At 72.5% G+C, this 54,861-nt stretch carries 57 protein-coding genes (1 of these 57 only partly in view); 15 read left to right on the forward strand and 42 right to left on the reverse strand.

What is annotated here, in order from left to right:
- Window positions 1-553 (forward strand): HNH endonuclease signature motif containing protein (locus BMW78_RS18700; RefSeq protein WP_143056342.1); only part of this gene is annotated, 553 nt, incomplete at its 5' end.
- A 66-nt stretch (window positions 554-619) separates the two neighbouring features.
- Here BMW78_RS18700 and BMW78_RS20940 read toward each other — a convergent pair.
- The 10 genes from BMW78_RS20940 to BMW78_RS18750 all read right to left on the reverse strand — a co-directional run bounded on the left by BMW78_RS20940 (window position 620) and on the right by BMW78_RS18750 (window position 10,433).
- Window positions 620-1,219: a PIG-L family deacetylase gene (locus BMW78_RS20940; protein ID WP_091762848.1), complete on the reverse strand. Its 600-nt coding sequence runs from the start codon at window positions 1,217-1,219 to the stop codon at window positions 620-622.
- Between the two features lie 49 nt (window positions 1,220-1,268).
- Window positions 1,269-2,018, reverse strand: coding sequence for a VOC family protein (locus BMW78_RS20945; protein WP_091762850.1), 750 nt, complete (start codon window positions 2,016-2,018; stop codon window positions 1,269-1,271).
- Window positions 2,015-3,409 carry a dipeptidase gene (locus BMW78_RS18715; RefSeq protein ID WP_245735986.1) on the reverse strand — a complete coding sequence of 465 codons (1,395 nt, stop codon included), beginning with the start codon at window positions 3,407-3,409 and terminating at the stop codon, window positions 2,015-2,017. The genes BMW78_RS20945 and BMW78_RS18715 overlap by 4 nt, the downstream gene beginning before the upstream one ends.
- On the reverse strand, window positions 3,406-4,131 hold the full coding sequence (locus BMW78_RS18720) for an esterase family protein (protein WP_091762851.1): 726 nt from the start codon (window positions 4,129-4,131) through the stop codon (window positions 3,406-3,408). Before BMW78_RS18720 ends, BMW78_RS18715 begins: the two co-directional genes overlap by 4 nt.
- A gap of 9 nt (window positions 4,132-4,140) precedes the next feature.
- Window positions 4,141-5,289 (reverse strand): alpha/beta hydrolase-fold protein, encoded by a 1,149-nt coding sequence (locus tag BMW78_RS18725; protein ID WP_245735988.1) that lies wholly within the window; start codon window positions 5,287-5,289, stop codon window positions 4,141-4,143.
- A complete protein-coding gene (locus BMW78_RS18730) occupies window positions 5,286-6,266 on the reverse strand; it encodes a type 1 glutamine amidotransferase family protein (protein WP_245735990.1) in 981 nt (326 codons plus the stop codon). The genes BMW78_RS18725 and BMW78_RS18730 overlap by 4 nt, the downstream gene beginning before the upstream one ends.
- Before the next feature lie 3 nt (window positions 6,267-6,269).
- Window positions 6,270-7,493 (reverse strand): ATP-grasp domain-containing protein, encoded by a 1,224-nt coding sequence (locus BMW78_RS18735; RefSeq protein WP_091762853.1) that lies wholly within the window; start codon window positions 7,491-7,493, stop codon window positions 6,270-6,272.
- An 87-nt stretch (window positions 7,494-7,580) separates the two neighbouring features.
- A complete protein-coding gene (locus BMW78_RS18740) occupies window positions 7,581-8,597 on the reverse strand; it encodes an o-succinylbenzoate synthase (protein ID WP_091762855.1) in 1,017 nt (338 codons plus the stop codon).
- A gap of 18 nt (window positions 8,598-8,615) precedes the next feature.
- Complete coding sequence (locus BMW78_RS18745) at window positions 8,616-9,881, reverse strand: Nramp family divalent metal transporter (RefSeq protein ID WP_091762856.1); 1,266 nt, start codon at window positions 9,879-9,881, stop codon at window positions 8,616-8,618.
- Window positions 9,882-10,028: 147 nt separating this feature from the next.
- Window positions 10,029-10,433 carry a VOC family protein gene (locus BMW78_RS18750; RefSeq protein WP_091762858.1) on the reverse strand — a complete coding sequence of 135 codons (405 nt, stop codon included), beginning with the start codon at window positions 10,431-10,433 and terminating at the stop codon, window positions 10,029-10,031.
- A gap of 68 nt (window positions 10,434-10,501) precedes the next feature.
- Between BMW78_RS18750 and BMW78_RS18755 the strand changes: the two genes are divergently transcribed.
- A complete protein-coding gene (locus BMW78_RS18755) occupies window positions 10,502-11,440 on the forward strand; it encodes a 1,4-dihydroxy-2-naphthoyl-CoA synthase (RefSeq protein WP_091762860.1) in 939 nt (312 codons plus the stop codon).
- Between the two features lie 65 nt (window positions 11,441-11,505).
- Window positions 11,506-12,288: a YwiC-like family protein gene (locus BMW78_RS18760; RefSeq protein ID WP_143056344.1), complete on the forward strand. Its 783-nt coding sequence runs from the start codon at window positions 11,506-11,508 to the stop codon at window positions 12,286-12,288.
- Between the two features lie 17 nt (window positions 12,289-12,305).
- Here the strand turns inward: BMW78_RS18760 and BMW78_RS18765 are convergent, their stop codons facing one another.
- Window positions 12,306-12,767 (reverse strand): hemerythrin domain-containing protein, encoded by a 462-nt coding sequence (locus BMW78_RS18765; RefSeq protein ID WP_245735992.1) that lies wholly within the window; start codon window positions 12,765-12,767, stop codon window positions 12,306-12,308.
- 59 nt (window positions 12,768-12,826) lie between these two features.
- On the opposite strand from BMW78_RS18765, the gene menE reads away from it, so the two are divergent.
- The 3 genes from menE (at window position 12,827) to BMW78_RS18780 (ending at window position 15,262) form a co-directional block, all read left to right on the forward strand.
- Window positions 12,827-14,014 carry an o-succinylbenzoate--CoA ligase gene (gene menE / locus BMW78_RS18770; RefSeq protein WP_091762865.1) on the forward strand — a complete coding sequence of 396 codons (1,188 nt, stop codon included), beginning with the start codon at window positions 12,827-12,829 and terminating at the stop codon, window positions 14,012-14,014.
- 12 nt (window positions 14,015-14,026) lie between these two features.
- Window positions 14,027-14,290 carry a PLD nuclease N-terminal domain-containing protein gene (locus BMW78_RS18775; RefSeq protein ID WP_091762867.1) on the forward strand — a complete coding sequence of 88 codons (264 nt, stop codon included), beginning with the start codon at window positions 14,027-14,029 and terminating at the stop codon, window positions 14,288-14,290.
- Window positions 14,291-14,389: 99 nt separating this feature from the next.
- Window positions 14,390-15,262 (forward strand): 1,4-dihydroxy-2-naphthoate polyprenyltransferase, encoded by an 873-nt coding sequence (locus tag BMW78_RS18780; protein WP_091762869.1) that lies wholly within the window; start codon window positions 14,390-14,392, stop codon window positions 15,260-15,262.
- Between the two features lie 103 nt (window positions 15,263-15,365).
- On the opposite strand, the gene BMW78_RS18785 is transcribed toward BMW78_RS18780, so the two are convergent.
- The 8 genes from BMW78_RS18785 to BMW78_RS18820 are packed head-to-tail and all read right to left on the reverse strand — an operon-like array spanning window position 15,366 to window position 22,245.
- Entirely contained in the window at window positions 15,366-15,659 is a 294-nt protein-coding gene (locus BMW78_RS18785) for a DUF4229 domain-containing protein (protein ID WP_091762871.1), read from the reverse strand.
- 6 nt (window positions 15,660-15,665) lie between these two features.
- Window positions 15,666-16,700: a c-type cytochrome biogenesis protein CcsB gene (ccsB, locus tag BMW78_RS18790; RefSeq protein ID WP_091762873.1), complete on the reverse strand. Its 1,035-nt coding sequence runs from the start codon at window positions 16,698-16,700 to the stop codon at window positions 15,666-15,668.
- Entirely contained in the window at window positions 16,697-18,298 is a 1,602-nt protein-coding gene (gene resB, locus BMW78_RS18795; protein WP_245735993.1) for a cytochrome c biogenesis protein ResB, read from the reverse strand. The genes ccsB and resB overlap by 4 nt, the downstream gene beginning before the upstream one ends.
- 2 nt (window positions 18,299-18,300) lie before the next feature.
- On the reverse strand, window positions 18,301-19,053 hold the full coding sequence (locus tag BMW78_RS18800; RefSeq protein ID WP_091762875.1) for a cytochrome c biogenesis CcdA family protein: 753 nt from the start codon (window positions 19,051-19,053) through the stop codon (window positions 18,301-18,303).
- Window positions 19,054-19,067: 14 nt separating this feature from the next.
- Window positions 19,068-19,652, reverse strand: a complete 585-nt coding sequence (locus tag BMW78_RS18805) for a TlpA family protein disulfide reductase (RefSeq protein WP_091762877.1) — start codon at window positions 19,650-19,652, stop codon at window positions 19,068-19,070.
- On the reverse strand, window positions 19,649-20,296 hold the full coding sequence (locus BMW78_RS18810) for a histidine phosphatase family protein (protein WP_091762879.1): 648 nt from the start codon (window positions 20,294-20,296) through the stop codon (window positions 19,649-19,651). Before BMW78_RS18810 ends, BMW78_RS18805 begins: the two co-directional genes overlap by 4 nt.
- Window positions 20,293-21,657, reverse strand: coding sequence for a glutamate-1-semialdehyde 2,1-aminomutase (gene hemL, locus BMW78_RS18815; protein ID WP_245735995.1), 1,365 nt, complete (start codon window positions 21,655-21,657; stop codon window positions 20,293-20,295). The genes BMW78_RS18810 and hemL overlap by 4 nt, the downstream gene beginning before the upstream one ends.
- A 54-nt stretch (window positions 21,658-21,711) precedes the next feature.
- On the reverse strand, window positions 21,712-22,245 hold the full coding sequence (locus tag BMW78_RS18820; protein ID WP_091762881.1) for a MarR family winged helix-turn-helix transcriptional regulator: 534 nt from the start codon (window positions 22,243-22,245) through the stop codon (window positions 21,712-21,714).
- A 120-nt stretch (window positions 22,246-22,365) separates the two neighbouring features.
- Here BMW78_RS18820 and BMW78_RS18825 point away from each other — a divergent pair, with 120 nt between their 5' ends.
- On the forward strand, window positions 22,366-22,908 hold the full coding sequence (locus tag BMW78_RS18825; protein ID WP_091762883.1) for a YceI family protein: 543 nt from the start codon (window positions 22,366-22,368) through the stop codon (window positions 22,906-22,908).
- 121 nt (window positions 22,909-23,029) lie between these two features.
- Here the strand turns inward: BMW78_RS18825 and BMW78_RS18830 are convergent, their stop codons facing one another.
- The 4 genes from BMW78_RS18830 to BMW78_RS18845 form a co-directional block, all read right to left on the reverse strand.
- Entirely contained in the window at window positions 23,030-23,857 is an 828-nt protein-coding gene (locus BMW78_RS18830) for a carbohydrate ABC transporter permease (protein ID WP_091762885.1), read from the reverse strand.
- A complete protein-coding gene (locus tag BMW78_RS18835; RefSeq protein ID WP_091762983.1) occupies window positions 23,854-24,702 on the reverse strand; it encodes a carbohydrate ABC transporter permease in 849 nt (282 codons plus the stop codon). The genes BMW78_RS18830 and BMW78_RS18835 overlap by 4 nt, the downstream gene beginning before the upstream one ends.
- Before the next feature lie 92 nt (window positions 24,703-24,794).
- A complete protein-coding gene (locus BMW78_RS18840) occupies window positions 24,795-26,153 on the reverse strand; it encodes an ABC transporter substrate-binding protein (RefSeq protein ID WP_091762887.1) in 1,359 nt (452 codons plus the stop codon).
- 96 nt (window positions 26,154-26,249) lie between these two features.
- Window positions 26,250-27,368, reverse strand: a complete 1,119-nt coding sequence (locus tag BMW78_RS18845; RefSeq protein ID WP_091762985.1) for a carbohydrate kinase family protein — start codon at window positions 27,366-27,368, stop codon at window positions 26,250-26,252.
- 105 nt (window positions 27,369-27,473) lie between these two features.
- Here BMW78_RS18845 and BMW78_RS18850 point away from each other — a divergent pair, with 105 nt between their 5' ends.
- Window positions 27,474-28,235, forward strand: a complete 762-nt coding sequence (locus BMW78_RS18850; RefSeq protein WP_091762889.1) for a DeoR/GlpR family DNA-binding transcription regulator — start codon at window positions 27,474-27,476, stop codon at window positions 28,233-28,235.
- Window positions 28,232-29,587: a 6-phospho-beta-glucosidase gene (locus tag BMW78_RS18855; RefSeq protein WP_091762891.1), complete on the forward strand. Its 1,356-nt coding sequence runs from the start codon at window positions 28,232-28,234 to the stop codon at window positions 29,585-29,587. Before BMW78_RS18850 ends, BMW78_RS18855 begins: the two co-directional genes overlap by 4 nt.
- Window positions 29,588-29,641: 54 nt before the next feature.
- Here the strand turns inward: BMW78_RS18855 and hemB are convergent, their stop codons facing one another.
- From hemB to BMW78_RS18885, 6 genes are all read right to left on the reverse strand, one after another.
- Window positions 29,642-30,619: a porphobilinogen synthase gene (gene hemB, locus BMW78_RS18860; protein WP_091762987.1), complete on the reverse strand. Its 978-nt coding sequence runs from the start codon at window positions 30,617-30,619 to the stop codon at window positions 29,642-29,644.
- Between the two features lie 17 nt (window positions 30,620-30,636).
- Complete coding sequence (locus BMW78_RS18865; protein WP_281247104.1) at window positions 30,637-32,310, reverse strand: bifunctional uroporphyrinogen-III C-methyltransferase/uroporphyrinogen-III synthase; 1,674 nt, start codon at window positions 32,308-32,310, stop codon at window positions 30,637-30,639.
- Window positions 32,307-33,368, reverse strand: coding sequence for a hydroxymethylbilane synthase (hemC, locus tag BMW78_RS18870; protein WP_091762990.1), 1,062 nt, complete (start codon window positions 33,366-33,368; stop codon window positions 32,307-32,309). The genes BMW78_RS18865 and hemC overlap by 4 nt, the downstream gene beginning before the upstream one ends.
- Before the next feature lie 11 nt (window positions 33,369-33,379).
- The gene (locus BMW78_RS18875; protein WP_091762893.1) at window positions 33,380-34,690 is read right to left on the reverse strand and encodes a glutamyl-tRNA reductase; all 1,311 of its coding nucleotides are present in this window, start codon (window positions 34,688-34,690) and stop codon (window positions 33,380-33,382) included.
- Complete coding sequence (locus BMW78_RS18880) at window positions 34,687-35,370, reverse strand: redox-sensing transcriptional repressor Rex (RefSeq protein ID WP_091762895.1); 684 nt, start codon at window positions 35,368-35,370, stop codon at window positions 34,687-34,689. The genes BMW78_RS18875 and BMW78_RS18880 overlap by 4 nt, the downstream gene beginning before the upstream one ends.
- Window positions 35,371-35,523: 153 nt before the next feature.
- A complete protein-coding gene (locus BMW78_RS18885) occupies window positions 35,524-35,790 on the reverse strand; it encodes a glutaredoxin family protein (protein ID WP_091762897.1) in 267 nt (88 codons plus the stop codon).
- A gap of 53 nt (window positions 35,791-35,843) precedes the next feature.
- Between BMW78_RS18885 and BMW78_RS18890 the strand changes: the two genes are divergently transcribed.
- From BMW78_RS18890 to BMW78_RS18900, 3 genes are all read left to right on the forward strand, one after another.
- Window positions 35,844-36,689: an HAD family hydrolase gene (locus BMW78_RS18890; RefSeq protein ID WP_091762899.1), complete on the forward strand. Its 846-nt coding sequence runs from the start codon at window positions 35,844-35,846 to the stop codon at window positions 36,687-36,689.
- Window positions 36,690-36,910: 221 nt separating this feature from the next.
- Entirely contained in the window at window positions 36,911-37,654 is a 744-nt protein-coding gene (locus tag BMW78_RS18895) for a sigma-70 family RNA polymerase sigma factor (protein ID WP_245735997.1), read from the forward strand.
- A 108-nt stretch (window positions 37,655-37,762) separates the two neighbouring features.
- Window positions 37,763-38,974 carry a DUF5667 domain-containing protein gene (locus tag BMW78_RS18900; protein ID WP_091762903.1) on the forward strand — a complete coding sequence of 404 codons (1,212 nt, stop codon included), beginning with the start codon at window positions 37,763-37,765 and terminating at the stop codon, window positions 38,972-38,974.
- Between the two features lie 57 nt (window positions 38,975-39,031).
- Here BMW78_RS18900 and BMW78_RS18905 read toward each other — a convergent pair whose 3' ends face one another.
- The 3 genes from BMW78_RS18905 to BMW78_RS18915 form a co-directional block, all read right to left on the reverse strand.
- Window positions 39,032-40,570 carry a 1-acyl-sn-glycerol-3-phosphate acyltransferase gene (locus BMW78_RS18905; RefSeq protein ID WP_091762905.1) on the reverse strand — a complete coding sequence of 513 codons (1,539 nt, stop codon included), beginning with the start codon at window positions 40,568-40,570 and terminating at the stop codon, window positions 39,032-39,034.
- A complete protein-coding gene (locus tag BMW78_RS18910; protein ID WP_091762907.1) occupies window positions 40,570-41,631 on the reverse strand; it encodes an SDR family oxidoreductase in 1,062 nt (353 codons plus the stop codon). Before BMW78_RS18910 ends, BMW78_RS18905 begins: the two co-directional genes overlap by 1 nt.
- A 185-nt stretch (window positions 41,632-41,816) precedes the next feature.
- On the reverse strand, window positions 41,817-41,915 hold the full coding sequence (locus tag BMW78_RS18915) for a 30S ribosomal protein bS22 (protein WP_003792170.1): 99 nt from the start codon (window positions 41,913-41,915) through the stop codon (window positions 41,817-41,819).
- Between the two features lie 241 nt (window positions 41,916-42,156).
- Here BMW78_RS18915 and BMW78_RS18920 point away from each other — a divergent pair, with 241 nt between their 5' ends.
- On the forward strand, window positions 42,157-45,387 hold the full coding sequence (locus BMW78_RS18920) for a M36 family metallopeptidase (protein WP_091762992.1): 3,231 nt from the start codon (window positions 42,157-42,159) through the stop codon (window positions 45,385-45,387).
- A 114-nt stretch (window positions 45,388-45,501) separates the two neighbouring features.
- On the opposite strand, the gene BMW78_RS18925 is transcribed toward BMW78_RS18920, so the two are convergent.
- Complete coding sequence (locus BMW78_RS18925; protein WP_056915613.1) at window positions 45,502-45,702, reverse strand: helix-turn-helix domain-containing protein; 201 nt, start codon at window positions 45,700-45,702, stop codon at window positions 45,502-45,504.
- A 183-nt stretch (window positions 45,703-45,885) separates the two neighbouring features.
- On the reverse strand, window positions 45,886-47,082 hold the full coding sequence (locus BMW78_RS18930) for an acetoin utilization protein AcuC (protein WP_091762909.1): 1,197 nt from the start codon (window positions 47,080-47,082) through the stop codon (window positions 45,886-45,888).
- A gap of 184 nt (window positions 47,083-47,266) precedes the next feature.
- Here BMW78_RS18930 and BMW78_RS18935 point away from each other — a divergent pair, with 184 nt between their 5' ends.
- Window positions 47,267-47,935: a potassium channel family protein gene (locus BMW78_RS18935; RefSeq protein WP_245735998.1), complete on the forward strand. Its 669-nt coding sequence runs from the start codon at window positions 47,267-47,269 to the stop codon at window positions 47,933-47,935.
- Here BMW78_RS18935 and BMW78_RS18940 read toward each other — a convergent pair.
- From BMW78_RS18940 to BMW78_RS18975, 8 genes are all read right to left on the reverse strand, one after another.
- The gene (locus BMW78_RS18940; protein WP_091762994.1) at window positions 47,932-48,453 is read right to left on the reverse strand and encodes a GNAT family N-acetyltransferase; all 522 of its coding nucleotides are present in this window, start codon (window positions 48,451-48,453) and stop codon (window positions 47,932-47,934) included. The genes BMW78_RS18935 and BMW78_RS18940 overlap by 4 nt on opposite strands.
- Before the next feature lie 64 nt (window positions 48,454-48,517).
- A complete protein-coding gene (locus BMW78_RS18945) occupies window positions 48,518-49,039 on the reverse strand; it encodes a GNAT family N-acetyltransferase (RefSeq protein WP_091762913.1) in 522 nt (173 codons plus the stop codon).
- Window positions 49,032-49,838 (reverse strand): pyrroline-5-carboxylate reductase, encoded by an 807-nt coding sequence (gene proC, locus BMW78_RS18950; RefSeq protein WP_091762914.1) that lies wholly within the window; start codon window positions 49,836-49,838, stop codon window positions 49,032-49,034. Before proC ends, BMW78_RS18945 begins: the two co-directional genes overlap by 8 nt.
- 12 nt (window positions 49,839-49,850) lie before the next feature.
- Window positions 49,851-50,801: a proline dehydrogenase family protein gene (locus BMW78_RS18955; protein WP_218144430.1), complete on the reverse strand. Its 951-nt coding sequence runs from the start codon at window positions 50,799-50,801 to the stop codon at window positions 49,851-49,853.
- A 65-nt stretch (window positions 50,802-50,866) separates the two neighbouring features.
- Window positions 50,867-51,601, reverse strand: coding sequence for an ABC transporter permease (locus BMW78_RS18960; protein WP_091762915.1), 735 nt, complete (start codon window positions 51,599-51,601; stop codon window positions 50,867-50,869).
- Complete coding sequence (locus BMW78_RS18965; RefSeq protein ID WP_091762917.1) at window positions 51,598-52,338, reverse strand: ABC transporter ATP-binding protein; 741 nt, start codon at window positions 52,336-52,338, stop codon at window positions 51,598-51,600. Before BMW78_RS18965 ends, BMW78_RS18960 begins: the two co-directional genes overlap by 4 nt.
- Window positions 52,339-52,367: 29 nt before the next feature.
- A complete protein-coding gene (locus BMW78_RS18970; protein ID WP_091762918.1) occupies window positions 52,368-53,186 on the reverse strand; it encodes a sugar phosphate isomerase/epimerase family protein in 819 nt (272 codons plus the stop codon).
- A gap of 68 nt (window positions 53,187-53,254) precedes the next feature.
- Window positions 53,255-54,181, reverse strand: a complete 927-nt coding sequence (locus tag BMW78_RS18975; protein WP_091762919.1) for a Ppx/GppA family phosphatase — start codon at window positions 54,179-54,181, stop codon at window positions 53,255-53,257.
- Between the two features lie 58 nt (window positions 54,182-54,239).
- On the opposite strand from BMW78_RS18975, the gene BMW78_RS18980 reads away from it, so the two are divergent.
- Window positions 54,240-54,861, forward strand: partial view of a DUF3109 family protein gene (locus BMW78_RS18980; protein WP_245736000.1) — the 5' portion only. The gene runs 224 nt beyond the window's last position; only the first 622 of its 846 coding nucleotides appear in the window; the start codon lies at window positions 54,240-54,242; the stop codon falls past the right edge of the window.

The raw sequence follows: 54,861 nt of genomic DNA on the forward strand, positions 1-54,861 counted from the left end.
CCTGCTCACCCTGGTCCGCCGTGCGGTCGCGGCCGGCGACGAGGTCGGCAAGACCAACAAGACCACCCTGCTGCTCACCATGAGCTACGACGACCTCAAGGACCGGCTCGGGGCCGCCACCACCCTCGGTGGGCTCGATGCCGGCACCCACCTGCCCCCCGAGACCGTTCGACGGCTGTGCTGCGACGGGTCCGTCATCCCCATCGTCCTCGGCGCCGACGGCGAGGTCATGGACTGGGGCATCGAGAAACGCTTCTTCACCGACGCCCAGACCAAACGGCTCTGGCTGCGCGACGGCGGCTGCACCTACCCCGGCTGCGGGGCACCGCCGCAGTGGACCGACGCCCACCACCTGGTGCACTGGGCCGACCTCGGCCCCTCCGACCTGGACAACGGGGCCCTGCTCTGCGAGCGGCACCACACCATCGTGCACAGCCGGCGTCTGGCCGGCCGAGTCGTGCAGGGGTCGTTCGGGGAACGGGTTGAGTGGGACCTGACGCCGGGTTCCTACGACGAGCTGCTCGCCAGGCGTGCGGCGCAGGAGCCAGCGTGACCCCGCCCCACACCCCGCCCACCACCGGCGGGGCCACAGGCATGTCCGAACCTGCGCCCGACCGCCTCAGGTCACCTGGGCGAAGGCGCGCGAGACGTAGCCGATGGTGCGCAACGCCTGGAACTCTCCCGGCACGCTGGTCTGCCCGAACGCACGGTACGCGCCCACCGCCAGCTGCACGGCCGTGAGGTTGGCGCCCGTCGGTGTGTAGGTGGTCCCGCCGGCGGTCTCGTCCGGCGCCCGGGTGAAGCGCAGCACCCGCACGGCGGCTGCCCTGACCCCGGCAACGATGGCCCTATGGTCCGGGTGCGCCGACGCCGCGTGCCCGCAGATGTAGTGCTCGACGTCCGGGGCGTAGATCTTCTCCAGCGCAGACGCGTAGACCTGCACCACGCTCGACGAGACGGAGCCGTCCGGCTGGCCCAGGCGGCGGATGTCGACGGCGGCGGTCCGCACGAGGTACTCCCAGGCAGCACGCTGCTCCGCCGTCCTCACCCGTTTGAGGTCGTCGACGGTCCAGCTGCTCGGCTTCGCCCCGGAACCCTCACCGTCCGTGACGGCCGCGAGCACCACCCGGTCGCCTCGCGTGACGCACATGGCGACGTAGGCGCCGGTGTACAGCACCTCGTCGTCGGGGTGCGCAGCCCAGATGATCGTCGTGCGCATGGCTCCCCCTGACCTCCCCGGCCCCGGCCCCCGTGCCCGGACTCTCCTCTCAGTGTGCGCCCGGTGGCCCCTGCCGCGGGTCCCGTTCGGTGACGCAGTAGCGGTGCCCGGCAGGCCCTTGCAGGACGGTCCAGCCGTCGCCCGGCCCCTCCACGCGCGCCCCGAGGCCGCAGTGCCGCGCCACCTCAGCCGCCGGGTCGACGGCGGAGAGGTCGGCGTGTCCGCGCACCGTCCCCTCCTCCTCGTCGAGCCGTTGCAGGAGGAAGCGCACGGGTGTGCCGTCGACCCAGGCGAGCCGCGCGAACTCGTCGTCGGGGTCGGGGTCGTCCACCGCCCACCCGGTGAGCTGCGACCAGAAGGCGAGCTCGGCGGCATACCGGCTGGAGGGGACGTCGAGGCAGGCCTGGTCGACGAGGCTCTCGACGCCGGCGCGCACCTGGCCGCGCGCGAGAGGGTCCGGCGACCACCGGGTGAGGCAGAAGACGAACCCACCCGGTGAGCGGCAGACGATGACGTCACCGAGGTCTCCGACGACCGTGGCGCCGAGTGACACCGCGCGCTCCGCCGCTTCCGGCAGCGGCTCGTCGACGTCGAGGTCGAGGTGGATGCCGCCCTCGCCGCCGACGCGCTGCACCTTCAGCCACGGGTCCCCTTCAGTAGGCAGCAGCGTCGCGAACTCGCCGTGCTCCCCGCGCCACGCGGAGAGCTCGGTGCGGGTCACCTGCCGCCAGAACTCCACGGCCGTGTCGAAGTCCCGCTCGGGCAGGTCGAGGAACAGCCACACCCAGCGCACGCTCATCGGTCGTCTCCTTCCAGCAGCCCGCCGAGGTCGGCGAGGAAGAGCGCCTGCGCGAGCGCGGTGCGGCGCAGCTCGTCGGGGTCGACGCTCTCGTTGGGTCCGTGGATGCGGCAGCCGGGCTCCTCCACCCCGAGGAGGAGGATCTCCGTGTCGGGCAGCAGCTCGGCGAGGGCGGTGGCCAGCGGGATGGAGCCACCCTGGCCGGTGGTCACGACGTCGCGGCCGAAGGCGTCGCGCATGGCGCGGGTCATGGCTCGGTATGCCGGGCCGTCGGTGCGTGCCTCGAACGGCTGGCCGAGCGAGACCGGGCGGACGTCGACGTGGGCGCCGAAGGGCGTGTGGCGCACCAGGTGGTCGGTCAGCAGCTGCTGGGCGTGCGCGGCATCGGTGCCGGCCGGCACCCGCAGGTTCACCACGGCCCGCGCCTCCCCCTGCACCGCCGCTGTCACCTGCGAGACCGGTGGGCAGTCGATCGCCAGCACGGTGGCGGCTGGGCGGGCCCACAGCAGGTCGGCAGGGCCGGCGTCCCGACCCGGCAGCGGGTCGACGCCCTCGAGCAGCGCGGCGTCGGCGCGCAGCCGCTCCTCGTCGAGCGGGGCGCCCTGCCACGTGCCGTGGTGGTCGAGGCCGTCGACGGTCGTCTCGCCGGTCTCGTCGCGCAGGGTGGCCAACGTCATCAGCAGCGCCTGCAGGGCGTCGGGCACGGCGCCGCCGTACATGCCGGAGTGGGCCGGCCGCTCCATGGTGCGCACGGTCACCAGCACGCTGCCGGTGCCGCGCAGCGAGGTCGTCACCGTGGGCAGGCCGAGCTCGACGTTGCCGGTGTCGGCGAGCACGAGGGCATCGCATCGCACCAGCTCGGGCCGCTCGCGCACGAGGGCCTCCGTGCCGCCGCTCGACTGCTCCTCCGAGCCCTCGCACAGCACGGCCACGCCCACCGGCCACTCGCCACACACGTGCGCGAGCGCCCGCAGTGCCAGCAGGCTCGCCACGAAGTTGCCCTTGCAGTCGGCGGATCCCCTTGCGTACCAACGGCCGTCGCGCTCGGTGAGCTGCCAGGGCGGCGTCTCCCAGGCCTGCGGGTCGCCGGCCGGCACGACGTCGTAGTGGGAGTAGAGCAGCACGGTCGGCGCGCCCGGAGGGGCGGCGCTGCGCGCGACCACCGCCGTCGAGCCGTCCGGAGCCGGCAGCTGGTCGACGTCGGTGAACCCCTCCTCCACCAGCAGGGAGGCGACCAGCGCGGCCGCGTGGTGGCACTCGTCTGCCGGCTCGATCTCCGGGTTCGCGACCGAGCGGAAGGCCACGAGGTCCTCGAGGTCGGCGCGGGCACGCGGCATACCGTCGTGCACCGCGCGGGCCAGGGCCGCCCGGAGGTCATGCGCGCCCGTCACGGCACCAGCTCGTCGAGGTAGACCGGCAGCATCTGCCACCAGGTCGCCCAGTCGTGGGGATACGCCGGCCCCCAGTCGTCGACCCGGTTGGGCACGCCCTTGGCGCCGAGCACGTGCGCCATCGCCCAGGCCTCGCCGATGTCCTCCCACTCGCCGGTGCCCGACGCCAGCACGACGAACCGCCGCCGCAGCTCGTCGAGCTGGGGACCCTCCAGCCCGGGCAGGAAGTGCATTGGCGAGGCGAAGTAGAGGTCCTCGGTGACGGGGCCACCGATGAGCGTCTCCAGCCGGTAGGTACCGCTCATGCAGATCGCCGCGCCGAACAGGTGTGGGAACCGGCAGGTCATCGCGAGCGCGTTGAACGCCCCGATCGACGAACCGGCCGTCACGATCGGCAGGGCTCCGCGCACGTCGGCGTGGATCGCGGGGACGACCTCGTGGGCGACCGCGTCGTGGAACTGGTTGAACAGCCACATCCGGTGCTCGGGCGACCCCTCCCGTCGCACCAGCGCCATGCCGGCGACGCTGTCGCAGGAGTAGACCTTGACCCGGCCCTCCTCGATGAGCGGCGCGAGGTGGGCGAGCAGCTGGTTGCGCTCGACCTCCTCGGCGTCTCCCCCGGCCGTCGGAAAGAGAAGTACCGGCGTGCCGAAGTGGCCCCACCGCACCAGGGTGATGTCGCGGTGCATGCGGTGCGAGAACCAGCGCTCGGTGACCTTCACGGGTCTCTCCTACTCGTAGACGTACTTCTGCGGCCCGGGGAACACCCACGACAGGCCTTCGCGGAGCCGGTCGCGCCAGTTCTCCCAGTTGTGGCCGTCGCGGGCCTCGGTGTAGTTGACCGTCATCCCAGCGGCACGGAAGACCGGCACCATCGAGCGGTTCGGCGTGATGAGCGGCTCGTAGGTGCCGCACGACATGAAGACCCGCTCCACCGGCCGGGTCGGACGGGCGCGGTAGCGGTTGACGAACTTCACGACCGGGTCGAAGTAGGGCCCGCCGCCGTGCTCGAAGCCGATGTCGGTGAAGACGAGCGAGGCCGACTCCAGCAGGAGGGAACCGAACATGCCCGGGTAGCGCACCGCCGTCGACAGCGACGCGATGCCGCCGAAGCTGCTGCCCATGAGGCACCGGCCCTCGGGCGCGTCGAGCAGTGGCAGCCGATCGGTCAGCAGGGGCACCAGCTCGCGCGCGATGAACCGGGCGTGCGGTGCGTGGTTCGGGTACTCCTTGAGCCGGTCGCGCGGCGGCACGAACGCGACCACCAGCGGCGCGACGTCGAGGCGGTGGATCAGGTTGTCCAGCACCGTCTTCATGGCTGCGAAGTTCAGGTAGTCGGTGCCGTCGTGCACCACCAGCAGCGGGTAGCGCATGGCCGGGTGGAACCGGGCCGGCAGGTAGACGTGGACGGGTTGCTCGCGGCGCAGGGCCTTGCTGCGCACCACCTCCTCGTGCAGCTCGCCGGGCCGCGCCTCCGGGTCGTGGTGCACCCACTCCGGCATGGCGTAGCCGACGGCGGCGCACACCGAGCTCGACCCCATCGGGCTGTGCGCCACCCGCGGGTTCAGCGGGTCGTTGAACCGCTCGTGGTGCTCGCCGTGGCGGGTCTCGAGCTGGTACTCGACGCGGGACCCCTCGGGCAGCACCATGCTGGTCGCCCACAGGTCGGTGCCCTCGACCCGCCGCATCTCGAGCGGGTCCGGCAGCCCGACCACCCGGTGCCGCACCGAGACACCGTCGGCCTCACCGCGGAAGAGGAACGTCGCCCGCTCGCCCTCGACGATGGGCGAGCCGTGCCGCGCGACGAAGCGGTCGACGGCGGCCGCGTCGACGGGCAGCCGGTCGCGCAGCCGGTTGATGGCCATCCGCCGCTCGCTCACGGGGCCACCACCTCCTGCACCACACCGTCGGTGGTCAGGACCCGCACGCCGTGCGGGAGGGGCCCGTATGCCGCGTGCTCGCCGCCCGCGCCCACCTCACCGCCGGACGCCACGGACGTGCCGCCGTCGAACACCGCGGAGGTCCCGTCGTCGAGGAGCAGCAGCCGGTGGTGCGGGAACCGGCGGGCCAGCACGCCGCAGCGTTTCTTGTCGTCGAGCCGCAGCCGGCGCCGCGCGTGCGGCAGCGCGATGATGCCCGGCACCCGCCCGAGGCCGCGGTCGTAGACCTCCGCCTCGTGCGAGCCCTGCGGCGCGTGGTCGTGGAAGAGCACGACCTTGTCGGTGAGGGCCATCGCGCCGGCCGACCAGGCGATGACGGGCAGCTCCGGGCTGATCGGCAGGGCGAACAGCCGCAGCGCCCGCAGCAGGGAGCCGACGTGGCCGCCCGTGATGACGAGCGCGGCGCTGTCGGCGAGCATCCCCGCGAGCTCGCCGCGGTGCCAGGCGATGAGCTCGCTCTCCTGTGCGGGCGCCTGCGCGTCGAACTCGCGGTAGAGGTCCTTCAGCTGGGCGGAGTACCAGTCGTCGAGGTGCCGGACGGCTGCGACCGCGTCGTCGAGCGCCGCCGCGGCGGTGCCGTGTGTGGATGACCGGCGCTGCACGGCATACACGGTCTCCAGCGCACCCTCGAGGCGCAGCCGGTAGAAGGACTGGAGCTCGTCGTGCCGGTCGCGGAACGCGATCGCGGCGGCGGCGAACCGCTCGTCCTTGCCGAGCACGTCGAAGGTGCGGTGCCAGAGCCTCAGGTTGCGGCTGCGGCCGTCGAGCACCTCGCCCAGCTCACCGTCCTGGTCCTCACGTTCCTCCCACCCGGCGGTGATGGTCGCGACCGGCCCCTCGACGGCGAGCGCGCGCAGCGTCGAGCCGGCCGTGGTCATGAAGCGCTGCGGACCCAGCAGCACGGTGGCGGCGGGCACGGGTCAGCCGGCGTAGACGTGGATCGTCTGGCCGACGTCGTCGAGCATGCCGCGCAGGGTGTCGTAGTCGGGGTGGCGCATGCGCACCCACGCGTTGGCCATGTAGCCGGCCTCGACGGGCTGGGTCGGCTGGCCCTCCGGCGGGAAGTGGCCGTCGATGACCCAGTCGCGGTAGCGGGCCTGGATCTCCTCGATGCCGCTGTAGCCGCGGATCTGGCCGTCGGCGTCCGGGCGCAGCGCGACGATGCCGGCGGAGTAGAGCCGGCGCATCGGCTGGTCGGTGGTGCCGTGCGTGATGACGTGGGCCCACTCGCGGTAGACGTCGACGTCGTTGCTCGCCGAGTACAGGTCCCAGCAGCCCACGCCCGGTGGGCGGCAGCCGATCTCGGAGAACCGCAGCCCCTTCGGCCCGTGGAACCACTCCATGTGGGTGGCCGACGTGCCGATGCCGAGTGCCTCGATGACCCGCTGGCCGAGCTCGCGCACCTCGCCGTAGAAGGGCGCGTCGTCGATGCGGTTGGTGGTGACGAACTGCGGCGAGATCCAGCGGTACCGCATGGCCTCGAGCACGTTCGGGTAGTAGTGCGTGACCCAGTCGTGGGCGACGTGCCCGTCGACGGCGATGGTGTCGTAGAAGCCCTCGTGCCCCTCGACGAACTCCTCGATGGCGATGGAGGCGGCCCCCTCGCCGCCGAAGATCCCGAGTGCGTGGTCCAGCTCCTGGTCGGAGTCCACTCGCGTGGTCCCCTGGGCGCCGGCGCCCGCCCGGGGCTTGAGGATGAGCGGGTAGCCGACCCGTTCGGCGAAGTCGTGGGCCTCTGCCGCGGACTCGATGGCTGCCGACGCGGCCGTCGGCACCCCGGCCTGCCGCAGCGCCTCCTTCATCGACGGCTTGTCGCGGCACAGCCACGTGGTGCGCACGCTGGTGCCGGGGATGCCGGTGGCCTCGCGCACCTGCGCCGCCGGCATCGTGTGCGCCTCGACGGTGGCCTCGAGCCGGTCGACCCAGAGCTGTGACTGGATGTGGCGGACCGCGTGGGTCATCTCCTCGACGTTGGTGACCGAGCCGACCTTGTGGTAGCCCCCCATCGCGCCGCGCAGCTCGTCGCCGAGCGCCCACTCGTCGGACTCGCCGACGCCGATCACGTTGGCACCGACCGCGGCGAGCGCGTGCACGAACCGTCGCTGGTTCGCCGGGAAGTTCGGCTCGACGAAGACGATGTTCACGGTCCCGACTGTATTGGCCGGAGCCGGGCCCGTCCTGTCGTCGTCGGCACGCCGAGCCGGCCGCACGCGGCCCACGGGATGCCGTGGTCAGGTGCGCTGCAGCTCGGCCCAGCAGGCGCGCACGCGTTCGCGCCACCACGCCTGCCGGTCGGCCGGCGCAGCCCACCGCTCGAGGAGGCCCTCGTCCGTGGCCACTCGTCGCACGGGCAGCTCGCCGCCGCGGGGCACCAGCGGGTCGGTCGCCACGTCCCCCTCGAGCAGGGCGACGGTGCCGAGCCCGCAGGCGTGCGGCAGGTCGGGCAGGGCCGCGGCGAGGGCCACGCCGGCGGCCATGCCCACCGAGGTGTCCAGCGCCGAGGAGACCACCGCCGGCAGGCCGCACTCCTGCACGACCTCGAGAGCGCGTCGCACGCCCCCGAGCGGCGCGACCTTCACCACCACGATGTCGGCCGCCTGCTCCCGCGCCACGAGCAGCGGGTCCTCCGCCTTGCGGATCGACTCGTCGGCGGCGACTGGCACGTCGATCCCTGCCCGGGCCAGGGCGAGCCGCAGCTCCTTGAGCTCGGCGACGGTGGCGCAGGGCTGCTCGGCATACTCGATGTCGTATGCCGCGAGCGCTCCGAGCGCGTAGCGCGCCTGGTCGACGCCCCAGGCGCCGTTGGCGTCGACCCGCACCCGTGCCGCCGGACCCATCGCGTCGCGCACGGCCGCCACCCGGCTCACGTCGTCGGCCAGCGTCTGTCCCCGCTCGGCGACCTTGACCTTGGCCGTGCGGCAGCCGTCGAACCGGGCCAGCACCGCCGGCACCTGTTCGGCCGGCACGGCGGGCACCGTCGCGTTGACCGGCACCGAGTCGCGCCGGGGCTCCGGCCAGCCCCGCCAGGCCGACTCCACGGCTGCGGCCAGCCACCGCGACGCCTCGCGCGGCTCGTACTCCAGGAACGGCGAGAACTCCCCCCACCCCGCCGGACCCTGCAGCAGGGCCGCCTCGCGCAGCGTGACGCCGCGGAAGCGGACCCGCATCGGGATCGCGACGACGCGCAGCCCGGTCAGCACGGCGTCGAGGTCGACGTCGGCACGACCGGGCTGCGCGGGGTCAGTCATGGAGGTCAGCCAACCACGTCAGGCGCCGCGGACCGCCTTCTGGAGCTCGTTGACGGCGAGCGCGATGAAGGCCAGCGCGCACAGCACCATGGCGACGTTCGAGGGCACCTTGTTGCGCCACTCGCGGGGCACCCGGTCGGTGTTCAGCAGCCAGAGCAGGGTCACCGACAGGAACGGCATGAAGAACGCACCGAGCACGCCGTAGGCGAGGATGAGGTAGACCGGCTTGCCGAGGAACATCATGACCATCGGCGGGAAGGTGAGCCAGAGGATGTACGCCCTGTAGTACCGCCCACCGAGGCGGCTGTCCGGGTGGTCGGCGCCGTGACCGCGGACGTGGCCCACGAAGTCGGCGAACATCATCGAGACGCCGTTCCAGACGCCGACGAGCGAGGACATCGCGGCGGCCCAGAAGCCGACGAGGAACACCTTGCCGGACCAGACGCCGTAGCGGTCGGCCAGCACGTTGGAGAGGTCGAGCAGCCCCTGGTCGCCGGTCTTGATCGCGACGCTCGCCGAGTAGAGCAGCTCGGCGCCGACGATGAGCGTGGCCAGCACGAACAGGCCGGTGACGACATAGGCGACGGTGTTGTCGAGCCGCATGACACCCATGTGCCGCGTGGTCGTCCAGCCCTTCTCGCGAATCCAGTAGCCGTAGGCGGCCAGGGTGATCGTGCCGCCGACGCCGCCAGCCAGGGCGAGCACGTTGACCAGTCCGCCGTCCGGGATCAGCGGCACCAGGCCGGTGACGAGCTCGGGGATGTTGGGCACGGTCATGATGGCGGCACCCACCATGGTGACGAACATGATGCCGACGAGCGCCGCGCAGATCTTCTCGAACAGCCCGTAGTGGCCCCACCAGACCAGGGCCAGGCCGATGAGCCCGGAGAGGATGCCCCACGCGGGCACCGACAGGAACGGCAGCAGCGAGTGCAGCGGGAGGCCGGTGCCGGCCATCGCAGCGGCGCCGTACACGAAGCCCCAGACCACGATGTACGGGCCGAAGTACCAGTGCGTCCACTTCCCGAGGCTGGACCAGCCCTCGTAGATGGTGCGCCCCGTGGCCAAGGAGTACCGCCCGGCGCCCTCGACGAGCACGATCTTCATGACGCAGCCGACGACGACGCACCACAGCAGCGCGTAGCCGTACTTGCTGCCGGCCACCAGCGTGGCCACGAGGTCGGCGGCCCCGACACCGGTGGCCGCGACCACGAGTCCCGGGCCGACCAGCTTCCAGGTGGGTCTGGTCCCCTCGTCGACGGGGGCGGAGGTCTGGGTGGCCATGAAGGGGCTCCTCGAGTCGGCGCTGACAGTGCCGAGCACGTTACCGATTCACGACAAACCGATCCATATCGGACACCACCTTCGAGACGCCTCGTCGCCCGACGAGGGAGAACCTGCGACCAGTGGTCGCGCCAGGAGCGCCGTGCGTCAGCGGTCGCGGGAGGAGAGCACGCAGAACTCGTTGCCCTCGGGGTCGGCGAGCACGGTCCACGTCACGTCGTCGGGCTGGCCGACGTCGACCCTCGTGGCACCCATGTCGAGCAGCAGGGCGATCTCGGCCTCGCGGTCCTGGCTGGTGTGCGGTGCGAGGTCGATGTGCAGCCGATTCTTGACCGTCTTGCCCTCCGGCACGGGCACGAACACCAGCCCCTGCGGCTGCCTCATCCACTCGCGCCCGTCCGTGATGGGGTCGACGCTGAGGTGCTTCGGGATGATGGCGACCTCGTGCTCGTCCTCGTAGACGATGACGAAGTCGAGGACCTCGGCCCACCAGCGAGCCTGGGCGGCGATGTCATGGGAGTCGACGACGACGGAGTACCAGCGAAGAGCCATGCCGGGACGCTACGACGTGGCACCGACACCCACCACCGCTTTTCGGGCGCCCGGCTAGGCTCGCGCGGGTGAGCGAGCAGAACAGCGTGAGCGAGACCTTCGACCCGGCGGCGTGGGAGGAGGTGCCGGGCTTCGGCTTCACCGACATCACCTACCACCGGGCGCGTGAGGTGGGTGCGGTGCGCATCGCGTTCAACCGCCCCGAGGTGCTCAACGCGTTCCGTCCGCACACCGTCGACGAGCTCTACCGGGCGCTCGACCACGCCCGCATGACCCCCGACGTCGGCTGCGTGCTCCTCACCGGCAACGGCCCGGGACCGGAGGGCACCGGGTCGGCGGGCAAGTGGGCCTTCTGCTCCGGTGGCGACCAGCGCATCCGGGGGCGCTCGGGCTACCAGTACGCCACGGGCGAGACCGCCGACACCGTCGACGAGGCACGGGTCAAGGTGATGGGCGGACGGCTGCACATCCTCGAGGTCCAGCGCCTCATCCGCACCATGCCCAAGATCGTCGTCGCCGTGGTAAACGGGTGGGCGGCCGGTGGGGGGCACTCCCTGCACGTCGTGTGCGACCTGACGATCGCCAGCCGTGAGCACGCGCGGTTCAAGCAGACCGACGCCGACGTGGGCTCCTTCGACGGCGGCTACGGGTCGGCCTACCTCGCGAAGATGGTCGGGCAGAAGTTCGCCCGCGAGATCTTCTTCCTCGGCCGCACCTACTCCGCCGAGGACATGCACCGGATGGGCGCGGTCAACCTCGTGGCCGACCACGCCGACCTCGAGACCGAGGCGCTCGCCGTCGCACGGGAGGTCATGGGCAAGAGCCCGCAGGCGCAGCGGATGCTGAAGTTCGCCTTCAACCTCGTGGACGACGGGCTGATGGGTCAGCAGGTGTTCGCCGGCGAGGCCACCCGGCTGGCCTACATGACCGACGAGGCCGTCGAGGGCCGCGACCAGTTCCTCGAGAAGCGCGACCCCGACTGGTCCCCCTTCCCCTGGTACTTCTGACCGGGTCGGCGCCTGCTCCGGCGACGGCAGATTTTCCACGGCTCAGGCCGGGTTAATATGGCAGGGTGAGCACGAGAGCAGCTCAGCAGCCGGCGCAGACGTCCCAGGCGGCAGCAAAGCCGCGGCGGAAGCGGTCGCCCGGCTGGGTACCCAACCAGCACGGCGCCTGGGCCATGCTGGCCACGCCGCTGCTCGTCGGCGTCCTGGCGAGCGAGCCACGGTGGGTGCACCTGCCGCTGGCCGCCTTCTGGGTCGTGGGCTACTTCGCCTTCTTCGCGACCGGCCTGTGGCTGAAGTCGCGGCGCAAGGCCCGCTACCTCCCGCCGGTGCGCGCCTACGGGGTCGCCACGCTGGCGCTCGGTGCGCTGGTGCTCGTGCTCGACGCCGGTCTGGCCGTCTGGGCGCCCCTGTTCGTGCCGCCACTGGCGATCGGTCTCGCCGCCTCCGCGACCCGCCACGAGCGGGCGCTGGTCAGTGGGCTGGCCACGACCGTGGGTTCCTGCCTGATGACGGTGGTCGCCTACGACGCGGGCGGGGGCACCCACTGGGCGACAGCGTGGCTGCTCGCGGCGGTGCTCGCGGCCTACTTCGCCGGCACCGTGCTCTACGTCAAGACCCTCATCCGCGAGCGCGGCAGCGAACGCCACTACTGGCTCTCGGTCGGCTTCCACGGGGCCGCCACCCTGGCGCTCATCCCCGTGAGCGGCGCCCTGGTGGCCGTCTTCGCCCTCCTCACGATCCGTGCGGCGGTCGCCCCCGCGTTCGGCATCTCGCCGAAGCAGGCTGGCATGGGAGAGATCGTGGCCACGGTGGCCGTGGCGGTCACCGCCCTCGTCGCGCTGACCTGAGCTACCGCTGACCTGAGCTACTCCGAGCCGCCGATGTCGACCTCGTAGGCCTCGAACACCACGTCCGCGCCCCGCTGCCGATGCCGCACGAGCTGGCCCATGAGGGTGGTGACCTCCTCGCGGAACGTGGGCAGGTCGCCGACCGGTCCGTCACCGTCGAGGCGGGCCAGCAGGCTGTCGAGGTGGGCGGCATACAGGCCGTGCTCGTCGGTGAGCCGGCGCACCTGGCCGGTGAGGCGGGGCGCGGTGCGGCCGACGTCCTCGTAGAGCCCGCCCTCGCCCTCGGTGAGCGCGATGTGCTCGCGGAAGTCGTGCGAGAGCTCCGCCAGCGCCGCGTGCACCCGCTCCAGCCACTGGTCGCGGCGCGCGACCGGCGTGGCGAGGGCGTCATCCACCGCCGCCACGGAGTCGCGCAGCTCCGAGCGGTGGGCCTGCACCCGCTTGAGGTAGGCGGCGAAGTCACCCTCCACAGAAGTCATGGTCCCGCCGACGACGGGCGCCGTCCAGCGGGCGGCCACGGGCGGCATACCCTGACCGGGTGACGCGCCTGCAGCCCCTCGAGGTCCCCTCCGGGACCGCCGCGGCGCAGGTGCTCCCCGCCCTGCGCGCCGCCCTCGACGGCGGCCCGGCGGTCATGCCGTATGCCGCGGGCGCGCAGGCGCCCACCGCCCCCGACGCGGGTGGTCCCCTCCCCGACGGGCTGGCCCTGGTGGTCGGCACCTCGGGGTCGACCGGCAGCCCCAAGCTGGCCATGCTCACCCGCGACGCCCTCCTGGCCAGCGCGACGGCCACCCACGAGCGGCTCGGCGGACCGGGCCAGTGGCTGCTGCCCATGCCGGCGCACCACATCGCCGGCATCCAGGTGCTCGTGCGCTCGATCGTGGCGGGCACGCGGCCGGTCGTCGCCGACCTGTCGGCCGGCTTCACCCCGGCGGCGTTCGCCGAGGCCGCCGCCGGCCTCGACGCCGGGCTGGACACCGGTCTCGACAGCGGGCGCCGCTACACCTCCGTCGTGCCCACCCAGCTGGTGCGCCTGCTCGCCGACAAGGGGGGCACCGAGGCGCTGCGCCGCTTCGACGCCGTGCTCGTGGGCGGCGCCGCCACTGCCCCCGCCCTGCTCGCCCGGGCACGGGAGGCCGGGGTGCGGGTGACCACGACCTACGGCATGAGCGAGACCGCCGGCGGCTGCGTCTACGACGGGCTGCCGCTCAGCTGCAGCCGGGCGCGGGCCGGCACCGACGGCCGGATCCAGCTCGGCGGCGACACCCTGGCCGCCGGCTACCTCGGGCGGCCGGACCTGACCCGCGAGGCCTTCACCACCGACCCCGACGGCACGCGCTGGTTCACCACCGACGACGTCGGCCACCTCGACGCGCAGGGCCGCTGGCACGTCGACGGCCGCATCGACGACCTCGTCACCACCGGCGGCCTCAAGGTGGCGCCGCGGCTGGTCGAGGAGGCCATCGGCTCGCGGCTGCCTGACGTGGCCGAGTGCGCCGTCGTCGGCGTGGCCGACCCCGAGTGGGGCGAGGTCGTCGCGGCGGCGCTCGTGCTCGCCGACGGGTCCCCCGCCCCGGGCCTCGCCGACGTCCGCGACGCCCTGCGCGACGCGCTCCCGGGCCATGCCCTGCCGCGCCGGGTGGCCGTCGTCGACACGCTGCCCCTGCGCGGGCCCGGCAAGCCCGACCGGGCCGCCCTGCGTGCCCTCCTCGCCGACTCCTCGTGACACGATTGACCCATGCTGCGCGTGCTTCCCTGGCTTCTGGGCATCGCCCTGACGGTCTACGCCGCGGTCGACTGCATCCAGACCGAGGAGGACCGGGTGCGCAACCTGCCCAAGCTGGTCTGGGTCTTCCTGATCCTGCTCTTCGCCGTGGCCGGGCCGCTCGCCTGGTTCATCGCCGGCCGTCCGAAGGGCCAGTGGCCCACCCGCGGACCGGGTCAGCGGCCCTCCGCCCCGCGTGGCCCCGACGACGACCCGGACTTCCTCCGTAACCTGTAGCCAGCAGCCGAGCCGCCACCAGCAGCTCCCTGCACCCCGCCGTCACAGCGTCGTGGCGCAACCCACCCCTTCGCACAACCGAGTGAGACCAGCACCCCCATGGCCACCATCGCCCAGTGGATCGAGGGCGCCCGACCGCGCACCCTCCCCGCCGCCATCGCCCCCGTCGTCGTCGGCACCGGCGCCGCAGCCGCCGTCGACAAGGCCAACCTCGCCCTCGCCCTGCTCGCCCTCGTGGTGTCGGTGTGCCTGCAGGTCGGGGTCAACTACGCCAACGACTACTCCGACGGCATCCGCGGCACCGACGCCTCCCGGGTCGGTCCGGTGCGCCTGGTCGGCCAGCACAAGGCCGACCCCGAGAACGTCAAGCTCATGGCGTTCTCGTTCTTCGGGTTCGCCGCCCTGGTCGGCCTGGCCCTGGTCGCCCTGAGCGCGGCGTGGATCATGATCCCGCTCGGAGCCCTCGCGATCCTGGCGGCGTGGCGCTACACCGGCGGCGACAACCCCTACGGCTACCGCGGCCTCGGCGAGGTCTACGTCTTCGTCTTCTTCGGGCTCATGGCGACGCTCGGCACGCTCTACACCCAGGCAGGCAAGGTCACCACGGTCGGCGTGCTCGGGGCCGTGGGCGTGGGCGCCATCGCGTCGGCGATCCTCGTCGCCAACAACCTGCGCGACATCCCCACCGACCGTGCGACGGGCAAGGTGACCCTCGCCGTGCGCCTCGGCGACCGCGGCACGCGCCTGCTGTATGCCGCGCTGCTGCTGGTGGCGCTCCTCGCCGTGGTGGGCATCGCGTTCACCCACCCGTGGGCGCTGCTGGCGCTGCTGGCCTTCGGCGTGGCGTGGAAGCCGTTGCAAGTGCTGCGCTCGGGCGCGACCGGCCTCGCGCTGGTGCCCGTGCTCGCGGCGACGGGCCTCTTCGAGGTCGCGTATGCCGTGCTGCTCGCGACCGGGCTCTGGGTCGCCTGAGCGCGCCGGCTTGGTCACCGGTCTGAGCGCGCTGGCTCCGGCACCGACCTGAGCCGACGCCCCCGACGCCCCCTGCGGCCCCGCAGCCGCCGAGCCGTCCGGCCTAGCGGTATTCGACGGGGCCGCTGTCGCGGCTCTCGTCCTCGGCGTCCTCGGCCTGCTCGTCGAGGTCGCCGCGCTGCTGCTTGGCCTGGACCCGGCGCTCGAGGCGCTCGGCCAGCTGCTGGCTGTAGTCCTCGCGGAACCGCCTGAGGACGACGACCGAGATCGCCATGGAGATCAGCGCCGAGAGCACCAGCAGCAGGATCTGCTGGTCACGGTCGCGCAGGCCGAGCAGCCAGAGCGCCGACATGACGCCGAAGAAGATGAGGATGCGCAGGAGCGAGTAACGAACCATCGGATCTCACAGCCCCGAGTAGGAGTGCTGGCTGACGAAGAACACGTTGACCACCGTGTAGTTGATGATGATGCAGGCCCAGCCTGCGAGGGCGATGTAGTTGGCCCCCTGCCGGCTCCAACCGCTGGTGGCACGGGCGTGCAGGTAGGCCGCGTAGACCACCCAGATGACGAAGGTCCAGACCTCCTTCGGGTCCCAGTTCCAGTAGGAACCCCAGGCCTGACGGGCCCAGATGGCACCGGCGATGACGGTGAACGTCCACAGCGGGAACGCCACGACGTGCAGGCCGTAGGAGAGCCGCTCGATGCTGCGCGCAGGCGGGAAGCGGTCGAGCACCGACGCCCGCCCGGAGCGCTCGAAGCTGTCCTTGAGCAGGTAGATCAGCGCGGCCGAGGCGCCGATGGCGAAGATGCCGACCGACAGGGTGGCCACGGTGACGTGGATGACCAGCCAGTAGCTCTTCAGCGACGGCAGGAGCTCGGCGGCCTCGGTGTACCAGACCGTGATGGCCAGGCCGAGGGTCAGCAGCACCGGGCCGGTGACGAGCAGGCCCAGCCAGCGCAGGTCGCGCTTCGTCGACCAGATCGAGAACGCCAGCACCGTGAACATGGACCCGAAGACGGCGAACTCGAACATGTTGCCGAGCGGCCACCGGTGCACCGACGCACCGCGCAGCGCGATGGAGGCCACGAGCAGGAAGCCGGTGAGCCACGTCATGGTGCCGGCGATGCCGGCGGCCTTGCGGGCCCGCAGGGGCACGTCGTCCGCCTCGCCGTCGGCGGCCGCCGACGCAGCAGGTGACGCGGCGCTGGGTGAACCAGGGCCGGCGACCGGGCCACCCGGCATACCGGCGCCCGTCCCGGCGCCCACCAGCTCCTCGTCGCGGCTCCGCGTGGCCTCGGCGGCGAGCGCCGCCTTGCGGTCGCGGTGCGGGACGAGGGCCGCGAGGTAGAGGGCGTAGCCGAGCATGGCGACCGTCAGGACCGCCATGGCGGAGTAGAGCGCCAGGTTGGCGTACTGGGCCAGGGTCTCGTTCGTCATCGCGATGTGCCCGTCCGTCGTTGCACGGCGGCGAGGATGTCCTCGACCGCCTCGGTGAGTGTGTCGTCGTCGTCCTTGGCCATGCCGCCGACGGAGACCACGGTACGTCCCGCCTCGGCCGCGGGGGAAACCCGTACGAAGACCCGCCGCCGGCGCACGACGAGGCTGGAGATGAGGCCGGCCAGCGCCAGGAGCGCGGCGACGAGGGTGAGCCCCTTGCCGGGGTCGGAGCGGATCGACAGGCCGGCGAAGCGCTCGACGCCGTCGAAGGTGATGCTGCCGCGGCCGCCGGGCAGCTCGAAGGTCTGGCCCGGCTCGAGCCAGATGCGCAGGGGCTCGGTGCCCTTGGCGTTCTTGATCTGGGTCAGCTCTTTGGTGTCGAGGGTGTAGACCGACTGGGGCCGACCGTCGGGGAACAGGTTGCCCTCGTAGAGCCCGAGCGCGAGGGCCGGCTTCTTGGCGTCGGGGAAGATCGACGTCGGCCCCTGGTCCTTGGTGATCACGGCGGTGGGCAGGAACAGGCCGAAGAAGCCGAGTTGCTTCGGGGTGGCGCCGGTGACCTTCACGGCGCCGACGGACTTGTAGTTGTTGTCCTGCGCCAGGAAGGGCGTGGCGTCGCGGTAGACGACGTTGCCCTCCTTGTCGCGCACGGTGATGACGGGCGCGTAGCCGTTGCCGAGCAGGAAGACCGAGGCACCCTTCATCTCCAGCGGGTGGTTGACCTTGACGGTCTCCTCGTGGGGCTTGGCGCCGGGTTGGTCGGCCACCGAGACGTGCGCGGTGAAGTCGCGCGGCTGCCCGAACTGGCCGCGGCCGGTCACGTTCTCCTCGAACTTCGCGTCGAGCCGGTCGAGCTTGAGGGAGAAGGGCGAGAGGTTCTCGGGCTTGACCCACGGGCCGGGGCTGAAGGTGTCGTAGCGCGAGAGCGTGTTGGCGAAGCCCTGCCCGACCGGCACGATGACGTCGCCCTTCCACCCGAGCAGGTGTCCGATGGCGACGCCCACGATGACGAGGATGAGCGCGAGGTGGAAGACGAGGTTGCCGGTCTCCTTGAGGTAGCCACGCTCGGAGCTGACCGACGTCTGGTCGTGGCGGTGCAGCCGGAAGCGCCGCTTGCGCAGCACCGCCTCCGCGGCCGCCAGCGCCTCCTCGGGGGTCGCCTCGACCTCGGCGGTGGCGTGCGCGGAGAGCCGCTCGAGGCGGGCGGGGGTGCGCGGCGGCGTCGAGCGCATGGCGCGCCAGTGCAGCCTCGTGCGCGGCAGCACGCACCCGACGAGCGAGATGAAGAGCAGCAGGTAGATCGCGGCGAACCACGGCGAGGCGTAGACCTCGAAGAACCCGAGCCGGTCGAGCACGGGCCCGAGGGTCTGGTGCTGCGCGATGTAGTCGGCGGTGCGGGCCGAGTCGATGCTGCGCTGCGGCCAGATCGAGCCCGGCACCGCGCCGACGGCGAGCAGCAGCAGCAGGAACAGCGCGGTGCGCATGCTCGTCAGCTGCCGCCACGCGAACCGCAGCCACCCCACCAGGCCGAGCTGCGGCTGGTTGACCGGCTCGTCGGGTGGCGCCGGCTGGGTGCTGAGGGGGGTCTGGGTGGCCAAGGTCAGATCACCGTCCGGAAGCCGTTGACGAGCTCGGTCTGCAGGGCACGGGTCCAGTCCTCCCAGACGCCGCTGGCCATCAGCACGCCGACGGCGAGCAGCAGCGCGCCGCCGAGCAGCTGGATGAGCCGCTGCCGCCGGCGCAGTGCGGCCGACACCCGGCCCCACCGCGAGAAGCCGCCGGCGATGAGGAGGAACGGCAGGCCGAGGCCCAGGCAGTATGCCGCCGCCAGGACGATCCCGCGGGTCACCGCCTGCTGGTCCCCCGTCGTCGTCGCGAGGAGCATCACCGCGCCGAGGGTGGGGCCGGTGCACGGCGCCCAGCCGATGCCGAACACCGCCCCGAGCAGGGGTGCCCCGGCCAGGCCCGCGGCGGGCTTGACGTGCAGCTTCAGCTCCCGCTGGGTGCCGGCGCCGAGGAAGACGAGGGCCATGAGGATCACGAGCACGCCGCCGACCCGCATGAGCAGGGTGCGGTGCTCGACCAGCGTCGCGCCGACGGAGGCGAGGAAGGCGGTGGTGGCGATGAAGACGGCGCTGAAGCCGGCCACGAACAGCAGTGCGCCGAGCAGCATCCGGCTCCTGGCCCGCTTGGCGAGGGCGACGTCGCCCAGTCCGGTGACGTAGCCGAGGAAGCCGGGCACGAGCGGCAGCACGCAGGGCGACGCGAACGAGACCAGCCCGGCGAGCAGCGCGACGGCGAGGGCCACGGGCAGGGCGCCCGCGGTCACGGTGTCGACGACGTCGAACAGCATGGGAGGAGGCCCGCCTAGCCTTCGGCGAGCACGTCGTCGACGAGCCCGGTCAGCGTCGAGGTGCTGGTCTCGCCGTTGACGCGGGCGGCGATGCGGCCGGTCTTGTCGAGCACCAGCGTGGTCGGCACGGTCGGCGCCTTGCCCTGCAGCGCGAGGATGAGCACGCCGGACTCGTCGGTCAGCGACGGGTAGGTGATGTTCTTGGCCTTGGCGAAGGCGGCGCCGCGCTCGGGGGCCTCACGGAAGTCGATGCCCATGAACTGCACCGGCTTGCCGGCCTTGGAGATGCTGCCCCACGCCTTCTGCAGGTCCGGCGCCTCCGCAACGCAGGGCCCGCACCACGAGCCCCAGACGTTGACGACGACGACCTTGCCCTTCTCGTCGGCGAGCGACCAGTCCTTGCCGTCGAGGGTCTTGCCGCTGAGCTTGACCGGCACCTGGCGCTTGCCCGGGGCGATGTTCTCGACGCTGCCGTCACCCGAGACGTAGCCCTTGCGGTCGCCGGCCTTGGCCTGGGAGGCGAGGCTGTTGGGGTCGCTCGAGCAGGCGGCCGCCGAGAGGGCGAGCACACCAGCAAGCGCCAGCGCGGCAGACCTCACGCGCCGGCCCCCTGGTGGGCCTGGGGAAGCAGCGACCCGGCGGGCTCGCTGTAGGTCACCGACTCGAGCTCGCTGCCGGCGTAGGTGAGGCTGGTCAGCGACGCCAGGGAGCACTGGCGCGTGCGCGGGTCGTGCCAGAGGCGCCGGCCCATGAGCCGGTTGCGGGCGGTCCAGATCGGCAGCTGGTGCGAGACGATGACCGCCTCGTGCCCGGCAGCCTTCTCCTTGGCGGCCTCGATGGCCTCGAGCATCCGGTCGGCGATGACGGCGTAGGCCTCGCCCCAGGACGGCTTGAACGGGTTGACGAGCTTGCCCCAGTGACGGGGGTGGGCGAAGGCCGACGGGCCCGCGTTGACCCGCTCGCCCTCGAACCGGTTCGCCGCCTCGACCACCCGGTCGTCGACGGTGACCTCGAGCCCGTGGGCGGCGGCCACGGGGGCGGCCGTCTCCTGCGCGCGGATCAGCGAGGAGGCGACCACCAGGGTGACGTCGTGGTCGGCGAGGTGCCGGGACACCAGCTCGGCCATCTGCCGGCCGAGCTCGGAGAGGTGGTAGCCGTCGAGGCGTCCGTAGAGCACCCCTTCGGGGTTGTGGACCTCGCCGTGGCGCAGGAGGTGGACGACGGTGCGCACCGGCTCGCTCATGCGTCGATTCTCGCAAACGCCGCCGCGGCCTCCGACGCCGCCGCCGGGAGGGCGGCCAGCACGCGGTCGACGGCCGCGTCGTCGTGGGCGGCGCTGAGGAACCAGGCCTCGAAGGCGCTCGGCGGCAGGTGCACGCCCTGGCTGAGCATCGAGTGGAAGAACGCGGCGAACGCGGGCACGTGCTGGTCCTTGGCGTCGTCGTAGTTAACCACCGCGCCCTCGCGGAAGAAGACGCTGAACATGCTGCCGGCGCGCTGGATGACGTGCGGCACGCCCGCCTTGCCCAGCTCGTCGCCGAGGGCAGCGGTCAGGGTGTCGGCCACCGTGGTGAGCCGGTCGTAGACCTCGGGGGTGCAGTGCTGCAGCGTGGCGAGGCCGGCCGCGGTCGCCACCGGGTTCCCCGACAGCGTCCCGGCCTGGTAGACCGGGCCGAGCGGCGCGAGCATCGCCATCACGTCGGCGCGGCCGCCGAAGGCGGCCGCGGGGAAGCCGCCACCCATGACCTTGCCGAAGGTGAACAGGTCGGGCGCGCCCGCGGCATACGGGCCCTCGAGCCCGTACCAGCCGGCGGCCGAGCAGCGGAAGCCGGTCATGACCTCGTCGGAGACCAGCAGCGCGCCGTGCTCGGTGGTGACGCGGCGCAGGCCCTCGGTGAACCCGGGGGCCGGCGGCACGACGCCCATGTTGCCGGGCGACGCCTCGGTGATGACGGCGGCGATCTCCTGCCCGCGCTCGGCGAAGGCGGCCTCGAGCGCGGCGAGGTCGTTGTAGGGCAGCACGATCGTCTCTGCGGCCATCTCCTTCGGCACGCCCGCGGAGTCGGGCAGCGCGAAGGTGGCCACCCCGGACCCGGCGGCGGCGAGCAGCGAGTCGACGTGGCCGTGGTAGCAGCCGGCGAACTTGACGATGACGGAGCGGCCGGTGAAGCCGCGGGCGAGGCGGATGGCGCTCATGGTCGCCTCGGTGCCGCTGGAGACCAGGCGCACCTGCTCGACCGGCTCGACGCGGGCCACGATCTCCTCGGCCAGCGCCACCTCGTTCTCGCTGGGGGTGCCGAACGAGAAGCCGCGGCCGGCGGCGGTGGTCACGGCCTCCAGCACGGCCGGGTGGGCGTGGCCGAGGATCATCGGTCCCCAGGAGCAGACCAGGTCGACGTACTCGCGACCGTCGGCGTCGCGCAGGTAGGGCCCGTGGCCGCTCACCATGAAACGGGGGGTGCCGCCGACGGCGCGGAAGGCCCGCACCGGCGAGTTCACGCCACCCGGGGTCACCGCGAGGGCGCGGTCGAGCAGGGCCTGCGAGGCCGGCGCCTCCATCGGGTATGCCGCGATGCTGGCTGTCGTGCCGGGACGGTCAGTCATGCCCGCATTGTCTCAGCAGAACCTGTGTGGCCTGACCGCCCCCTCAGGCGCCTCTCAGCGCAGCGAGGACGCCATGGTGCCGCCCTCGGGCGCCTCGGCGGCGCCGCTGCGCAGGATCCCGGCCGAGATGGCGTCCATGGCGGTGCCGAGGGCGGCGAACAGCTCGGGCGGCATGGTGTCGACGAGGTGGCGACGCACGCTCTCGACGTGCACGCGGGCCATGTCCTGCACGGCCTGCCAGCCCTCGTCGGTGAGCACGAGCTCGACGCCGCGGCGGTCCTCGAGGCACGACTCGCGGCGCACCCAGCCGCGGCGCTCCAGCCGGGCGGCGGTGTGGGTCAGCCGGCTGCGCGACTGCACCACGAGGTCGGCCAGGCTCGACATGCGCAGCCGACGGGCCTCCGCCTCGGAGAGCATCGAGATGATCTCGTACTCGGACAGCTGCACGCCGTGGGACTGCAGGTCCTTGTCGAGCGCAGCCTCCAGCAGCCGGCTCCCACGGAGGTACGAGCGCCAGGCGTGCTGCTCCTCGGCGGTGAGCCAGCGGGGCTCGACGGAGGTGTCGAGGGTGTCGACGGTCTCGGACATGTCCTCAGTATCCCACGGGCTGCACATAGTTGAAATATAAACGATCATTGCTATGTTGTACCCCGTGACAGCGAAGGAACCCCTCCTTCACCACCACCCCGCAGCCTCGTAGGAGATCGCATGACCACCACCGCCAACACCACCCTGCTCCCCACCGGCACCTGGACCGTCGACGCCTCGCACACCGAGGTCGGCTTCACCGCCCGCCACCTCATGGTGACCAAGGTCCGCGGCAAGTTCACCGACGTCGAGGGCACCGTGACCGTGGCCGAGCCCTTCTCCGCCTCGCACGTGCAGGCCTCCGTCAAGCTGGCCTCCGTCGACACCGGCTCCGCCGACCGCGACGCCCACCTCAAGAGCGCCGACTTCTTCGACGTGGAGAACAACCCGGAGATGACCTTCGTCTCCACCGAGGTCTCCGAGGACACCCTGAAGGGCGACCTGACCATCAAGGGCGTCACCCGTCCGGTCGAGTTCGACCTGGAGTTCGGCGGCGTCGCCACCGACCCGTGGGGCAACACCAAGGCCGGCTTCGAGGCCGAGACCGAGATCAACCGCAAGGACTGGGGCCTGGAGTGGAACGTCGCCCTCGAGGGTGGCGGCGTGCTCGTCTCCGAGAAGATCAAGATCAAGCTCGAGGTCCAGCTGCTCAAGACCGCCTGAGCCCCCTCTCTTCGGAGACTCAGAGCACAGCGCGCGAAGAGGGCGGTTCCCCCACGGGGAACCGCCCTCTCGTCGTGTCCGCCGGTGGACCCACGGCACTGTCGCGTATGCCGTGAGCGGGCTACTCGCGGACGGCGCCTTCCAGCATCCCGGCGATGAAGTGGCGCTGCAGGAACAGGTAGAGCAGGACCACCGGCGTCGCGACGATGCAGGCGCCGGCGGCGAGCAGGGTGAAGCCCTGGGTGTACTGGCCCTGGAAGAAGGCCAGGCCGAGCGGCGCGGTGCGCAGCGACTCGGAGATCACCATGACCAGCGGGATGAGGAACTCGTTCCAGGTCCACATGAACACCAGCACGGTGAGCGTCACGATCGCCGGACGCGCCAGCGGCACGAGCACGCTCCACAGGATGCGGCGGGTCGATGCCCCGTCGAGCCGGGCCGCCTCGACGAGCGAGCGGCTGCTGGTGCGGAAGTAGGCCCGCATCCAGAACGTGCCGAACGCCACCGACTGCGCGACCTGCGGCAGCACGACGGCCCACAGGGTGTCGGTCAGGCCCAGCGTGCGGAGGTCGAAGTAGAGCGGCACGACGACCGCCTCGCTCGGCATCATGATCCCGAGCAGGAAGACGTAGAACAGCACCGTCGAGCCCGGGAAGCGCATGGTGCCGAACGCGAAGCCGCTCAGGATCGACAGCGTCACGCTGATCACCACCACGGTCGCCGAGACCACGACGCTGGTGCGCAGGTAGCTGCCGAAGTGGCCGTCCTGCCAGGCCTTGGCGAAGTTCTCCGGGTGCAGGCCGAGCACCCCGCCGCCGACCTGGCCGCCGGCCGCGTCGTCGGGGCCGAGGGCCGCGACGACGATGGTCAGCACCGGGTAGAGGGCGAACACCGCGAAGGCGATGAGGATGGCGTAGTTGGCAAGCCGCTCGCCCCGGCTGACCCTCATGCGCCCTCCCGCTCCGCGACCCGGGTGATGCCGAACGAGATCACGAAGATGATGAGGGTCAGCACCACCGCGACCGCGGCCGCCGAGCCGACACGGCCCTGCTGGAAGGCGCGGTTGTAGACCTCGAACGAGGGCACCGACGTGCTCTGCCCGGGCCCGCCGCGGGTCGTGATGTAGACGAGGTCGAAGGTGCGCAGCGCGGCGATGACGGTCAGCGTGAGGGCCACCGCGATCTCGCCGCGCACCGACGGCAGCGTGACGGCGAAGAACTCGCGCACCGGCCCGGCTCCGTCGAGCCGGGCCGCCTCGTACAGCTCGCCGGGGATCCGGCCCATGCCGGCCAGCAGCAGCACGGTCACGAGGCCGATCTCGAACCAGGTGCCGATGAAGCCGACGGCCGGCAGCGCCGCGGTGTAGTCGCCGAGCCAGCCGCGGGCCAGCGAGTCGAGCCCGACCGCCCGGAGCAGGTCGTTGACGCTGCCGTCGGGGGCGTAGAGCCGGCGCCATGCGACACCGATCACGACCATGGCGACCACCTGCGGCAGGAAGATCACCGTGCGGAAGAACGGCAGGCCGCGCACCCGGGCCCGGTTGAGGATCGAGGCGAGCCCCAGGCCGACCACCAGCGGCAGGACGGCGTAGAAGAACACCAGCACCAGCGCGTGCCCGAACGCCGCCCGCAGGGCGGGGTCGGTCACCACCTCGGCGTAGTTGTCGAGCCCCGCCCAGGTCGCGAGGGTGTTGCCGTCCCAGTCGTACAGCGAGATCTGCACGGCACGCCCGAGCGGGTAGAGCAGGAACGCGGCATACACGAGGAACGCCGGCAGCAGGTAGAGGTAGGCGATCCTGCGCGGCTCCCCCGGCGGCCCGGCGCTGCGGGTCCGCGCGCGCGCCGGCGACGTGGAAGTCCGCCGAGCGCGCGCGACCTGCTGGGTGCTCACTGGTTCGACGACACGAACGAGCTGTAGTCCTTCTCGAGCGTGTCGAGGAACTGCTGCGGCGTGGCCTTCTTCGCCAGCAGGTCCTGCAGGGCCGCGCCGATCGTGTCCGACATCGTCGGCGTCGCGTAGTCGAGGTAGGGCACCAAGGCGTTCTTCTGCACCGCGGTGCCGAAGGCCGCGAACACGTCCTTGCCGAGCGCGTTCGGTGCCTGCTGCGCGGCCGTGTCGGCGATCGGGAGGTTGTCGGTCTTCGCGAGCACCGCCATCGCGTCCTTGCTGGTGATGAAGTTGATGTATGCCGCGGCGGCGTCCGGGTGCTTGCTCTTGCTCGAGATGGCCCACGGGATGCCGGTGCCGCCGGTGGCGGCGGGGCTGCCGGACGCGGAGGGCGGCAGCACGAACGTCACGTCGTTGCCCATCTGCTTGCCGAGGTCGGCCTGCAGCCAGGTGCCGGCGATGAGGTAGACGCCCTTGCCCTTGGCGAACCCCTGCCAGGCCGGGTCGTAGCCGAGGCCGTTGACGTCCTTGGAGAGGTAGCCCTTGTCGACCCAGTCGACCAGCGTCTGCGCGGCCTTGGTGTTCTCCGGCGTGGTCCAGGAGCCGCCCTTCTGGCCGAAGCCGAGCTTGCGGATGGCGTCGGGCTGCACGTTCTGCGCCTGCACCGTTCCGAAGACGTGGATGGCCGGCCACTTGTCCAGGTTGCCGAGCACCAGGGGCAGCTCGCCCTTGGCCTTGAGGGTGGCCAGGCTCTGCTGGAACTGGTCCCAGGTCTGGGGCATGCTCACGCCGGCCTTCTGGAGCTTGGCCTTGTTGACGTAGATGCCCACGACCTCACCGACCTGCGGCAGGCCGTAGAGGCTGCCGGTGCCGAAGGTCTTGCCGTCGGTCGAGTACGACGAGTACTGGCGCACCGACTCGGGGTAGCGGTCCTTCCAGCCGTACGCGTCGGCATACCGGTCCAGCGGCACCAGCTGGCCGGCCTTCACGAAGGAGCCCATCTGCGGGCGGCCGTTGTTGGCCTGGAAGACGTCCGGGGGCGTGTTGCCCGACAGCGCCAGCTTCAGCGTGGTGTTGAGGTCGTCGGTGGAGCGGGAGACCCGGTCCAGCTTGATGTTCGGGTACTTCGCCTGGAACTCCTTGTTGAGCTCGGTGATCTGCGCCTTCTGGCCGCCGCGGATCTCCTGGTCCCAGACGGTGAGGGTGACGTCGCCCATCTTCGAGGGGTCGGTGCTCACCTGGCCCGTGGGCGCGGAGGACTTCCCGCTGTCGGAGTTCGAGCCCGGGGCGCAGGCCGACAGCGCCACGGCGCCGATCAGTCCCGCGGCGGCGAGCAGGGTGGTGGGTCGGCTCCTCATGACAGCTCCTCGTGTGGTCCCAGTGACAGTCCGTGTCGTTCCATCACAGCATCCGTCCGGAAGTGGCCGGCCGGCACAGCTTCAGTGCGCAGGGCATCAGGTGCCCGCGATGTCGGCGTGGCGCGCAATCGTCGCACTCGCCCGTCGCCCGACCCCCAGCGGGACGTTCGGGACGAGGTCGTCGAGGAAGGCGTACCGGCGCAGCAGCGAGCGGTGGTAGGAGCTGGAGTCCGTCCTCGCCTTCTGCTGGGCCCACCAGTCGGCGAGGTCGCCCCAGCCCGGCGCCGCCAACGAGCCGCCGAACTGCTGCACCGCCAGCGACGAGCACAGGGCCGCGAACGCCAGGCGCTGCTGGAGCGGCCAGCCCGCGATGGTGCCCAGCACGATGGAGGCGCCGAAGACGTCGCCGGCGCCGGTGGGGTCGAGGGCGTTGACGCGCAGGGCCGGCACCACCGCCTCCTCCCCCGTCGAGGAGTCGATCGCCATGGCACCGTTCTCTCCGTTGGTGACGACGGCGAGCGGCACGAGGTCGGCGAGCGCGTAGAGCGCCTCGGTGGGGGTGGCTGAACGGGTGTAGGCCATGGCCTCGCCGGCGTTGGGCAGGAAGCCGTGGCACACCTCGAGCTGGTCGAGCACCTCGCGGGGCCACGTGCCGGTGGGGTCCCAGCCCACGTCGGCGAACACCAGGGCGCCCTCGTCGCGTGCGAGCTGCACCCAGGTCGGCTCGTCGCGGCCGATGACGCCCTCGCCCTCGCCGAGCGAGGCCATCACGGCCCGGGCTCGGGGCGGCCGGCCGATGAGCTCGGTCGCCCCCACCGGGGCCGGGTGGCCGTGGCTGACCATCCCGCGGTCGCGGTCCACCGCCATCGAGATCGTCACGGGCGAGTGCCACCCCTCGAAGCGGCGCGAGCGGCTGAGGTCGATGTGCTCGAAGGCCTCCAGGGTCTCCCAGCAGAAGTCGCCGTAGGCGTCGTCACCGAAGGCGGCCGCCAGCGAGGTGCGCAGGCCGAGCCGCCGGGCGGCCACGGCGAGGTTCGCGATGCCGCCGGGGCACGAGCCCATGCCGTCGGCCCAGACCTCCTCGCCGCCCTCGGGGAGCCGCTTCAGCCCGGTGAAGATGATGTCGAGGAAGACTGTGCCCCAGACGAGCACGTCGATGTCCGGGTCTCCCGGGGCGCGCAGGGACGCCAGGGGGTCGAACACCTGATCCGCCATGCGGGCCAGCATGCACCGCCTCACCGGCGACTGACAAGCACAATCGCGCAGAAACGTGCAGGAACGCGCGTGCCCTGCACACAACTGCGCGTACAGTGGCCTGCCATGCGGGTACCCCGGCAGCGCTCCATCCTCGGTCGCCTCACGGCGCAGGGGATGGCGACCACCGAGGAGCTCGCCGCGCTCTGCGACGTGAGCGCGGCGACCGTGCGGCGCGACCTCGTCGAGCTCGAGCGCCAGGGGGCGCTGCGCCGCGTGCACGGCGGGGCGGTCGCCCTCGACGGCCCGGACGCCGACGCGACCCGCGGATTCGCCGAGGTGGCGGCCAGCGACGCTGCGCACAAGGCGGCCGTGGCCGCCCGCGCCGCCGGCCTGGTCGCGGACGGAGACTGCGTCATCCTCGACATCGGGACGACCACCATGATGCTGGCCCGCGCCCTGCGGGGCCGGCCCGTCACCGTGGTGACGGCCAGCCTGGCCGTGCTCGACGTGCTGCGGGACGACGACGACGTCGAGCTGGTGCTCCTCGGCGGCATGGTGCGACGCCACTACCACTCCCTCGTGGGCGCGCTCACCGAGGACGCCCTTCGGCAGGTGCACGGCAGCCACGTCTTCCTCGGCGCCAGCGGCGTGCGGGGCGACGGCACGGTGCTTGACACCACCATGGTGGAGGTGCCCGTCAAGCGCGCCCTGCTGCAAGCCGCCGACCGCTCGGTGCTGCTCGTCGACCGGCACAAGTTCCCCGGCACCGGCACCCTGCGCGTGTGTGGCGCCGGCGAGGTCGACGTCGTCGTCACCAACGAGGGTGCCGACCCCGACACGATCACCGTCTGCCGCGAGGCGGGCACGGAGGTGCTGTACGCATGAGGCTCGCAATCCTGGGGGGCGGCGGGTTCCGCACCCCGCTCGTCTACGGCGCGCTGCTCACCGACCGCCACGAGCGCCGGGTCGACGAGGTCTGGTTGCACGACGTCGACCAGAGCCGGCTCGACGCCATCGCCCGGGTGCTCGCCCAGCTCGCGGCCGACCACCCCGACGCCCCCGCCGTGCACACCACCGACGACCTCGACGAGGCGCTCGCGGGCTCCGACTTCGTCTTCTCCGCCATCCGCGTGGGCGGTCTCGAGGGCCGCACTGCCGACGAGCGGGTCGCGCTCGACCTCGGCCTCCTGGGCCAGGAGACCACCGGGCCGGGCGGCATCTCCTACGGCCTGCGCACCGTGCCCGTCGCCCTCCACGTGGCCGAGCGGGTCCGGGCGGTCGCGCCCGACGCGTGGGTCATCAACTTCACCAACCCGGCCGGCATGATCACCGAGGCCATGCAGTCGGTGCTCGGCGCGCGCGTGGTCGGCATCTGCGACTCCCCCATCGGCGCCGCCAGGCGGGTGGCCGCCACCATGGGGGTCGACCCCGCAGCCACGACCATCGACTACGTCGGCCTCAACCACCTCGGCTGGCTGCGCGGCGTCCACCACGAGGGGCGCAACCTCGTGCCGGCCCTGCTCGAGGACGACGCGCGCCTGGCCACCACCGAGGAGGGCCAGCTGTTCGGCGCGGAATGGCTGCGCACGCTGGGCTCGATCCCCAACGAGTACCTCTACTACTACTACTTCACCCGCGACGCGGTCGCCTCGATCCGCAGCAGCGAGCAGACCCGCGGCGAGTACCTCGTGCAGCAGCAGCGCTCGTTCTACGACGCGCTCGCGAGCGGCCCGGACCACGCGCTGGCGGAGTGGGACCGAGTGCGCATGGAACGCAACGCCACCTACATGCGCGAGGCACGCGACGAGGGCGAGGAGCGCGACGAGCAGGACGTCCAGGGCGGCGGCTACGAGGGGGTCGCCCTGGCCATCATGGCGGCCATCTCCCGGGGCGAGCCGGCGACGCTCATCCTCAACGTCCGCAACGGTTCCACGCTCGCCGGCCTCCCCGCCGACGCCGTGGTCGAGGTGCCCTGCACGGTCGACGCCGACGGCCCCCATCCCCTGCCGACGAGCCCGCTCGAGGGCCACCCGCTCGGGCTGGTGCAGCAGGTCAAGGCCGTCGACCGGCTCGTCATCGAGGCGGCCACCACGGGGTCGGAGCGCCGCGCGGTGCAGGCCTTCGCCCTGCACCCGCTGGTCGATTCGGTCACCGTGGCGCGCGAGCTGCTGCGCGGCTACCGCGCGCGGATCCCCTTGGTGGACGCGGTGTTCGGCGGAGGACGCAGCCGCCGCTGACGCCCAGCGGTATGCCGCCCGCTCACCCGTGCGGGTGAGCGGGCGTCCCGCAGGTCACCGGCGCAGGAGCGCGGCGGCCTCGAGCGCGTAGTAGGTCAGGATGATCTGCGCACCGGCGCGGCGGATGCCGAGCAGCGACTCCAGGATGGCCCGCTCGCGGTTGATCCAGCCGTTGGCGGAGGCCGCCTCGATCTGGGCGTACTCGCCCGAGATCTGGTACGCCGCAACGGGAACCGGCGACATCTCCGCGGCGGCGCGGATGATGTCGAGGTGCGGCGTCGCGGGCTTGACCATGACGATGTCGGCGCCCTCGGCGATGTCGAGCTCGAGCTCGCGCACCGACTCCGTCGCGTTGGCCGGGTCCTGCTGGTAGGTGTTGCGGTCGCCCTCCAGCGAGGACTCCACGGCCTCGCGGAAGGGGCCGTACAGCCCGGAGGTGTACTTCGCCGAGTAGGCCAAGATGATCGTGTCGGTGAAGCCGGCGGCGTCGAGCGCCTCGCGGACGTGGCCGACCTGGCCGTCCATCATCCCCGAGAGGCCGAGCACGGGGGCGCCGGCACGGGCCTGCGCGAGGGCCATCGCGGCATACCGCTCGAGGGTGGCGTCGTTGTCGACGCGCCCCTCGCGGTCGAGCACGCCGCAGTGGCCGTGGTCGGTGAACTCGTCGAGGCACAGGTCGGCCATGACGACCGTCCGGTCGCCCACCGCGTCGACGACCGCCTCGATGGCGACGTTGAGGATGCCCTCGGGGTCGTCGGCACCGGTGCCGGTGGCGTCCTTTTCCTCGGGCACGCCGAAGAGCATCAGGCCGCCGATGCCGGCCTCGACCGCCTCGCGGGCGACCTCGACCACCGACTCGAGGGAGTGCTGGACGACGCCGGGCATGGCGCCGATGGCCACCGGCTCGCGGGCGCCCTCCTTCACGAAGACGGGCAGCACCAGCTCAGCGGGGTGCAGCCGCGTCTCGGCGACGAGGCGTCGCACCGCTGCCGACTGGCGGAGCCGCCGTGGGCGGACGACCGGGCCCGGCACGCCGGGACGCGGCGACACTACTTGGCCCGACGCCGCGACGCGGCGCGCTTGGCGCTGGGCCGGAGCACCGGCTCACCCGCCTCCGCGGCTGCCGCGGCAAGGCCGAGGCCGTAGTCGGCGAGGGCGTCGACCAGCGCGTTGGAGGAGGCCTCCGGCGCCAGCACGTCGACCCGCAGGCCGTGCTCCTCGGCGGTCTTGGCCGTGGCCGGGCCGATGCACGCGATGACCGTGGACGGGTGCGGCTTGCCGGCGATGCCGACGAGGTTGCGCACCGTCGACGAGGAGGTGAAGACCACCGCGTCGAACTGCCCGCCCTTGATGGCCTCGCGCACGGGCGCGGCGGGCGGGGCGGCCCGGACGGTGCGGTAGGCCGTCACGTCGTCGACCTCCCAGCCCATGTTCTGCAGGCCGGCGACGAGGGTGTCCGTCGCGATGTCGGCGCGCGGGAGGAAGACCCGGTTGATCGGGTCGAGCACCTCGTCGAAGGGCGGCCACGCCTCGAGCAGGCCCAGCGCGGACTGCTCGCCGGTGGGGACGAGGTCGGGCTCGAGACCCCACTCGCGCAGGGCACCGGCGGTCACGCCGCCCACGGCGGCGATCTTGAGGCCGGCGAACGCGCGGGCGTCGAGGCCGAACTCGGCGAACTTCTCGCGCACGGCCTTCACCGCGTTGACCGAGGTGAAGCCCACCCACTCGTAGCGTCCGGTGACCAGGCCCTTGACCGCCCGCTCCATCTGCTGCGGCGTGCGCGGCGGCTCGACGCTGATGGTGGGCACGACCTCGGCCGTGGCGCCGTAGGAGGCCAGCCGGGCGATCGTGGTGCCGGACTGCTCCTTGGTGCGGGGCACCAGGATGTTCCAGCCGAACAGCGGCTTGGACTCGAACCACGACAGCTGGTCGCGCAGCGCCACCGTCGCGCCCACCACCGCGAGGGCGGGGAACTCGACGTCCTTCATGACGCCGGCGACCTCACCGAGGGTGGTGCTGCGGGTGGACTGGCGGATGGTGGTGCCTCGCTCCGTGAGAGCCACCGGGGTGTCGGCCGAGCGACCGGCCTCCAGCAGCTTCGCGAGGGACTCACCGAGGTCCTCGGGAGCACCGAGCAGCACGACGGTGACGTGGTCGGAGACCGACGCCGACCAGTCGACCTTGCGGTCGTTGGCGGCCACGACGTGCACCGCCTGCGAGGTGCTGGAGGTCAGCGGGACGCCGGCGTAGGTCGGCACGGCCGAGACCGCACTGACGCCCGGCACCACGTCGAAGCCGAGACCGGCCTTGCGCAGGGCCAGCGCCTCCTCGGCGAGACCGTTGAAGAAGCCGGGGTCGCCGTCCATGAGGCGCACGACGAGCCCGCCCTTGGTGGCCTTGGCGGCCTTGACGACGAGCTTGGCGCGCATCGCGTGGGTCAGCGGCTGGCCGTGGTCGCCGTGACCGGCGTCGACCACCTCGACGTCGTCGCGGCAGTAGCGCGCAACGACGTCCTCACGGCTGAGCTGGTCGATGACGACGACGTCCGCGGCGGCGAGGTACTCGACCGCGCGCACGGTCATCAGACCGGCGTCACCGGGGCCGGCGCCGACGAAGGCGACCCGGCCGGGCTGGCGGCCGGCGCTCGTGGTGGCGGAACCGGTGGTCGAGGTGGCGGAGTTCGCTCCGGTGGGGGTGGCGGACTTCGAGCGCGAGGGGCTCACGTTGCACGCTCCGTGGCGGTTGGTTCTGGACGGGAGTCGGTGGGGGCGGCGAGCGGAGGCCTGTCTCCGGTCGCCTCGGCTGGGTCTGGGTCCCAGTGCGTGTGCGCGGTGGCTGGGGGCCGCTCCTCTGGACCCGTCAGGTGTTCGGCACCGTCCTCGAGGAGGACTGCCGCGAGGTCGGCGCCCAGCCGCTCGGGGGCGGCCACGGGGCCGACGAGCGAGCGGCGCAGCTCGACGGAGCCGTCGGTGGACCCGACGAACGCACGCAGGGAGAGCTCCAGGCCGTCCTCGCCCTCGACGACCTCGGCGAGGGCGCCCACCGGGGCGGAGCAGCCCGCCTCGAGGGTGGCGAGGAGGCTGCGCTCCGCGGTGACGCACGCACGTGTGTCGGCGTCGTCGACCTCGGACAGCAGTGCGACCACCTCGGCGTCGTCGGCGCGGCACTCGACCGCCAGCGCGCCCTGGCCCGGGGCCGGCAGCATCTGCAGCGGGTCGAGGGTCTCGGTGATCTCGTCGAGGCGGCCGAGGCGGGCCAGGCCGGCGCGGGCGAGCACGACCGCGTCGCAGGTACCGGAGCGGGTCAGCCCGATGCGGGTGTCGACGTTGCCGCGGATGTCCTTCAGCTCCAGGCCCAGGCCGAGCGCGGCGAGCTGGGCGACCCGACGCGGCGAGCCGGTGCCGACCACCGAGCCGGTGGGCAGCTCGCCCAGGGTGAGGCCGTCGCGGGCCACGAGGGCGTCGCGCGGGTCCTCGCGCTGCGGGATCGCGGCCACCACGAGGCCGGGCTCCGGCGTCGTCGGCAGGTCCTTGAGGGAGTGCACGGCGAGGTCGACCTCGCCGGCGAGCAGTGACTTGCGGATGGCCGCGGCGAAGACGCCGGTGCCACCCAGGGTCGCGAGCGGCGCGGCGTTGACGTCGCCCTCGGTGACGATCTCCACGAGCTCCACCCGGTGGCCGCGGGCGCGCAGCAGGTCGGCCACCCACCCGGACTGGGTGGTGGCGAGGGCGCTGCGGCGGGTGCCGAGACGGAGGGTGCGGGTCACGGTTCGCGACGTCATGGTCGGAGTGGTCACGGCATACCCCCTCGCTCCCGCGGCGGCACGGAGACGGCGGCGGTCTCGCCGGGTCCGAGGTCGAACAGCTCGCGCAGCGCCTGGGCGTAGTCGTCGCCGTGCCCGCTGGTCGCCCGTTCCTTCATGCGCACCGTGGGCGTGTGGAGCAGCTTCTCGACGATGCGGTGCACCGCGCGCTGCACCTCGTGACGCGTGGCGTCGTCCATGTCCGGAAGCCGCTGCCCGAGCCGGCCGAGCTCGCTGTCGACGACCTCCGCCGCCCGCGAGCGCAGGGCCGCGACCGTGGGGGCGACGGACTCTGCGGCGCGCGTCGTCAGGTAGGCCGCGACTTCCGCGATGACGAGGTCGGCGACCTCCTGCACCTGCGGGGTGGTCTCCCCGGCGCTGAGGTCCTCACCGAGCGCGGCGAGGCCGGCGACGGTGACGCCCGTGAGCGAGGCGACCTCGGAAGCCACGTCGTGGGGCAGGGCGAGGTCGATGTAGACCTGCGGGCGTCCGCCGCGCGCCACCTGCGCGTCACCGGCGAGGGCGAGGTCGACGACGACGCCGGTGGAACCGGTGCACGAGATCACCACGTCGGCCTCCGCCACCGCGTCGCGCAGCTCGGCGAGGGGGCGGGCCCTTCCGCCGATGCGCTCGGCGAGGCGCTGGGCCTTGCTGGCGGTGCGGTTCGTGATGACCAGGTCGGCGCAGCCGAACCGCGCGACCGTGGTGGCGGCCAGCGAGCTCATGCCGCCGGCGCCCACGACGAGCACGCGCTGCTGCGCCATCGGGCCGAGCTCGCGCTCGACGACGCCCAGGCCGGCCTCGACGAGCGAGACGCTCACCGAGTCGATACCCGTCTCGGCGTGGGCACGCTTGCCGACCCGCAGGGCCTGCTGGAAGAGGCTGTTCAGCGTCGGTCCGGCGTGCCCGGCCCGCTGCGCGACCTGCAGGGCCGTACGCATCTGGCCCAGGATCTGCGCCTCACCGACGGCCATGGAGTCGAGCCCGCAGGCGACCGTGAAGGCGTGAGCGATGGCGCGGTCCTCGTAGTGGACGTAGAGGTGCTCGCGCAGGTCGTCCCGGTCGACGCCGGCCACGTCGACGAGGCTGTCGGTGATGTCGGTGACGGCCCCGTGGAAGGTGTGCGCCTCGGCATACACCTCGGTGCGGTTGCACGTGGAGACGACGATGGCCTCGGAGACGTTGTCACGCCCCACGATCCGCTCGGCGAGGTCGACCCGGCCGGGGTCGCCGAGCGAGACCGACTCGAGCAGCGACAGCGGCGCGGTGTGGTGGGAGAGGCCGAGGACGACGAGGCTCACGGGGCCACCGCCTTTCTCAGCGCGGCCGGCGAGGCGAGCGCCTTGCGCTGCTCGTGGAAGGCCAGGATCTGCAGCTCGGTGGAGAGGTCGACCTTGCGCACGTCGACTCCATCCGGGACGACGAGGACGCAGGGCGCGAAGTTCAGGATGGAGCGCACACCGGCGGCGACGAGGGCGTCGCACACGTCCTGCGCGGAGGCGGCCGGGGTGGCGATGACGCCGATCGCCAGGCCCTGCTCGGACACCAGTGCGGTGAGCTCCGACATGGGCTGCACGGCGAGACCGGCGATCTCCTGCCCGACGATGGCCGGGTCCTGGTCGAGCAGGGCGACGACCCGAAAGCCACGGGTGGCGAAGCCGCTGTAGGCGGCAAGCGCGTGGCCGAGGTTGCCCATCCCGACGATGGCGACGGGCCAGTCCTGGGTGAGGCCGAGCTCGCGGGAGATCTGGTAGGCGAGGTGGTCGACCTCGTAGCCGACGCCGCGCACGCCGTAGGACCCGAGGTAGGAGAGATCCTTGCGCAGCTTGGCCGACCGGACTCCGGCCGCCGCGGCGAGCTCCTCCGAGGAGACGGACGTGATGCCCCGCTCTGCCAGACCGGTCAGCGCACGGAGGTACTCGGGCAGCCGCGCGACGGTGGCGTCAGGAATGCCGCGACGGGCGCTGGGATCTGCAGACAAGGGGGTTCTCCGGCTCCTCTCATGCGAAGAGTCCGCACCTGGCTGGAGCGGACGGGAGCACCGTCAGGTTACGCGGTTGTGAACCGATGCACAAAGTCACAAGCGTCCGCCCCGCCCCATGGCCGGATGGGTGTGAGCCAGGTCACCGAAGGCTCAGCGTCCGGCGCCGAGCGCCGCTCGCAGCCGCGCCTCGTCCACCCGCCAGTAGTCGTGCTGCCGGCCGTCGACGAAGGTCACCGGGATCTGCTCCCAGTACTCCTCCGCCAGCGCCGGGTCGTCGGAGATGGACCACTCCTCCCAGGTGACGCCGAGCTCCTCGGCCACCCGGGAGACCACCGCGCGCGCGTCGTCGCACAGGTGGCAGCCCGGCTTCCCGACGAGGGTGATGCGGGCGCGGTGCTCCGGTCCGGTTGCTGCCACACCAGAACTGTATGCCGCGCTGCGCCCGCCGCGCCGCACTCTAGGGTTGGACCATGATCGAGTACGGCCCGGATGGCGAGGTGGTGGCGGAGGCTGTCACCGTGCCGTCGGAGCCGCCGGCGTCGGAGCCGGCCCGCACCGAGACCGCCGCCTTCTTCGACGTCGACAACACGGTGCTGCAGGGCGCCAGCATCTTCCACCTCGCCCGCGGCCTGTGGAAGCGCGACTTCTTCACCACGCGCGACATCGCAGCCATGCTGTGGAAGCAGGCCAGCTTCGCCCTCCTCGGCGAGAACCTCGAGCACGTCGCCCAGATCCGGGAGCAGGCCCTGGGCTTCATCGCCGGTCACACCGTGGAGGAGATCGGCCGCATCGGGCGGGAGATCTACGACGAGGTGTTGGTCGACAAGATCTGGCCCGGCACCCGCGCGCTCGCGCAGGCCCACCTCGACGCCGGGCACGACGTGTGGCTCGTCACCGCGACCCCCGTCGAGGTGGCCACCGTGATCGCCGACCGGCTGGGCCTCACCGGCGCTCTCGGCACCGTCGCCGAGAGCGTCGACGGCGTCTACACCGGCCGGCTGGTGGGCGAGTTCCTGCACGGACCGGCCAAGGCGGTGGCCATCGAGGCGCTGGCGTCCGAGCGGGGCTACGACCTCGCCGGCTGCTCGGCCTACTCCGACTCGGCCAACGACATCCCCATGCTGTCGATGGTGGGGGATCCCTGCGCCGTCAACCCCGACGCGAAGCTGCGCCACCACGCCAAGGCGCACGGGTGGAGGGTCCGCGACTTCCGCAACGGCCGCAAGGCGGCCAAGGTCGGCATCCCCGCCGCCGGAGCCACCGCGCTCGCCGGCGCGCTGGCGGCAGCGGCCTCACGGCGCCGCTCCAGCCGCTGACGGCCACGCCCCACCCGCCGACGGCCAGGGCCCGACGAGGCCAGGAACCCGGGATGGGACGGGGCTCTCCTGACATTTCACGCGATTTCGTGGAAACTGGCCGGCGGGAGGTGGGTCGTATCCGCATGCCGAGCAGCCGTCGCGTCGCGAGTGTCATCGCGGCCCGTCGTCATGCCCGCTTCCCCGGGGGCCCCTTCCCTGCCGCCTGGTCAACGAGCCTGGTGCCGGCAGGTCACGCGCACCGGCCCGCGAGCTCCCGCGACCACGGGCTGCCCGGGGCCACCACCCAGATGCTGGGCTCGCTGCGCGTGCTGCTCAGCCTGGCCGAGGGCGCCGAGGTCACCGGTGGGGGCGTCGGAGCCGGCGGTGGTGACGGAGCCAGCCGGGCCGGCTTCGCCCCGGGCGCGGCACCCCAGGACTTCGAGCGGGTCTCGGCGCTGGTCGAGCTGGCCCAGAAGGGCGACGCCGAGGCGTTCGGGCTGCTCTACGAGCGCTACGTCGACGTCGTCTACCGCTACGTCTACGTGCGGGTCGGCAGCACCCAGGTCGCCGAGGACCTCACCTCCGAGACGTTCCTGCGCGCCCTGCGCCGGATGGACTCCTTCTCCTGGCAGGGCCGCGACATCGCGGCGTGGTTCATCACCATCGCGCGCAACCTCATCACCGACAACGCCAAGTCGGCCCGCTTCCGCCTCGAGGTGACGACCGCCGACATGCTCGACGCCGACGAGCACGTCGACGCCCCGGAGGCGGAGGTGCTCCAGCGGCTGCGCGACACCCGGCTCCTCGAGGCGGTCAAGAACCTCAAGCCGGAGCAGGCCGAGTGCGTCGTGCTGCGGTTCCTCCAGGGCCTGACGCTGGCCGAGACGGCAGCCGTGCTCGGCAAGAGCGAGGGCGCCGTCAAGCAGCTCCAGCTCCGCGCGGTGCGCGCCCTCCACCGGGAGCTCGCCGATGTGGACCTGTGACGCCGTGACAGCCGTTCCGTTCCGCTACGGCGTGGAGCGTAACCTCCTGCCCCACCCGTCGTTCTCATGGCGGCAGACGTCGACCGAGTCGGGGGAGGAGGTTCCGGCATGCTCATGACCCGCCGCACGGCGGACCGGCTTCAGCGCGCCCTCGAGGGCGAGCAGGTGGCCGACCCGCAGACGGCTCGTCTCGTGCGCACCGCCCAGGCTGTGGGCACCCTTCCCAGCGGAGCCGGCACGCCCCGCCCCGAGTTCGTGGCCGCCCTCCGCGAGCGCCTCGAGGCCGAGGCCGCCACCCTGCCGGTCGTCGACCGGGCCGCCGCGCGCACCCGCACCGAGACCTCCCCCCGCCGCTCCGGCCCCGTCGTCCTCGTCGTCGGCCGCGGTATGCCGCGGGCCCTCGCCGGCGTCGCCGCGTCGCTGGTCGTCGTGGGCGCCGTGGTGGGCGTGGCCTCGCGCAGCGCCATCCCCGGCTCCACGCTCTACCCCGTCAAGGGCTGGCTCGACTCGGTGGCGGTGCAGATGGCCGGCTCCGACCTCGACCGCGGCCTCACCCACCTCTCCCAGGCGCAGGAGCACGTCTCCGAGGCGCGCGAGCTGGCCGACCGCAACGAGCGGGACGCCGACGGGTACGTCGAGGCCCTGCAGAAGGCGGTCTCCGACGTGCGCGCCGGCCAGCGGGACCTCGGCCGGGCGTTCGACCGGACCGGCAACCCGCAGGCGCTCATCGCGATCCACGACTTCGCCGCCCGCACCAGGCCGCAGGTCGAGGCTCTCCGGCCCGAGGTCCCCGCCGCGGCCCTGCCCGTGCTCGGCGAGCTCGAGTCGCTGCTCGCCGACGCCGATGCCGCCGCCCTGCGGCAGCTGGCGGCCTGCGCCCCGACCTGCGTGACCCTCAAGCCGGTGGGCGCCGGCCCGTCCGACCTCCCCTCCCTGAGCCCCGCCACCGCGGTCGCCCCGAAGGCGGAGCAGCCGGCTGCCGGGGGCGGCGTGACCGTGCCCGGCACCCCCGTGACGGCCGACCCCGACGGCAGCGGTGCCGCGCCGGGCCTCACGGCCGGTTCCGGCGGTCTGGTGGTCGGTGGCGACAACGGCGGCGCCACGCTGTCGACCGGGGGCGCGAACCTCAACGGACCCTCGGTGAGCGCCTCGGTCCCGGGCCTGCCCGGCGTGGACGCCACCCTCCCCTCGGCGAGCATCAGCAGCGACGGCGTGCAGGCCACGGTGCCCGACACGACCCTCGGCGGTATCACCCTGCCGGGCGTCACCGCGACGGTGTCGGTGCCGCTCGACTCGCTGGGGCTCCTGGGTTCCCGTTAGCACGAGGCTCGCGCCAAGCAGAGGTCGCGCAGGGGAACGCGCCTCGGAAGAGCTCGCCTAGAAGAACACCGAACGGCGCTGCATGAGCAACGAGTAGAGGGTCTGCTGGATCGTCTCGCGCACCTGGTCGGTGAGGTCGAAGACCAGCATGGGGTCGTCGGCGGCACCCGGCCCGAGGTCTGCGGTCTCCACGGGTGACCCGAACTCGATGATCCACTTGCTGGGCAGCGGCACCAGGCCGAGCGGCCCCAGCAGCGGCCACGTCGGGGTGATCGGCGCGTAGGGCGCCCCGACCAGTCGGGCCACCGTCCGCATGTTGCCGATGATCGGGTAGATCTCCTCCGCCCCCACGATGGAGCAGGGGATGATCGGCGCGCCGGTGCGCAGCGCCGCGGAGACGAAGCCGCCCCGGCCGAAGCGCTGGAGCTTGTAGCGCTCGCTGAACGGCTTGCCGACGCCCTTGAAGCCCTCGGGCCAGACCCCGACCAGCTCGCCCTGCGACAGCAGGCGCTCGGCGTCGGGGTTGGCCGCCAGGGTGGAGCCGGAGCGTCGCGCCACCTGCCCGATGACCGGCGTCTGGAACACCAGGTCGGCCCCGAGCATGCGCAGGTGCCGGTGGGTCGAGTGCTCGTCGTGCACCGCCACCTGGGTCATCAGCGAGTCCATCGCGATGGTGCCGGAGTGGTTCGCCACCACCAGGGCACCGCCCTGCGTGGGGATGTTCTCGATGCCTCGGACCTCGACCCGGAACCACCGCCGGTAGAGCGGGCGCAGCAGCGGCAGGTAGGCGTGCTCGGTGAAGTCCTCGTCGAAGCCGAACTCGTCGACCATGTAGTCCCCGGTCAGCCGGCGACGCACGAACGACAGCGTCTCGGCGACTCGCTGCTCGACCTCCTCGGGCGCCAGTCCCATGGCCTCGGCGGCCACCCGCATGGCGGCGACGCCCGCCTTGAGCAGCTCCTCGATGCCGGGGGCGACGGCCACGTGCTGTGAGCGCGGGGTGGGCGTCTCGACGCGCACGCTCTCGTCGGGCACCGCGACCAGCTTCCCGCGAGTCGCGGGTTCGACCACGACGGGGCGCGCCTCCGTGGAGCGGCTGGCGGCACGGCGCTTCGGCCTTGTCGTGCGGGTGCCGGACTTCGCGACGGCCTTCTTGGTGGGCACGGCCTTGGCCACCGGGTGCGGTCGGTGCGGCTTGCGCTGCGGCGCCGACCCGGAAGGAGCGTTCGCGGTCGTCGTCTCGCCGACCGTCGCCTCCGTGGCCGACGCCTCCGCGGCCACCGTCTCTCTCGGCTCGGTGTCGGAGATGGACGAGACCACGCCCAGCGCCGGGCGCTCGGGAGCCGCGGCGATCAAGGGGGTGCTGCGCCGCTTGGCGCGCTCCCCGCTGGCCCGTGCCGCGCCGGCCGCCAGGGCGCCGCCGCCGGCCTTGCGGCTCGTCGCCTTGACCGTCGACTTCGCTGGGGACTTCGCGGTCGACTTCGCGGAGGACTGTGCCGTCGACTTCGCGGTCGACTTCGCTGGGGACTTCGCGGTCGACTTCCCTGCCGACTTCCTTGCCGGGCGCTTGCCCCCGGCACCGCCTGTCGACGCCATCAGTCGTTCCTCCCCGGGACACGCAGGTGCCCGATCGCGTGGACGGCGCCGCCGGCCACCCCCGTCACGGCCGAACCCACCAGGGACCCCACGGCGGAGGCGCCGGGCAGCACCGGACCGATCCCGCGGGCGAAGTCAGCGAAGGCCTCACGCGTCGTCCACCGGGGCTCGAAGCCGAGCACCTCGCGCATCCGGGTCGTGTCCAGCCCTCGCCCGAAGGCCAGGAACTGCAGCTGGTCGGCCGAGAAGTCGGCGAGCCCCGAGCGCTTCAGCGCGTTGCCGAGCATGCCGGCCGCGAGCCGCGGCACGGGCAGGATGGGCCGCCCGGCCATGCCCACGGCCTGGGCGACCGTGATGACGCCGTCACCGGCGATGTTGGTGATGCCCACGCTGGGGCCGGTGGTCGCCCGCAGCAGGGCGCCGATCGCGTCGTCCTCGTGGACGAACTGCAGCCGGGCGTCGAAGCCCAGCGGCACCGGGACGACCGGAAGGCTGAAGTAGTCGGTGAGGGAGGTGCGGATGCCGGGGCCGATGATGTTGGCGAACCGCAGCATGGTGATCTCGGTGTCGGGGCGCCGCCGGGAGAAGCCGCGCACGTAGCCCTCGACCTCCACCGAGTCCTTGCCGAACCCGGCCCGGGGCAGGGACTTCGGGCCCATGTCCTCGGTGAACATCGCGGGGTCGCGCGGGCTCGAGCCGTAGACGGCCGCCGACGACTTGACGACGAGCCGCCGCACGCTGGGCGCCTTCTGACACGCCGCCAGCAGCTGCATCGTGCCGATGACGTTGATCTCCTTCTGGGAGCTGCGTCCTCCGGCGTGCGTCGGCGTCGCGATCACGTTCATGTGCACGACCGTGTCGACCTCGGCCTGGGCGATGATCTTGCCGATCATGGGGTTGCGGATGTCGGCCCGCACGAACTCCGCCCGCCCGATGTCGTGCGGCGGGGGAATGACGTCGACTCCGATGACGCGCGACACCGACGGTTCGGCCGTGAGGCGCCGCGCGAAGTGGCCACCGAGGTAGCGGGAGACGCCGGTCACCAGGACGACATCAGCCACCGCTCACCCCTTTCCGCCACGTTCGTCGAGCACCCCACTGGGTCCGTGCCAGCCTAGCCATGGCTGACCGAACATGGCACCGGAGGTTGGCAGGCTCACACCGTAGGGCCCCCGCACGATGAATGCCCCAGCACGACGAAGGCCCCCACCTGGAGGCGGGGGCCTTCGTCGTGGACCGGGTGGTCCTACTTCTTGTTGCGACGCTGGTGGCGCGTCTTGCGAAGGAGCTTGCGGTGCTTCTTCTTCGCCATGCGCTTGCGGCGCTTCTTGATGACAGAGCCCATAGTTGTCCTCGCGTGTCTGTGGTGTCGTGTTGCCGGACGGGGCAACGAACTACGCACCACGCCGAACAGTGCGGGTCACTCTACCGGCCACCTGCGGCACAGCCCAAACCGGGGGCCAGTAACCCCGGGCCTCCCGCCTCGTTTTCCGGTCAGTCGGGCCGACGGTGCCCGCACCACGACAGGAGCAGCGGTGAGAAGATCGCGCACTCGGCTGATGGCTCGCAGGGGCCTCATGGGCCGCATGGGTCTGACCACACTCGGGGTGGGGGCGCTCACCGGAGCACTCGTCACCGCCCCGGTCGCCACGGCCACGGCCTCGTCGCCGGCCACGGACCTGACCGCCCCGGTGCTGACCGGGCTCGGCGACGCGGTGTCCGACCTGACGGCCACCCTCGACACCCGGGCGGCGAAGGACGCCGTCGTCCCGGGCGCCGCCGCCCGCACGGCCCTGAGCACCCTGCTCGCCGACGCCGGGAAGGGCGCCCGGGCCACCTGGGACGAGCGGTTCGGCACGCTGCGCTCGCTGCGCGGGCCGGCCCCGCTGACCGGCCCGCACGACGGCGAGGCCGTCGACATCGCACGGGCCTGGGTCGCCGACAACGCCGCGGCCTTCGGGCTGGACGGCAAGGCGGTCAGGGCGCTGCAGGTCGCCCGCGACCACACCCTGCCCGGCACCGGCACCCACGTCGTCAGCCTGGTGCAGACCGCGGGGGGCGTGCCGAGTGCCCGCGGTGGGCGGCTCAACGTGGCCGTCACCCAGGACGGACGGGTGCTGTCGTATGCCGGCGACCCCACACCGAGCTCGGACCTCACCGGCGGCTGGGTGATCGGGGAGGCCGGCGCGGTGCTCAAGGCGGCGGGCACCCTGGCCCCCGGAGTCGCCTACGTGCCCGACGCCGACGGCACGCAGGCCGGCTACACGACCTTCGCCAAGGGTCCGTTCGGTGGTCCGTCGTACGCGAAGAAGGTCACCTTCGGCACGCGCACCGGCCCCGTGGCGGCATACCGGGTGTACTTCATCAAGAGCCCGCAGGAGGCGTGGGAGGTCATCCTCGACGGCACCACCGGCAAGGTCCTCTACCGGACCTCGGTGGTGCAGAACGAGTCCGACCCGCAGGGCACCGTCTACGACAACTACCCGGGCGCCGCGAAGGGCGGCACGCCGCGCCAGCAGTCCTTCGGCCCGACCGCCGAGTCGCCCAAGGGCTGGGTCGACCCCACCGGCCTGGCCGGCACCGGCGTGACGACGTTCGGCAACAACGCCGACACCTACGCCAACTGGTCCAACTACCTGGCCCCGGTCGACAACGCACCGCGCCCCGTCTCCCCGACGGGCAGCTTCAGCTACACCTACACCAACCAGTGGGCCGCCACGAAGGGGCAGACGGTGCCGCCCTCCTACGCCGAGGACCTCAACCCGGCGGCGACCAACCTCTTCTTCCAGCACAACCGGATCCACGACGACTACTACGCCCTGGGCTTCACCGAGACGGGCGGCAACTTCCAGCTCGACAACGGCGGCAAGGGCGGCCTGGGCGGTGACGCGATCAAGGGCCTGGTGCAGGCCGGTGCCGCCTCGGGCGGGTCGCCGACCTACACCGGTCGCGACAACGCCTACATGCTCACCCTCGACGACGGCATCCCGCCGTGGAGCGGCATGTTCCTGTGGGAGCCGATCAACGACGCGTTCGAGGGCCCCTACCGCGACGGCTCGATGGACATGACCGTGATCCAGCACGAGTACACCCACGGCCTCTCCAACCGCTACGTCGCCGGGGGCAGCGCGCTCGGCTCGCAGCAGGCCGGGTCGATGGGCGAGGGCTGGGGCGACTGGTACGCCCTCAACCACGCGGCCCGCACCGGGCTGGAGCCGACCCGGGCGGTCGTCGGCGCGTACGCGACCGGCAACGAGGACCGCGGCATCCGCAACTACGACTACAACAACAACCCCAACACCTTCGGCGACATCGGCTACGACCTCACCGGGCCGGAGGTGCACGCCGACGGCGAGATCTGGACCGCGACGCTGTGGGACCTGCACAAGGCCCTCGTCGCCCGCTACGGCCTCGCCAAGGGGGCCGAGGTGGCCGCTCGCCTGGTCACCGACGGTATGCCGCTCACGGCGCCGGACCCGTCGTTCCTCGACGCGCGTGACGGCATCCTGACCGCCGACCTCGACCGCAACCACGGGGACAACACCGACCTCATCTGGTCGGTCTTCGCCAAGCGGGGCGCCGGAGCCTCGGCCGTCTCGCGCACGGGTGACGACACCGACCCGACGCCGGCGTTCGACCACCCCACGGCCTCCCGCAACGGCACCGTGGCGCTGACCCTGGTCAACGCGAGCACTGGGCAGAAGATCCCGAACGCCAAGGTCATCCTCGGCCGCTTCGAGGCGCGGGTGAGCCCGCTCGGGCGCACCGGCTCCACCGGCGGGTTCTCCGTCAAGGCCGTCGCCGGCGCCTACCCGCTGACGATCCAGGCCCCCGGGTTCGGCGCGCAGACCATCGAGGGCTTCACCGTCGCCGCGGGGAAGCACGCCGCCAAGACGATCTCGCTGGCACCGAACCTCGCCTCGACGGCGGCGGGCGCGACGGTGGTCTCCGCCTCCAGCCAGGACGACGGCTCACCGGCGAAGTTCGCCTTCGACGACACCGCCGCCTCGGTGTGGTCGACCAAGGCGGGCGACACGGCATACAACGCGGGTCCGGACCAGCGGGTGACGGTGAAGCTGGCCGCGCCGGCCACCGTGTCGTCGGTGCGGGTGAGCGCCTACAAGGCCACCAACGCCTCGCGCTTCGCGGCGCTGCGCGACTTCACGGTGCAGACCTCCACCGACGGAGTCACCTGGACCACGGCCCGCAAGGGTGCCTTCGGCTACGAGGCGCCCCGCCCCACGGCGGCCGACCTGAACTACCGGACCTTCGCGCTCGACAAGCCGGTCAAGGCGGCCTACGTCCGGTTCTTCATCGACTCGGTGCAGGGCGACACCACCACCTACGCGCAGGTGGCCGACATCCAGGTGTTCGGCTCGGGCGCCACCGTCGTCAACGGCACGGTCACCCCTGACCCGGACTACACCGACTCGGGCACCATCACGGCGCCCAACCCGGCCGCGGGTGACCCGACCGGCCTGGCGAACGTCTTCGGCGTCACCGGCACGGAGATGAGCACCACGTGCACCTTCCCTCCGGCCAGCCAGGGCGCGGACGCCTGGGTGACCAAGTTCCCGCTCGGCTTCTCCGACGGGCTGCACTCGGTGTCGGTGAAGGGCACGAGCGACGCTGACGCCACCGTGGGCCACGACCTCGACCTGTACTTCCTCGACAGCGACTGCCAGGTGACCGGCTCGTCGGCCACCGCGGCCGCCGACGAGTCGGCGGTCATCCCTCCGGGGTCGGTCTACCTGCTGACCCAGCTCTACACCGGCGCGAACGTGGCGGTGAGTGTGCGGGCGGTCGACAACCGCTGACGGCACCGGCGGCGCTCGCCGCTCGGGCGAGCAGGCGAGCGGAGTCACGACAGAGAGAGGGCGGGCCGGGGAGATTCCCCCGGCCCGCCCTCAGTCGTTCTTGTCGTCTGCCAATCACGCGGTGTCGACGTACGACGTGCGCAGGTACTTGTGCACGGCGTCCTCGGGAACGCGGAACGAGCGACCCACGCGAATGGCGGGGAGCTCTCCGGCGTGCACCATCCGGTACACGGTCATCTTCGACACGCGCATGATCGAGGCGACCTCGGCGACGGTCAGGAACCGCACCTCGGCGAGCTGGCGCTCGTTGGACATAGCTACCTCGATCTTCTTCACGTGCGCATCGCCGGCTTCCCCTCCGGCGGACTCCTACGCTCGTGCAAGTCGCAACGATAGGGGCTGATGTGACCACTGGGGAAGCGGATGGGGAAAGAAAGTCGACGCTTCTCCCCCACTGTCCAGTCGACACGCCGTCTGACCAGTGAAAAGGCGACGGCGTCAGTCGAACCAGAGGTCGAGCCCGAAGTGCTCGAAGACGGCCTGCCGGGTGGCCATGATGGCCCGGTCCACCTCGCTGTGCGGGTTGTAGCCCATGTCCCACGGCTGGTGCCAGATCGGGCCCTCCGAGGGGTCGAGGTCGCCCATCCGGCGCGGTCCCTGCCGGCCGAGCTCCATGAGCACGTGCTCGAGCCAGCCGTCGGGCACCGGCGCCGTCAGCGGGATCGGCCGGTGCGTCGCGATGCCGGTGAGGTGGGTCCAGGTGCGGGGCACGACGTCGACGAGCTCGTAGCCACCGCCCCCGAGCGCGACCCAGCGGCCCTCGCAGACGTCGTGGGCCAGCCGGTGCAGCGCGTCGGCGGCGGTGCGCTGCGCGTCGACCGAGAGGGCCATGTGGGCCAGCGGGTCCTGCGCGTGGGTGTCGCAGCCGTGCTGGGTCACCATCACCTCCGGCTTGAACGCGCGCACGATCGGCAGCGCCGTGGCGTGCAGGGCCCGCAGCCAGGCCGAGTCGCCGGTGCCGGGCGGCAGGGCCACGTTGACCGCCGAGCCCGGTGCGTTCGGGCCACCGGTGTCGCCCGGCCAGCCGGTGCCCGGGAACAGTGCCCGGCCCGACTCGTGCAGCGAGATGGTGAGCACCCGGGGGTCGTCCCAGAAGATGCGCTCGACGCCGTCACCGTGGTGCACGTCGATGTCGACGTAGGCCACCCGCTGGGCGCCGTGGTCGAGCAGCCACTGGATGCCGACCGCGATGTCGTTGTAGATGCAGAACCCCGAGGCGCTGCCCGGCATCGCGTGGTGCAGGCCGCCGCAGAAGTTGACGCCGTGGCTCGACCGGCCGGTCCAGACGTCCTCGCAGACCTGCCGGGTGCCCTCGGCAATGCGGGCGCTGGCCTCGTGCATGCCGGCGAAGGCGGGGTCGTCCTCGGTGCCGATCCCGAAGCCGCCGTCGGCGCCGGCCGGGTCCTTCGAGGCCGCCTTCACGGCGTCGATGTAGTCCGGGTCGTGCACCGTCGCCAGGAGCGCGTCGTCGGGCAGCGGCGGGTTCACCAGCTCGACGTCGGTGTGGGAGAACAGGCCGAAGGCCTCGCACAGGCGGGCGGTCAGGTCGAGGCGCACCGGAGCCATCGGGTGCGTGGGACCGAAGTTGTATGCCGTGAAGCTGGGGTCCCAGATCACGCGCGCCTGAGTGGGCATGTCACGCACGCTACCGGGCGGGTACTGTCCGTGGACAGGACGGCCCGGTGGCCGACACCGGACGCGGCCGGAGGCGGCCCGACACCCGCTCGACGCCCGCTCGACACCGCTCGACCCCACGTCGACATCGCGTCGCCACCGGCCCGACACCCAGACGACACGTGCCGACACGACGGAGGAACCCTTGCCCAGGAACCGGCTCTTCGAGGAGGACGTGCTCGTCATCGGCCTCGGGCGGTTCGGTGCCGCTGCCGCGCTCGAGCTGCAGCAGCTCGGCCACCACGTGGTCGCGATCGAGCAGGACGCCGTGCTCGCCGAGACCTTCCTCGGGAAGATCACCAAGATCGTTCAGGCCGACGCGAGCCAGCCGACGGCGATCGCGGCGATCAAGGCGCGCAACTTCAAGCTGGCCGTGGTGGGCATCGGCTCGTCGGTCGAGGCCTCGGTGCTCGCCTCGCTCAACCTGGTCGACGCCGGCATCCCCTCGATCTGGGCCAAGGCCCTCTCCCCCGAGCACGGCCGGATCCTCACCCGCATCGGGGTGCACCACGTGATCTTCCCGGAGGCCGAGACCGGGCGCCGGGTCGCACACCTCGTCAACGGCAAGCTGATGGACTACATCGAGTTCGACGACGGCTTCGCGATCGTCAAGATGCGGCCGCCGCAGGAGACGATCGGCTTCACGCTGGCACAGACCCAGGTGCGCAGCAAGTACGGCGTCACCGTCGTGGGCGTGAAGTCACCCGGCGAGGACTTCACCTACGCGCAGGCCGACACGAAGGTCAGCGCGCACGACACCCTCATCGTGAGCGGCCCGACCGACCTCATCGAGCGGCTCGCGTCCCGCCCCTAGAGGGTCGGCATCCCCCGGTCCTGGCCGAGCGCCAGCACCATGGCGATCTCCTCGTCGCCGTCCTCCGACGCGACGCGCATCGGCCGGCGGCTGTCGGTCGGGCGGAACCCGAAGCCCGAGGCGAAGGCGACCGCTGGCCCGTTGTCGGTGTTGACCCAGTAGGCGAGGTGCGTGCGCCCCTCGCGGCGGGCGGTGTCGGCACCGGCCTGCACGAGCTGGGACGCGACGCCGGCGCCGCGGAAGTCGGGCGCGACCCACAGGCCGAACAGCTCGGCGACGGTGGGGCTGTCGGGTCCGGCCTCACCGAGACTGGCGACCCCGACGGACCGGCCGTCGACCTCGGCGAGCAGGCGCCGGGAGCGGCGCATGCGGGTGCGCCAGAAGGCCTCGTCGTAGGCCTCCTCCTCGGCGTAGGTGGCCACGAACGCCTGCGGCGACTCCTCGAGCGCGGCCAGCCGCACCCGGCGGTAGGTCTCCCACTGGTCCTCGGTCAGCTCGCGCACGGAGATCTCGCTCATGGCCACTACTCTCGCACGACGCCCCGGCCCGGCGGTCACTGGCGGGTGACGCTTTACCCGCCGTTCACAGTTCGCGAGCCATCTCCAGCTCGCGCACGTCGGCGGCGTGGGGCAGGACCCCGGTCCGGCCGGTGGGCCGGAAGCCGTGGCGCTCGTAGAGGCCGCGGGCGTGGACGTTCGCCTCCGCGACGTCGAGGGTGACGCGGCGACAACCGGACTCCGCGGCATACCGCACCGCCGTCTGGACCAGGGCGTCACCGACGCCGCGTCCGCGCGCGGACGGGCGGACCCACATGGCGATCAGGCACGTCTCGTCCTCGTCCTGCTCGGGAAAGCGGAACAGGCTGACGGCGCCGAGCGGCTCGGAGCCCTCGTCGGCGGCCAGCCAGGTCGGCATGGTCCGCAGCCGTTCGCGCCAGCCGGACTCGGGCCGGGCCGCGGACTCGGCATGCGTGCCCCCGAAGGCCATCGGCGCGTCGAGGAGCATCTGGAGGCGGATCTCGCGGTAGGCCGCCCAGTCCTCCTCCCCCAGCCGGACGACGGTGACCCGCGGGGCGTCGACGGCCCCGGCCTGCGGCTCAGTCATTGCCGGAGGCGAGCTGGTGCGAGCGCTCCGCCGCGGCCTCCATGGCCGTGATGAAGGCGGCCCGGACCTTGTGGTCGTCGAGCTGACGCAGGGCGGCGGCGGTCGTGCCCCCCGGGGAGGTGACCTGCTCGCGCAGCACGGTCGGGTGCTGCTTGGTCTCCTTGATCATCGTCGCGGCGCCGTAGAGGGTCTGGACGACGAGCTCCGTGGAGGTGGCGCGGGGCAGGCCGAGCAGGACGCCGGCCTCGATCATGGCCTCGACGACGTAGAAGATGTAGGCCGGCCCGGAGCCGGAGATCGCGGTGACGGCGTCCTGGTGCTTCTCGGCGACCTCGACGACCTTGCCGCACGAGCGCATCAGCTCGGCCGCCTCCGCGAGGTGCGAGGCGTCGCAGTGCTTGCCCGGGCTGACCGCGGCCATGCCCTGGTCCACCAGCGCGGGCGTGTTGGGCATGACCCGCACGACCGAGCTGCCGCCGGGCAGCCGCGACTCGAGGAACTCTGTGGTGATGCCGGCCGCCAGGCTGACCACGAGGTTGTGCTCGGCGACGTGGTCGCTGATCTCCTCGAGCAGGGCACCCATGTCCTGCGGCTTGACGACGAGCACCAGGGTGTCGGCCGCGGCGGCCGCCTCGGCGTTGCCCATGGTGCGCACGCCGTAGCGTTCGCGCAGCTCGGCCAGGTGCTCGGGCCGGCGGTCGGTGACGATGAGGTCGTCGGCGCTGCGGCCGGCCCGGACGAGCCCGGACAGCAGGGTCTCCCCCATCACGCCGGCCCCGAAGATCGCGACGGTACCCATGGGTGCCTCCTCTCAGCCCCGCGAGGCCAGGCCGCGCAGGAAGAACATGGTGTTGGCGGGACGCTCGGCCATGCGGCGCATGAGGTAGCCGTACCACTCCTCGCCGTAGGGGATGTAGACCCGCATCTGGTCACCGCGGTCGGCGATCCGCTTCTGCTCCTCGGGACGGATGCCGTAGAGCATCTGGTACTCGAAGGTCTGCGGGTCACGGCGGTGGTGGGCGGCGAGCGCCCCCGCGATCTCGAGGAGCCGGGGGTCGTGGCTGGCCACCATGGGGTAGCCGTCACCGGCCATGAGGACCTTCAGGCACCGCACGTATGCCGTGTCGACCTCCTCCGAGGACTGGAAGGCCACCGACTCGGGCTCCTTGTAGGCGCCCTTGCAGAGCCGGACCCGGCTGCCCTCGTGGGCGAGGTCGCGACAGTCGGCCTCGCTGCGCCGCAGGTAGGACTGGATCACCGCGCCGACCCACGGGAAGTCCTGGCGCAGCTCGCGCAGGGCCTCGAGGGTGGCGTCGGTGGTGGTGTGGTCCTCCATGTCGAGGGTCACCGTGGTGCCGGCGTCGGCCGCCGCCTCGCAGATCTCGCGGGCGTGCTCGAGCGCGATCTTCGCGCCGTCGCCCGGCAGTGCCTGCCCGAGGGCGCTGAGCTTGAGGCTGACCTCGCCCATGCCCATCTGGCTCAGGTCGGCCCGCTTCAGCTCGCGCAGCAGGTGCACGTAGGCGTCGCGGGTGCGGATGGCCTGCGTGAGGTCGGTGGTGTCCTCGCCGAGGTAGTCGATGGTGGCGAGGCGGTTGGTCATCCGCAGCTCGGCGGTCGCCGCGACGGCGTCCTCCGTGGTGGACCCGGGGACGAAGCGGCGCACCACCTGCCGGCTGACCGGCGCCGTCTCGATGGTCCGGCGCACGCCGTCGCTCTTCGAGAGCTGCAGCAGCGCGTTGCGCAGCAGGTCACCTGCGTCCACGAAGGGTCCTTCCGACGTCCGGCCGCGTCGGTCGCGACCGCCGCCAAGGCTATCCCCCCTGCGCCTCAGGCAGTGCGGCGCCGGAGGGTGAGCGACCCGAGCAGCAGGGAGGCCACGATCCAGGCCGCGATGACCACCAGGTCCGGGCCCACCTGGCCGAGCGGGTCGGCCGCGGCCGCCACCTCGTTCATGGCGTCCACGGCATACGACAGGGGCAGCGCGTCGGAGAAGGGCTGCAGCACCTGCGGCAGCTGGTCGCGCGCCACGAGCAGCCCGCACAGCAGGAACTGGGGCAGCACGAAGGCCGGCATGAACTGCACCGCCTGGAACTCGGTGCGCGCGAAGCCGCTGGCGAGCAGGCCGAGGGCGGTGCCGAGCACGGCGTCGGCCACGGCGACCACGACGAGCACCCACACGGGCCCGGCGAGGTCGAGACCACAGACGTAGATGGCGAAGGCCGAGGCGACCACCGCCTGCAGCACCGCCATCAGCCCGAAGGCCAGGGCGTAGCCGATCATGAGGTCGGTCTTGGCCATCGGTGTGGTCATGAGCCGCTCGAGGGTGCCGGAGGTGCGCTCGCGCAGGGTCGCCACGCTGGTGACGATGAACATGACCACGAACGGGAAGACGCCGAGCAGCGCCGGCCCGATGTGGTCGAACACCGGTGTCCCGTTGTAGATCCACGCGAGCAGCCCCATCAGCACGACGGGTACGAGCAGCATCAGGGCGATGGTGCGGTGGTCGGTGCGGAGCTGGCGCAGGACGCGCGCCGTGACCACGAGGGTGCGGTGCACGCTCACGAGGCCGCCTCCTTCTCCGCGGCGTCGATGAGCGACAGGAACGCCGTCTCGGCGTCCACCGCGCCGGTGCGCTCGAGCAGCGCCGGCAGCGGCTCGTCGGCCAGCAGGCGCCCCTCGCGCAGCAGGAGCAGGCGCTCGCACCGGGCCGCCTCGTCCATGACGTGGCTCGAGACGAGCATCGAGGTGCCGGCGGCGGCGAGCTGGTGGAACAGCCGCCACAGGTCGCGCCGGAGCACCGGGTCGAGGCCGACGGTGGGCTCGTCGAGCACGAGCAGCTCGGGGTGGTTGACCAGGGCCGACGCCAGGGAGACCCGCGAGCGCTGGCCGCCGGAGAGCCGTCCGGCGAGCACGCCCGCATGGCTCTCGAGGTCGACCGCGGCGATGGCCTCCTCCGCCGAGGCGGTGTCCGCACCGACCATCCGGGCGAAGAAGCGCACGTTCTCGCGCACCGTGAGGTCGTCGTAGATGCTCGGCGCCTGCGTGACGTAGCCGACGCGCGACCGCAGCCCGGGCGACCCGGCGGGCTCGCCCAGCACGGTGACGGTGCCCGACTCGACGACCTGGACGCCCACGACGGCCCGCATGAGGGTCGTCTTGCCACCGCCGCTGGGTCCGAGGAGGCCGACGACCTGGCCGGCCGGGACGGTCACACTGAGGTCCGGCAGCACGACCCTGCCACCCCGCACGACGCGGAGGTGGTCCACCTCGACCGCAGCAGCCGTGGCGCCGGGAGCCATGGTGGGAATCTACGCCCGCGCCGCTGCGCTCAGGAGGACTTCAGGCTGGGCGCCGTGGCCAGGTGCAGCCGGGCGAACGCGAGCGCCTCGCTCAGGTCGATCTCGCGCTGCTCCTCGGTCAGCTTGCGGGTGCCGACCTCGACGACGATGGCTCCCGAGAACTGCCCAGCCGCAAGGCCCTCGAGGAAGTCGGCGCACGGCTGGGCCCCCCGCCCCGGCACCAGGTGCTCGTCGCGGGCGGTGCCGGTGCCGTCGGCGAGGTGCACGTGCGCCAGCCGCGCACCGAGCTCCTCGGCCATCTGGAGCGCGTCCGACCCGGCCGTGGCCGTGTGCGAGAGGTCGAGCGTCACGTTGTCGTAGGGCAGCGGCACCGGGTCCCACCCGGGCAGGTAGGCCTGGTACTCGCGGTTGCGCGCGCGCCACGGGAACATGTTCTCGACGGCCAGCTTGATGCCGCTCTCGTGCTCCCGGAGCGCCACGCCGTCGAAGAACTCGCGGGCGTAGTCGCGCTGCCACCGGAACGGCGGGTGCAGCACCACCGTGCCGGCGCCCACCTCCTGGGCGAGCTCGATGGACTTGTCGACCTTGGTCCACGGGTCGGTGCTCCACACCCGCTGGGTGAGCAGCAGGGTCGGTGCGTGCACCGACAGCACCGGTATGCCGTGCAGCTCGGAGAGCGCCTTGACGGCGCCCGGCTCCTGCGAGACCGGGTCGGTCCAGACCATGACCTCGACGCCGTCGTAGCCGAGCCGTCGGGCGGTGGCGAAGGCGGCCGCGCAGTTCTCCGGGTAGACCGATGCGGTCGACAGGGCGACCGGTGCACCGGGCACGGAGACTGCGGCGGACATGCCCTGAGGGTATCGAGCCCGTCGCCACGCCCCCATCGGTCACCCCGGCGGAGCCGCGGTGGCAGCGGTCACCCCATCTGGTCGAGGCGCCCGAGGATGATCCCCTCACGCAGCGCCCACGGGCAGATGTCGAGCCGCTCCACCTGGAGCAGGTCCATCGCGGCCTCGGCGACGAGACCGCCTGCGAGGAGCTGCCGCGCCCGTGACGCCGACACCCCCGGCAGCTCCGCGCGCTGGGCTGCGGTGGTCCTGCCCAGCAGCTCCACGACGTCGGCGAGGTCGGACCGCGCCAGGCTGCGCGCGGCATACGGGCCCTCGCTGCTCGGCGCGGCACCGGCGATGCGGGCCAGCGAGCGCATGGTCTTGGAGGTGCCGACGGCGCGGTCGACCGCGCCCACCTTGGTGAGCGGGCGCAGGTCACTGGCGATCCGGGCGCGGATGGCCTTACGGGCGGCGCGCACCGTGCCTGCGTCCGGCGGGTCGCCGGGCAGCAGGTCGCGGGTGAGCCGGCCCGCACCGAGCGGCAGGCTCAACGCGGCGTCGGGCTCCTCGTCCATGCCGGCGGCCAGCTCGAGCGACCCGCCGCCGATGTCGACGACGAGCAGGGTGCCGCTCGACCACCCGAACCACCGCCGGGCGGCGAGGAAGGTCAGCCGCGCCTCGTCGGGACCGCTGAGCACCCGGAGCTCGGTGCCGGTCTCCTCGCGCACCCGGGCCAGGACCTCCTCGCCGTTGGGGGCCTCGCGAATCGCACTGGTGGCAAAGGCGACCAGCTCCTCGACGCCCTGGTCCTCGGCGACGTCGAGGCACTCGCGGATGAAACGGACGAGGTCGTCCGCCCCCTTCTCGTCGATGTGGCCGTCGTCGGTGACGTGCTCCGAGAGGCGCAGCTCGATCTTGTGCGAGGTCGCGGGCAGCGGCTGGGCGCCGTGGTGGGCGTCGACCACGAGGAGGTGCACGGTGTTGGAACCGACGTCGACCACCCCGAGGCGCATGACGCACACGCTAGCGGCGTCGAGGGCTGGCCGGAGGGTTGGACGTAGGGTGGGCGGCGTGGCTGAGACCCCGCTCGAGACCGCCCGCATCTGGGTCGAGTTCACCGATCCCGCCGACAGCGAGCAGCGGTTCCGCTGCGACCTCACCTGGCTGACGTCGAGCTGGACCTGCATCTTCGGCAGCGGCTGCCAGGGCATCTACGCCGACCGTCCCGACGACGGCTGCTGCACCCTCGGCGCCCACTTCACCGACAAGGACGACGTCAAGCGGGTCAAGGCCGCCGTGCGCGAGCTCGGCGAGGACGAGTGGCAGCACCACCCCGGCAGCACCCGGCTCTCGGCCTGGACCGAGACCGAGGACGACGACCTGAAGACCAAGGTCGTCGACGGCGCCTGCATCTTCCTCAACCGCCCCGGCTTCCCCGCCGGCGCGGGCTGCGCGCTCCACCAGCACGCGGTGCTCACGGGCAAGGCGCCGCACACCGTCAAGCCCGACGTCTGCTGGCAGCTGCCGATCCGGCGCACCTACCGGCGCGTGGAGCTGCCCGACGGCACCTCCTGGCTCGAGACGACGATCACCGAGTACGACCGGCGCGGCTGGGGCCCGGGCGGCCACGACCTCGACTGGTACTGCTCGGGCAACCCCGAGGCGCACGTCGGCCGCGAACCGGTCTTCCGCA

Origin of the sequence: Pedococcus cremeus, assembly GCF_900111375.1 — a bacterium.
Taxonomy (GTDB): domain Bacteria; phylum Actinomycetota; class Actinomycetes; order Actinomycetales; family Dermatophilaceae; genus Pedococcus_A; species Pedococcus_A cremeus.

Excerpts from the sequence above, each read along its gene's own strand:
- BMW78_RS20940 (WP_091762848.1), bottom strand. The coding sequence starts at position 1,219 with ATGCGCACGACGATCATCTGGGCTGCGCACCCCGACGACGAGGTGCTG.
- BMW78_RS20945 (WP_091762850.1), bottom strand. The coding sequence starts at position 2,018 with ATGAGCGTGCGCTGGGTGTGGCTGTTCCTCGACCTGCCCGAGCGGGAC.
- BMW78_RS18740 (WP_091762855.1), bottom strand. The coding sequence starts at position 8,597 with ATGACTGACCCCGCGCAGCCCGGTCGTGCCGACGTCGACCTCGACGCC.
- BMW78_RS18745 (WP_091762856.1), bottom strand. The coding sequence starts at position 9,881 with ATGGCCACCCAGACCTCCGCCCCCGTCGACGAGGGGACCAGACCCACC.
- BMW78_RS18750 (WP_091762858.1), bottom strand. The coding sequence starts at position 10,433 with ATGGCTCTTCGCTGGTACTCCGTCGTCGTCGACTCCCATGACATCGCC.
- BMW78_RS18765 (WP_245735992.1), bottom strand. The coding sequence starts at position 12,767 with ATGACTTCTGTGGAGGGTGACTTCGCCGCCTACCTCAAGCGGGTGCAG.
- BMW78_RS18775 (WP_091762867.1), top strand. The coding sequence starts at position 14,027 with ATGCTGCGCGTGCTTCCCTGGCTTCTGGGCATCGCCCTGACGGTCTAC.
- BMW78_RS18780 (WP_091762869.1), top strand. The coding sequence starts at position 14,390 with ATGGCCACCATCGCCCAGTGGATCGAGGGCGCCCGACCGCGCACCCTC.
- BMW78_RS18785 (WP_091762871.1), bottom strand. The coding sequence starts at position 15,659 with ATGGTTCGTTACTCGCTCCTGCGCATCCTCATCTTCTTCGGCGTCATG.
- ccsB (WP_091762873.1), bottom strand. The coding sequence starts at position 16,700 with ATGACGAACGAGACCCTGGCCCAGTACGCCAACCTGGCGCTCTACTCC.
- BMW78_RS18800 (WP_091762875.1), bottom strand. The coding sequence starts at position 19,053 with ATGCTGTTCGACGTCGTCGACACCGTGACCGCGGGCGCCCTGCCCGTG.
- BMW78_RS18810 (WP_091762879.1), bottom strand. The coding sequence starts at position 20,296 with ATGAGCGAGCCGGTGCGCACCGTCGTCCACCTCCTGCGCCACGGCGAG.
- hemL (WP_245735995.1), bottom strand. The coding sequence starts at position 21,657 with ATGACTGACCGTCCCGGCACGACAGCCAGCATCGCGGCATACCCGATG.
- BMW78_RS18820 (WP_091762881.1), bottom strand. The coding sequence starts at position 22,245 with ATGTCCGAGACCGTCGACACCCTCGACACCTCCGTCGAGCCCCGCTGG.
- BMW78_RS18825 (WP_091762883.1), top strand. The coding sequence starts at position 22,366 with ATGACCACCACCGCCAACACCACCCTGCTCCCCACCGGCACCTGGACC.
- BMW78_RS18830 (WP_091762885.1), bottom strand. The coding sequence starts at position 23,857 with ATGAGGGTCAGCCGGGGCGAGCGGCTTGCCAACTACGCCATCCTCATC.
- BMW78_RS18840 (WP_091762887.1), bottom strand. The coding sequence starts at position 26,153 with ATGAGGAGCCGACCCACCACCCTGCTCGCCGCCGCGGGACTGATCGGC.
- BMW78_RS18845 (WP_091762985.1), bottom strand. The coding sequence starts at position 27,368 with ATGGCGGATCAGGTGTTCGACCCCCTGGCGTCCCTGCGCGCCCCGGGA.
- BMW78_RS18850 (WP_091762889.1), top strand. The coding sequence starts at position 27,474 with ATGCGGGTACCCCGGCAGCGCTCCATCCTCGGTCGCCTCACGGCGCAG.
- BMW78_RS18855 (WP_091762891.1), top strand. The coding sequence starts at position 28,232 with ATGAGGCTCGCAATCCTGGGGGGCGGCGGGTTCCGCACCCCGCTCGTC.
- hemC (WP_091762990.1), bottom strand. The coding sequence starts at position 33,368 with ATGACGTCGCGAACCGTGACCCGCACCCTCCGTCTCGGCACCCGCCGC.
- BMW78_RS18890 (WP_091762899.1), top strand. The coding sequence starts at position 35,844 with ATGATCGAGTACGGCCCGGATGGCGAGGTGGTGGCGGAGGCTGTCACC.
- BMW78_RS18900 (WP_091762903.1), top strand. The coding sequence starts at position 37,763 with ATGCTCATGACCCGCCGCACGGCGGACCGGCTTCAGCGCGCCCTCGAG.
- BMW78_RS18905 (WP_091762905.1), bottom strand. The coding sequence starts at position 40,570 with ATGGCGTCGACAGGCGGTGCCGGGGGCAAGCGCCCGGCAAGGAAGTCG.
- BMW78_RS18915 (WP_003792170.1), bottom strand. The coding sequence starts at position 41,915 with ATGGGCTCTGTCATCAAGAAGCGCCGCAAGCGCATGGCGAAGAAGAAG.
- BMW78_RS18920 (WP_091762992.1), top strand. The coding sequence starts at position 42,157 with ATGGGTCTGACCACACTCGGGGTGGGGGCGCTCACCGGAGCACTCGTC.
- BMW78_RS18925 (WP_056915613.1), bottom strand. The coding sequence starts at position 45,702 with ATGTCCAACGAGCGCCAGCTCGCCGAGGTGCGGTTCCTGACCGTCGCC.
- BMW78_RS18930 (WP_091762909.1), bottom strand. The coding sequence starts at position 47,082 with ATGCCCACTCAGGCGCGCGTGATCTGGGACCCCAGCTTCACGGCATAC.
- BMW78_RS18940 (WP_091762994.1), bottom strand. The coding sequence starts at position 48,453 with ATGAGCGAGATCTCCGTGCGCGAGCTGACCGAGGACCAGTGGGAGACC.
- BMW78_RS18945 (WP_091762913.1), bottom strand. The coding sequence starts at position 49,039 with ATGACTGAGCCGCAGGCCGGGGCCGTCGACGCCCCGCGGGTCACCGTC.
- proC (WP_091762914.1), bottom strand. The coding sequence starts at position 49,838 with ATGGGTACCGTCGCGATCTTCGGGGCCGGCGTGATGGGGGAGACCCTG.
- BMW78_RS18965 (WP_091762917.1), bottom strand. The coding sequence starts at position 52,338 with ATGGCTCCCGGCGCCACGGCTGCTGCGGTCGAGGTGGACCACCTCCGC.
- BMW78_RS18970 (WP_091762918.1), bottom strand. The coding sequence starts at position 53,186 with ATGTCCGCCGCAGTCTCCGTGCCCGGTGCACCGGTCGCCCTGTCGACC.
- BMW78_RS18975 (WP_091762919.1), bottom strand. The coding sequence starts at position 54,181 with ATGCGCCTCGGGGTGGTCGACGTCGGTTCCAACACCGTGCACCTCCTC.